The sequence below is a fragment of the Nocardia brasiliensis NBRC 14402 genome (assembly GCF_000308475.2).
Taxonomy (GTDB): Bacteria; Actinomycetota; Actinomycetes; order Mycobacteriales; family Mycobacteriaceae; genus Nocardia; species Nocardia brasiliensis.
The window spans coordinates 1-57,671 of the sequence record NZ_BAFT02000080.1; the positions used below are offsets into that span (position 1 = coordinate 1).

The following is a 57,671-nucleotide window of genomic DNA, read 5'->3' on the forward strand; positions in this document are numbered from 1 at the left end:
GCTCGCCCGCGGGGTCGGAGGCGCTGGCCCACCGATTCATCGGCTCGCCACGCGACGAGCCCGACCGACACCGAAGGATTGCGCAATGACCTCTCCGACAGTCACTTACGAGAAGCTCCTCGCGACCGTCACCGACCCCGACGGCCGGGTGATCTCGGATCCCGCGACGGGTGCGGAGGTCGGCCGGGTCCGCTTCGAACCCGTCACCGCACTCGACGCGGCCATCGGCCGGGCCCGCGCCGCGCAGCCCGAGTGGGCGGCGCGCACCGACGAGGAGCGCGTTGCGCTCCTCTTACGCGCGGCCGACGCGATCGACGCCGCGAGCGAGCCACTCGCAGAACTGCTTTCGCGGGAACAGGGCAAACCGCTCAACGGGCCCAACGCCCGCTTCGAGGTGGGCGCCTGCGCCGCATGGCTGCGTTCCGCGGCGACCACGCCGCTGCCCGGCGAAACCGTGGTCGACGACGATACCGCGCACGCGGAACTGCGTTACCGGCCGCTCGGGGTGGTGGGTGCCATCGGCCCGTGGAACTGGCCGATGATGATCACCGTCTGGCAGGTCGCGCCCGCCCTGCGCATGGGCAACACCGCCGTGGTCAAGCCCTCCGAGTACACGCCGTTGAGTGTGCTCGCGCTCGTCGAGGTGCTCAACAGCGCGCTGCCGCAAGACATTCTGCGGGCGGTGGCGGGGGCGGGCGAGCTGGGCGCCCGGCTCGCGAGCCACCCCGAGATCGACAAGGTGATGTTCACCGGCTCCACCCGCACGGGGCAGGCCGTCATCAAGGGTTCGGCCGATACCGTGAAGCGGCTGACCCTCGAATTGGGCGGCAACGACGCGGGTATCGTGCTGCCGGACGTGGATCCGCGCGCGATCGCCCAGGATCTGTTCTGGGGAGCGTTCATCAACACCGGCCAGACCTGCGCGGCCATGAAGCGGCTCTACGTGCACACCGATGTCTACGAGCAGGTGTGCGCGGCGCTCGTCGAGGTCGCGGCGTCCATGCCGATGGGCCGGGGACTCGACGAAGCCAATGTGCTGGGGCCGCTGCAGAATCGCAGGCAGTTCGATATCGTCGCAGGGCTCGTCGACGCGGCACGCCGGTCCGGTGCGACGCTGCTCACCGGTGGCGATCCCGATCCCGCCGCACCCGGAAACTTCTATCCGCTCACCCTGGTCGCCGATATCGACAACGACAACCCCCTGGTGTCCGAAGAGCAGTTCGGTCCTGCCCTCCCGATAATCCGCTACGACGACGTCGAACAAGCCATCGCCATGGCCAACGCCCTCGACGTCGGGTTGGGCGCGTCCGTCTGGACCAGCGACAACACCACCGCCCGCGCCATCGCCACCCGTCTCGAAGCAGGCACCGTCTGGATCAACTCGCACGGCGGACTCGACCCCCGAGTCCCCTTCGGCGGCACCAAGAAATCCGGCTACGGCCTCGAATTCGGCACGGAGGGCCTCAAAGCCGTCGCCGCACCCCAGATCATCAACGGCTGAACTGTGTCCGACCGGTTCCGCCGCTCGGCGGGATACGAACGGCCCGGAGGGCTGGGGTCGGTGGTGCGCCCGCCAGAGCATGGCGCCGATCTCGGCGTCCCAGCATTTGCTGGGCAACCCGGAGATCCACCTCGACGGTGATCGGGCGACCGGGCGGATCATGTGCTACAACGCGCTGCTCCTGCCGGTCGAGGAAGGCGATCCGGCGGTGACCTTGCTCGGCATGTGGTACATCGACGAATACGTTCGCACGCCCGGCGGCTGGCGCATCGCCAAGCGCGGGCAACAGCGCAGCTGGGCCCATGGCCTCCCCGAGGCCTTACGTTAGGGTACGGCTTATGGAGGTGTCGCCGGGCGGTCGTGAAGGTGCGGTGACACGGCGGTGCACAAGGCGGGTGCGCCGATGAACGAGGCAGCGAAAAAGCCCCGGCAACCGCGGATGGATTTGGCGGTGCGGCGCACGCAGGTACTCGACGCCGCGCTGGATCTGGTTGTCCGGCAGGGGTATTCGGCAGTCACCATGGAGGCCGTTGCGCGCGCCGCCGAGCTGGCCAAACCGCGCGTCTATGCCGCCTATCCCGGCCGCGGGCCGCTGTTGTCCGCCTTGTTCGAACGCGAGCGGCAGCGCGCGATCGACGCGCTCGGCGCGGCGATGCCCGAATTCACCGAGGAATCCGACTTCGCCGCGACCCTCGAGGCGGCAGCCCGCAACATGCTGCACGCGGTGGCCGCGTACCCCGACGGGGTCCGGCTGCTGCTCACGCCCGCCGACGACGCGCCGCCGGAGGTGCGCGCCCATGCGGCACAGGCGCGTCAGGTCGCACTGGACAATCTGCGCGGCCTCATCGCGTGGGACCGGGCGCGCGCGGGTGGCGTGCTCGGACTGGACGACGACCTGCTCGCCGAGTCCCTGCTCGCCGTCGGGGAGCACTTCGTCCGCCAGGCCGTGACGAATCCCGAAGAGTACGGGCCGGATCGGTTGAGCCGTTTCGTGGCGCACGCGGTCGAGATCCTCGCCGCGGGCCGCCGCGCCGTCGGCTGAACCGGCGCAACCACCCGGCAGCTCTGCACAATCCCCCTCTTGTTACGGACCCGTACTTATGTCACCGTAAGTACGGGTCCGTACTTAGCGTGGGAGTGACTATGGGGCACGAGAATCGCCAACCACCGGTCGTCGTCGTAGGAGCGGGGCCGGTCGGCTTGACCGCCGCGCTGGCGCTGCGCCGCCTCGGCTTGGAAGTGCTCGTATTGGAGGGCGAAGCGCAGGGTCGTCCCCGGCCCGGCAGCCGGGCGATCTTCCTGATGCCGTGGACGCTGGGCCGATTCAGCGAGATACTGCCCGGCCTGGGCGAACGGATCGGCGACGCCGGGATTCAGGTGCGCGGCGGTGACTGCTACTACGCCGGGCGGCGCATCTTCGACTTCCATTCCCCCGTCCTGCCCGCCATGACCCGGGGTACGAGCCTGCCGCAGACCGAGACCGAGGCGATCCTGTACGCCGAATGCGTGGCGCACGGCGTCGAATTCCGCTGGGACGCAAAGGTCCGCGACGTGCAGACCGACGCCTCCGGTGTCACCCTGACCCTGGCGAACGGCACGAAAGTGCGCACGCCCTATGCGATAGCCGCCGACGGAGCACGCTCCGCGGTTCGTAAGAGCCTCGGGCTACGCATGTGCGGCCACACCGACGATGTGCCGTTCATCATCGTCGACGTCACCGAACTGCCCGACGGATCCACGGCGTCGAAACCTGCGTTGTTCCATTACCGCACACCGGAACTGGGCGGCCGCAATGTCATGCACATGCCCTTCCGCGGTGGCATGCGTGTCGACCTGCAGTGCAGGCGCGGCGACGATGTCGCACATCTGGCCAGTCCGGCGGGCGTGCGCGAGTGGCTGCCGAAAATCCTCGACCCCTGGTACGCCGGCCACATCCGCTGGATTTCCACCTACCGTTTCCAGCAGGTGGTCGCCGAAACCTACACCGACCCGCGGCGCCGCATCCTGCTCGCGGGCGAGGCAGCGCATCTGTTCGCACCGTTCGGCGGCGGCCGCGGCTTGAACTCCGGCGTGGTCGATGCGACCGACGCGGCGACCGCCATCGCGAAAGCCCTTGCGGCGGAGGACAGCACGGCCGCAGCGGCACACATCGACGCCTGCGCGGACGACCGCCGCGCAGCGGGACGCTACAACCGCGACGCCGCGGCCGCCGCCCTCCGGTTGATGCGGGCCCGCGATCCGATCACCTTCGTCACCCGCGAGCTCGCCGGCCGGACAGCACCCCACTTCCCGCTGGCCGGCGCGTGGCTGGCGATGGTCCCGCCGATGGGGCGGCTGGGCATGCGCCCCGGCGCGACCTCGATCTATTGAACGCGCGCCGTTGCGCCCGCCGGTTCGATCCGGCCTACTACCGACTGTTCCCGGCCGCCAGGTCGAGGAGCATCTTCGCGGCGACCGTGGCACCGTCACCGCGGACGTCTCGGGCGACGGATTCGGCTCGGCTGCGGGTATCGGAGGTCAGGGCCGTGGCAAGAGCGGCGGACAGGGAGTCGACGGTAGGAGTCGAACCCTGGTGCGCCGCACCGATTCCCAGCTCGGCGATCCGGGCGGCCCAGAACGGCTGGTCGGCGATGTGCGGCACGATCACCTGGGGCGCGCCCGCGCGGGCGGCCGTCGTGGTGGTACCCGCGCCGCCGTGGTGGACAACAGCCGCCACCCGAGGGAACAGGGCTTGCTGGTTGACGTCGCCGACGACGAAGCAGTCGGCGTCGTCGTCGATCGGCGCGAGCTGCGCCCAGCCACGAGCCAGCAGGACTCGACGGCCCTGCGCGCGGACCGCCTCGATAGCGACCCGGGCGATATCCGTCGCGGTGTAGGACGCCATACTGCCGAAGCCCACATATACCGGTGGCGCACCGGCATTCAGGAAAGCTTCCAGTTCGTCCGGGAGCGGGCGGTGGTCCGGCAGGATCCACGCGCCGGTCTGCACCACGTCGAGGTCGATTTTTCCGGCGGCCGGGCACAGCGTCTCGTCGGCCGCGAGCCACGGCCGGTCGGTGAACACGTAGTCGCGGACGTTGTCGACCGGCGGCAGGCCGATAGCCGCCCGGTGCTTGTTGAGCGCGTCCCCGTACAGGGCGTTCACCCGCTCGGCGTCCTGCCGCCACAGCACCCGGTTGTCGGTCTCCCCGTCCGGCGACGGCGTGCCCGGCCGCCGCCCCGGCGGGAAGTGCTGCGACGGCAAGCCCAGGGTATGGAAGCACGCGAGAACATAAGGCATGCCCAGCTTTTCGGCCACGTCGCGGGCGCCTGCGGGCATCAGCCCGGTCGCCAGCAAGGCGTCGCAGCCTTCGCCGGCCGTCATCAGCGTTTCGAACCGGGCCGCGACCAACGCGGGAGCGAGCTGGAACGCGTCCTGCGCGGTCGGCGGTTTCGGGTTGGCGACGATCGAGTGCACCGTCGGACCGAGCGGCACCAGCGGCACGCCCGCCCGCTCCAGCAATCGGGCGAACTCGTCGTCCGGCGGCGCGCACACCCGCGCCTGCGCACCCAGTTCCCGCAACGCGACCGCCAGCCCCGCCAGCGGTTCGACATCCCCGCGCGATCCCCACGTCGTCAACAGCACACGCACTTCGCGATACCCCATTTCTGCAGGTTATGACTTCCGGCCGGTTATTCTGCGACACCACCCGGGCCTTGCCGCAAGCCCCCCGGTGCGATATATGTTGAAGAGGGAGGGGTTGAGTGTCTGCGCCGTCGGCGCACGAGCTAGCGGACCAGCGGTAGGAAGATCGTGTCGACGATCTCCTCAATCACCTCCGGCGCGACCGGTCGCAGCGTCATCATCGCCTCGGCGCGGAGCAGGTCGAAAGGTAATGCGGCGATGCGCGGCGTGAGCTTGGCGGGATCGAGCTCGCCCCGCTCGATCGCCCGCTGCATGATCTCATCGCGCCCCGAGCGGCGACCAGCGACGATCATCTCGCGCAGTTCGGCGAAACTGGATTCGGTCTCCGCGAAGTACTCCGCGAGCAGCAGGCTCAGCTGCGCCAGAAACGGTCCTTTTTCGCTCGCCGCAGTGAGCGTGGCGATCAGATCACCGCGCAGTGACCCGGTATCCGCCGGAGCTGCCAGCTGAATCACATTGCGGCGCACCACCGCCGCCTCGACCAGCTGCTGTTTGTCAGCCCAGCGCCGGTACAGCACCGGCTTACTCGTGCCCGCGCGCCGAGCAACGGCATCGATGGTCAGGTTCGCGTAGCCTCGCTCGCTCAACTCGTCCCACGCCGCCTCGAGGATGGCCGCCTCGAGCGCCTCGCCGCGCCGTCGTAACACCGCACTCCTTAGATCCTTTGACGTTTCTTATCGCGTAGCCTACTCTCGAAATTAAGAAACCTGCTCGTATCTTACTTGCGTGCGCGTCGCTCTGATGCGCGCCCGTATCAAGGAGTCCCTGATGCACCGGAGCGTGTCCGGAAGTACCGGCACCGGACTGCACTCGAGCTGGAACGCGCAGCTCATCGGCTTGGTGGCGGTACTGGCCCTGGTGAATTTCGTGGTCGATTCGGCCATCACCGCTCCGCTGCTCGTCCTGCCGGAGATGCTCGACCATTTCGATACCCACCAGGCGGCGTGGCTCAACGCCACCGCGATGCTGGCCGGCGTGATGTGGGCGCCGCTGCTCGGCAAGAGCGCCGATATCTACGGCAAACGCACCGTCCTCGTGCTGACGCTGCTCGTCAGCGGGGTGGGCGCGCTCGTATGCGCCGTAGCCCCCACCATCTGGATCTTCGTGCCGGGACGCATGCTACAGGGGGCGTCGCTGGCGGCGGTGTTCCTCTCCGTCGCGATCGTTCGCAGTGTCTGCGCGCCCCGGATCGGGATGATCATCGTGGGCATCGTGACCTCCGGGTCGGCGGTGCTCAACATCGCGTCCCGGTTCCTCATCGAGCAACTGGCCGTGCGTCACGGCTTCCAAATCCTTTTCCTCGTCTCGGCTTTCGTCGCGGTGGCGATGGCGACCTTCGTGCGCGGAATCGTGCCCGAATCCCTGGTCAAGACACCCGGCAGGATCGACATCGGCGGCGCGCTGCTGCTCGGCGGCGGTCTCGCCGGGGTGCTCAGCTACATCAGCCTCGGCTCGGATCTCGGCTGGCTCGCCGTCGGCCCGCTGGCGTTGCTCTGCGGCGGCGGCGCGGCGCTGGTCCGCTGGTTCCTGGTCGCGAATCGAAAGCCCGATCCCCTCATCGACATCCGGGATCTCAACGGCCCCTTGGTACTCACGCTGCTCGTCGTCTTCCTCGGCGCCGGTTCGTACCAGAGCATGCTTCAGCTCATCCCGCTCATCGGTGACGTCTCGGCGGATCAGCACCTCGGGTACGGACTGGCCGACCAGGGATCGGTGGCGCTGCTGCTCGCGGCGCCGGGACTCGGCGTGATGCTCGGCGGTCCGGGAGCCGGATGGCTTGCCGCGCGCATCGGGCCGGCGTCGACCTTGGCCGGAGCCATCGTGCTCGGCACGGCGGTGACCTTCGGAATGTTCCTCGGCGCTTCGCAATTGGCCGCCGCGCTGTGCTTCGCCTTCTTGCTGGGCGTCACGGTGGGCGCGCTCGGAACGGCCGGGTTCAACATGGCGGGCAGCTTGGCCGCGACCGAGCGGCAGGGCATCGTTTCCAGCCTCGTCATGGTGATGGTTTCGATCGGGTCGGTGGTGCTGAACTTCGTGGGCGCGGCCGTGCTCGACTCGACCACCGTGGTCGTCGACGGCGTGACGGTGAATTCGGCGACCGGTGTATTCGGCTGTATCGCCCTCGCTTCCGCCGCGTTCGTGATCGCCGCCGTGCTGTCTGTCGTCCTGGCCCGCAATACCCCCCGCTGCCCCGTGTGACCGTCTCGATTCAGGAGTTGAGCAATGAACTGTAAGACCGCATCGACAACGTCGGTCCTGGTGTCCGGGGCGAGCATCGCCGGTCTCGTCGTCGCGTTCTGGCTGCACCGCTACGGGTTCGCGGTGACCGTGGTGGAGAAGTCGGCCGCAGTGCGCAGCGGCGGATACCCGATCGACGTGCGAGGCACCGCGGTGGAGGTCGCGCGCCGGATGGGAATCCTGCCGCAGCTGCAGCGGGCGCATATCGAGTCGCGCCGGTTGACCTTTCGCAACGCCGACGGGACGACCGCGGCGGTGGTGCACCCGCAGGCGGTGGTCGGCGGGGTCGGGGGGCGTGACCTCGAGGTCTCACGCGGAGACCTGTCGAAAGCCATGTACGCGAAGGTCCGTGACGACGTGGAGTTCGTGTTCGACGACTCCGTCGCCACGCTCACCGAACAGGGGCACGGCGTCGACGTCACCTTCTGCAGCGGCGTCCAGCGCAGTTTCGACCTGGTCCTGGGTGCCGACGGATTACATTCGCGGATAAGGGAACTCGTGTTCGGGCCCGCGGAACAGTACCACCGCTACCTGGGCTACTGCTTCGCCATCTTCACCATGCCCAACACATTCGGCCTCTCACACGAAGCGGTCATCTGGAACACGCCGGGACGCGGTGCTGCGCTCTACGCGGTCGAAGACAGCAACGAACTACACGCCTTCCTCAATTTCGCGCACCCGATACCGCCGAGCGCGGTCCTGCGCGACCCCGCGGCGCAGAGTGAGCTCGTCGCAGCCACTTTCGCGAACGACGGATGGGAGGTCCCGGCCATGGTCGCGGCATTGCGCGACGCGCCCGATGCCTTCTTCGACACGGTGAGCCAGGTGCGTATGCCGTGGTGGACTCGCGGGCGATACGCCTTGCTCGGCGATGCCGCGCACGCCCCGTCGTTCCTGACCGGGCAAGGTTCCAGCCTCGCTCTCGTCGGCGCCTATATGCTCGCCCACTCCCTGGCCGCCCACCACGACCACACCGCGGCTTTCGCCGCTTACGAGCGCGGCCTACGCGGTTTCGTGGAACAGAACCAGGCCCTGGTCGGCGCGGGCGACGCCGCCCTCTTCCCCACCACCGCCGAAGCTCTGGCGAAACGCAATACCAGACTCCGCGGCCTCAGCACCTTGCCCCCGCAAACCGCCCGCTCCGCGCATACTGCCCTGACCCTGCCCGAACCCCTTCCCCGCCAACCGATCACCACACCTCGATGAGCGACGCACGGTCTTCGGCGCCGTTCACCGGACGACGACGCTCGTGGTCGTGACCGTAACCGGAGGTGGAGGTTTGGAGCCGGGCTCGTCGAGGATGTTGTAAGGGTTCATGGTCATGATGAAAACCAGGATCGCGAACAGCACCAAGGCGATCGGGATGATGACGCGATTGCGCTTCTGCTGCCGGATTTGGGCCGGAGACAGTGGCCGCTGCACCGACGGGGGCGGGGGCGGCACTCGAACCGGCGGTGGCGAATTCGGGACCGGCACCGGATAGCGCGACTCGGTCAGCAGTGCCGGAAGTATCCGGTCGAGCGTGCCCAGTTGGATCCGCAGCACCTCGGATTGGAGCAGCTCCAGCATCTCGCTGCGCGACAGGCGATCTCGGAGCGCCTGTGCGGCGGCCGCACCGTCGTCGGCGACCAGGCCGAGCGCGACGACACCGACCGGAATCGGCCACAGGTGATATCGGTAGGCCAACCGCCAAGCGACGCCGAGAGCGGTGGCACAGGTATCCGTGAGTTCGACGTTCGACCACGTCGCGGTGCCGCCGCGGGCCGGGTCCAGGACGAGTTTGCGCGTGATCGCCGCAATGTCACCGACGTCCAACCAGATCCGCGACCAACCGGTGGACATGTCCGCGCGCATCAGCGCGACGAGCAGCTCACGCGTATCCACCGGGTGCGGCCGTGCCTGCGTCCACGCCTCCCGCAGCGCGGCGATCACGGTGTCGTGCAACGCCACACCGACGAGCACCTCGGTCACCGCGCGTTCCCCACCTCTGTCGCCCCTGCACTCCGAACCTCACATCGTAGGAGTTGACCCGCCCAGGGGCGCGCCCACGGTTTCAGGGGCACTGCAACCACGAGCGCGGGGTCCGCCGTGCTCGTTACGAACCGAAAAGGCCGTGGCTCAGGACATTTCCGCGTGTTCATCGATGTCGAAGCCCAGGCGGACGTCGTGGTCGACCTGGCTGCCGGTGATGGTGACCTGACCGGTCACCAGCGGGTAGCCCCGGGCCTCGACGGTGTAGTCGCCCTCCGGCAGGTCGGCCACCGCGTAGCGGCCGTCCTCGTCGGTGTGGGCGGTGCCGACAATCGTGCCGGACCAGTCGAGCACGGTGATCCGGGCGTCGTACACCGCGCGGCCGTTCGCGCGCACCGTGCCCCACAGCATCGCCATCGGCGCGAGTTCGACGTCGAAACGCAAACGGCCGCTCTCGGGTACGGTCAGCGTCGTCGCGGTGGGCCGCATCCGAGCGGCGACCGCCACCAGCGTGTAGGTTCCGGCCAGCACGCCCTTGCAGGCGTAGCCGCCGTCCGCCGCGCTGACCGCCACCCCGACCACCTCGCCGCGCAGGTCGGTCACGGTGATCGTGGCCTGCGCCACCGGCTCGCGAGCGGCGGTGCGCACCACACCGGACAGTTCGCCGGACCCCTGCAGCGTGACGTCGACGTGGTGCGCACCGCCCTCGGCGACAGTGACATTCACGGCGGCGGGTTGATGCCGATTCGCGGAGACGATCAGGACGTACCCGCCCGGCGCGGGCGGCTCGATCGCGTAGTTGCCGTCGCCATCCGCCGACGCCCGCGAAACCTGTTGTCCACGTTGGTCGATCAGAGTCAGGGCCGCGTCCGGCACCGGATACCCGTCGTCGCGGCACACCCGCCCGAAGATCGTGCGCCCGCTCGACGCGACGAACTGTCCACTTTCCACGTCCGGCAGTTGCTGCACCGCAACGGTATTCACCGCGACGAGGGCAGGCGCCGGTTCGGCCCCGACCGGCTCGAGCTCGGCCGCACCGGACCGCTTGCGCGGCAACGCGCGCAGCTTCGCCCCCTCGACATCGATGTCGGGCAGGATGCGGTCGAGCCACTTCGGCATCCACCACGACGCCTTTCCCATGATCGCCAGCAGGGCCGGCACCAGCACCATGCGCACCACGAAGGCGTCGATGGCGACGCCGGCCGCGAGCGCGAATCCCATGGATTTCGCGGTCACGTCGGTTTCCAGCAGGAAGGAACCGAAGACAGAGATCATGATGATCGCCGCCGAGGTGACCACGCGCGCGCCGTGGTGGTACCCGGCGATCATGGCGTCGCGCGGCGACTTGCCGTGCACGAATTCCTCGCGCATGCGGGTCACCAGGAACACCTGGTAGTCCATGGCGAGGCCGAATACCAAGCCGATCAACATGATCGGCAGGAAGCTGACGATCGGCTGCGGATCGGCGATCAGGCCGAAGGTGCCCTCCTGGAAGATCAGGACGGTGGCGCCGAAGGTGGCCGCCATCGAGAGCAGGAAGCCGAGCGCCGCGGTGAGCGGGACCAGGATGGACCGGAACACCAGGATCAGCAGCACGAACGCCGCCCCCGCGACGATCGCCAGGTAGGGCACGATCTTGCCGAGCAGGACGTGGTCCATGTCGGCGTAGATGGCGGTGGTGCCGGTGATGCCGTATCGGATGCCGTAGCGCTCGCTCAGTTCGCCTTCGGCGGCGCGCGCATCACGCACCAGATCCTTGGTGTCCTGATCGTTCGGACCCGATTTCGGCACCCCGCTCAGCATCGCACCCAGCCCGTTCGCGCTGAATTGCGGTGTGGTGACGTAATCCATCTCGGGGAACTCCGCGAGCCGGTCGCGCAGCGCGGTGACCGCGGCCTTGCGCTCGCCTTCCGGCACCTGCTCCAGGTCGGCGGCCACAGTGAGAACGCCGTTGCTCCCCTCGCCGAAGCCGTTGGTCCGGATATCGTAGGCCTGCCGAGCCGTGGACTCGGTGGGCAGGCTGTCCTCGCCGGGCAAGCCCAACTGCAACTGGAGCGCGGGCATCGCGAGCGCCGCCAACGCGGCCACCGCGACGATCAGCGCGAGCCACGGCCGCTTGCCGATCAGTCGGCCGACCCGCATGCCGTTGGTGACGGAGGTGTCGTCCTCAGGGTCGTGTCGCGCGACCAGCGGCAGCTTCGGCTTGAACAGGAAACGCCCGAAAGCGCCGAGCAGCGCGGGCATCAGCGTGATCGCGGTGAGGACGGCGAAGAACGCGGCCACGGCACCGCCGAGACCCATGAACGTCAGGAAGTTCACCCCGACGATGCTCAGCGCGCCCAGCGCAACGATGACGGTGAGCCCGGCGAACACCACCGCCGATCCGGCCGTACCCACCGAAATGCCCGCCGCTTCTTCCGGATTCGCCGCGACGCGTAATTCGTGCTTGTACCGGGAGACGATGAACAGCGCATAGTCGATCGACAGCGCGATACCGATCATCGATGCCAGGAACGTCGTGAAACTCGGCACCTCGACGACCGCGGTGCTCAGCGAGATCACCAGCATCGCGGCGCCAAGGCCGACTATGGCGGTGACGATCGGCACGAAAGCCGCCATGATGGCGCCGAACGCGATCACCATGACGACCAGCGCCACCCCCATGCCGATCAGCTCGGCCTGCCCACTGGGCTGTTCCTGTTCGCGGGCGATGGACCCGCCGAGTTCGACCACCAATCCGCGCGCCCGGGCCGGGTCGGCCACGGTGTAGGCAAGCTGCCGCTGCTCGTCGGTGATGTCCATCGAGGAGGCGATGTCGAACGGCACCGTGAGCACTGCGACAGTCGCCGGAGCGTCCTTGCTCAGCACATTGAGCGGAGCGCCCGCGCATGCCGCGGGGTCGGCGGTGGTCAGACAGCCCATCGCCTGGGTGGCCGCGACCGGGTTCTGCAAAGCCGCCCCGGCCTTTTCGGCGACGAGCCGGTGCCGGTCGTCCCCGACCACCAGCGCCCGCAGATCGGTGATCAGCGCGTCGATGGCGGCACTGTTGTCCTTGTCGGTCAGCTTCGTCCCGGCGGGCGCCGCGAGCACGTAGGTACCGCTGACCGCGTCGATGCCGAACTGCGCGGACATGCCCGGAAACTGCTTGTCCAGAATCTCGGTCGCGCGTTCCGACGGCAGCGCCGGCATGCTGAACTCGTCGCTCATCGACTTGCTCAGCAGGTGCGAACCGGCGCCGAGCGCACCGAGGAGTACCAGCCATAGCGGCAGCACGATCCACTTGCGGCGGAAGGCGAACTTTCCCCATTTATAGAGGTATACGGACACGAACGGGCTCTCCTCGAGGTAACCGGGTTGTGCTGAGATCAGGGCCCGTACAGCACCTTCGCGGCCCGCTTGCATGCGAACAGCTCCCCGCGCCGTCCTTCTACCTACCGCACGGTAGGCGTGGCATGGACGTAAGCGGAGGAGCAACCTCTAGTACGGCCGATGTTTTATCAGATCTCATCGCCGATGTCAGCATTTCGGTCTATTCAGTCGAAAAGTCCCGGCGTGTCATAGTTTCCTGGCGCGGCGGCCACCGCCTCGCGTCACGGCCGGTCCGCGGACGCTCGATTCGTCGCGGGGAGGAGGGCTTTCAGCGCGATCGACAGGTGCGCGCGCGCCTGCTCGGTGCTGAGTTCGCCGGAGAGCCAGCGCGCGGACAGGCCGTCGGTCAGCGCGGTGACGATGAGCCCCATGGCTTTCGGATCCACGGACTGCGGCACATCCCCCGCCGCCTGCGCCAGCCTGATCGCGTCGGCGATCTCCGCGTCCCATTGCCGCGAGGTCGTGGCCAGCGGTGCCCGCAGCGGCGTTTCGAAGACCGCCGACGCCCGTAATTCGTGCCAGACCAACGCGTTCTCGAACACCTCGGGCTCGTCCTGGATGTCGGCGAGCGCGTGCGCGTGCAGCCGGTCCAGCGGGGAATCCGATACCTCACTGGCGGTGCCGGATTCGCGGGCCCGGTCGTTGATATAGGTCAGCGCGGCGGCGAGCAGGCCGTCCCGATCCTTGAAGTAGTAGTAGAGCAGGCCGGGCGAGACGCCCGCGACCTCGGCGACATCGTGTACGCGCAGCCCCCGCACACCCCGCTCGGCGATCGCCTTGGCACTCGCCCGCAGGATCGCTTCGCGTCGGCTCGCCATCGCAGTTGCTCCAGTCGGTCGGCTCCGGTTCCCGAACCACCATAGTCCAACTGAACTTTCAGTCGAGCACCCTCGGCTGCTGCTGGGTGATGCAGTGGATGCCGCCACCGCGGGCGAAGAACTCCCGGGCATCGACCGTGCGCACCTGCCGGCCCGGATACATCTCGGCGAGGATGCCCTGCGCCACGTCGTCGTTGGGATCGCCGAAGCCGCAGGCGATTACGCCGTCATTGACGACGAGGTGGTTGATATAGCTGTAGTCCACCCAGCCTTCGCGGTCGCGGAGCACCTGCGGGGCAGGGAGTTCGACGACCTCCCAGGCTCGGCCGTCGGCATCGGTGGTGTCCGGCAGCAGTGCCAGCAGCTCGCGGGTCACCGCCCAGTCCGGGTGCGCGGTGTCGTGCTGGGCATGCACCAGCAAGGTTCCGGGTGCGGGAATCGCGGCGACGATATCGACGTGCCCGCGGGTGCCGTGCTGTTCGTTGTCCCGGGTCAGGCCGCGCGGCAGCCAGATGACGTGCCGCGCACCGATGGTGCGCGCCAATTCGGCTTCGACTGCGGCCTTGTCGAGCCCCGGATTGCGCATCGGATCGAGTTGCACCGTCTCGGTGACCAATACGGTGCCCAGCCCGTCGACCTGGATACCGCCGCCCTCGTTGACCAGCCTCGAGCCGACCGTTTCGGCGCCCGCCGCACGGGCGACCGTCGCACCGATCTCGCTGTCGCGCGCCCAGTTCGCCCACTCCTGTCTGCCCCAGCCATTGAAGGTCCAGTCGACGGCGCCGAGCCTGCCGCTGTCGGCGTCGAGGACGAAGGACGGGCCGATATCGCGCATCCAGGCGTCGTCGAGCGGCGCTTCGAGCACATCGACCATGTCCGACAGATACTTTCGAGCCGCCTGCCGATCACGCGGGTCGACGACCATCGTGACGGGCTCGAACTCGAGAATCTCGTGCGCCACCCGCGCCCAGGCCTCGCGCGCCTCGTGCGCGGACTCTGCCGTGGCGAACACGCTCGCGCCCAGGGGCGGAAAGGCCATCCAGATCCGTTCCTGCGGTGCCGTTTCCGACGGCATCACCCAGCTCATGACGCCCGGCTCCCGACCTGGTCCGCGCCGAAGGCGTGGTCCCGATCGACCGGCGCGGTGAGCCGGTCGTAGATATCGGGCCGGCGCGTGGTGAGGAACGGGAACAGGGCGAGCCAGTCCTTGCGCTGATCCAGGTCCAGGTCGGCGACCAGCACGGCGGCGCGGTCGCGCGGCGCTTGTGCGAGCACCCGGCCATATGGGTCGGCGATGAACGAAGAGCCGTAGAAGGTGACACCGCCCTCGTCGCCGTACCGATTCGGCACGATCATGAAAGTGGCCGCGGTGATGGCGTTTCCGATGATGACCTGCTGCCACAGCGGCTGGGTGTCGAAGCCCGGGAACGAGGGCTCGGACCCGATCGCGGTGGGGTACACCAGGATTTCCGCGCCACCGAGCGAATACATCCGGGCCAGCTCGGGAAACCATTGGTCCCAACAGGTCGGCAGGCCGATGGCGGCACCGTCCAGCGCGGCGGGCCGATAGATCGGATAGGCGTCCTCGGCGGGGCCGGGCCGGAAGTAGGTGTCTTCGTAGTAGCCGTCGCTGATCGGGATGTGCAACTTACGGGTCCGGCCGATCAGCTCCCCGCCGGGCGAGACCAGAATCGCCGTGTTGTACCCGAGTCCATCTGTGCCCGTGTCTTTTTCGTACAGCGAGGCGTGCACCGCAACGCCGTGCGCGCGGGCCGCGCCGGCGGCGAAGGTGAACGTCGGCCCGGTCCGCAGGTCCTCGGCCGCCGCGCCGGGATTCGCCGCCGCTCGCACGTCGGCGGGATAGCGGGACAGCGTCAGTTCCGGAAGGAACACCGCACGCGCGCCCTCGGCGGCGGCCAGGCCGATACCGTCGTACAGCGTGGCGCGCAACGCCTCCGCATCCGGAACCCATTGGTGCTGAACAAGTCCGACACGCAGCGGTGTCCGGTCACTCGGCGCGACGCGCGCGTGCGACAGCGGCGGTGTCGGTGCGGTGGTAACCACGAAGGTCTGCTCGGTCATTACTACCTGCCTTCTCGAGATGCATAACTGAATATTCAGTCAAGATTGCTGGGACGGAAATTCACGCCTCGTTGAACTCGGACACTGCCCGTGGCAGCGGCACCGACGCGGCCGAGGTGGCCCGAACTCGCGAGGCGACAAGGTAGACCGCCGCGGCGACCAGTCCGGAACCGATCATGCTGATATCGATCCCGTCCGCTATCGAAGCGATCGGACCCGTGTACACCGTGGTGTGGATCGCCAGCACACCGACGATCGCGCCCGCGGCCCACGCCACCACCGCACCGAGCTGCCAGCCGCCGGTGTACCAGTATCGACCGCCGGTGCGGCCCTGCGCGAAGGTTTGCAGATCCACGACGTCGTAGCCGGGCACGCGCCGGCGCAGCGCGCCGATCACCATGATCACCACCCAGGGCGTGACCACGGCGTTCAGAATGACCGCGACCGCACTCACCGAATCCACTGCGTCTAAGACGAAGACGCCGACGTAGAGCAGCACGACGACCAGGGCCGCGGTCATCATCGTGGTCTGCACGCGCAGCAATCGCGGGAACACCCCTTCCAGGTCCAGGCCGCTCCCGTAGATGCACAGCACGCCCTGGCCCAGCCCGCCGAGAATCGAGATCACCACGATCGCGAAGGTGAACCACAGCGGCGCCGCGGCGACCAGGTCGGTGGTGTAGGAGCCGGTGTTGCTCGCGAGGGTCGATGCGGTGAACGCACCGAACGTCGCCGGAAGGATGCCGCCGAAGTACAGGCCGAGACCGAGCGCTCCCGCGATCCGGCGGTCGCTGTGCCGCCGATGCGATACCCGGCGGGTGTAGTCGCCGATGGTGGTCGCATACGAGATCGGCCCGGACGCCGAGATCACCACGGCCACCACCCAGGTCTGCACGAATCCGCCGAGGGCGTACTCCCCCGGCGCCGCGTCCGCGTCGAACCGGCCCGCGAAGGCGAAGACCCCCGCGAGCATCAGCAGCCCGACTACCGGGACGATAATCTTCTGTGCCGCAACGATAGTGGCGTGCCCGAACAGGGCGATCGCGACCATCGCGGCGCCGATCACGCCGTAGGCGAGGCCGCGCACCCAACCGGCGTCGGGCGTCCCGAGCAACCGGGCGCCGGCCGCGACAAGGGCGTCACCGCTGGTCCACACGGTGATCGCGCCGAAGACGACCGCGGTCGCCAAGGCCAGCCCGGAACCGATGAAGCGCCCGCGGATACCGAACTCCGCACCGCTCGCGACCGTCATGTTGGTTCCCGTGCGCGGGCCGATCAGCGCGGTCGGTAGCACGACCAGGGCACCGATCAGACCGCCGACCAGAAGCGCGGGCAGCGCCTGCCAGAACGACAGTCCGAGTTGAATCGCCACCCAGCCGTAGATCACCGCGGTCCAGGTGAATCCGCTGCCCAGGAATACCGCGGCCACATTCCACGGCGACGAATCCCGGGCCGCCTCCGGCAGATATTCCACGCCGGCTTGTTCGATCCGGCCGACCCGATCACTGGTCGGGTCCACATGCTCTTTCATGAGGTGACGGTATTCTCAACTGAATATTCAGTCAATAGCGGGGCGCTGGCTTTCATCGTTCGTTACTCCCTTGTCACACAACGACTTCAAGCGAATTCGGCGCGGTGCACCACCGCTCCGCCGACGACCGTCGAAGCGATCGGCGCACCGGCCAATTCGTCGGGCGGAACAACCAGCGGATCGAGCGAGAACACCGTGAGATCGGCCGCGCAACCGATCGCCACTCGCCCGGCCGCGCCCTCCCGTCCCGCGGCGCGTGCGGCATGCGAGGTGTAGCCCTCCAAAGCCATTGCCGCAGTGAGCGATTGCTTCGGAGAAACCGGTTCGACTTCCGAACGTCCTGCCGGACGGCGCAATTGCGCGTCCGCGAGAATGGCGCGAGCGTCGTAGGGGCCGATCGGCCAGTCCGAGCCCAGGGCGACCGTCGCCCCGGCATCGCGCAGATCACGGGTGCGAAACCCACGGCTCGCGCGCTCGTCGCCCAATCGCGCCGACCAGTTGTCGGTGTGATCGGCCCGGGTGAAGTGACTACAGTGCGTCGGCTGCATGCTCGCGACCACACCGTATTCCCGGAATTTCGCGACCAGTTCGGTCGGGATGGTTTCGATGTGCTCGATGCGATGCCGCACGCCGGAGGGCGGCAACGCGGCGGTTGCGAGCGTTTCCAGCGCGTACCGGACGCCGGCGTCGCCGATCGCGTGAGTAACGGTCGGTACCCCACGAGCGGCCAAGTAGTGCACGGCTTCTCGATACTGTGCCGGGTCGGGCCAGAACGGCACCGTCGATTCGCCGTGACTGTCGGGTTCGTCGAGCCATGCCGTGCCGCCGTCGATCGTGCCGTCGATGACGAACTTCACCCCGTCGACCTGCCACCGGCGGCCGCCACGGCGCTGCAGATCGACGATGTGCTCGAGCCCGGCGCGTCCGGTGCCCGGGTGGCAACGCGGCGCGAACCGCAACTGGACGGGCAGCTCGAGTTCCGCGGCCAGTCCGGTGATCAATTCCTCGCTGTCACCGTCGAAGTCCATCACATTCGCGGCGGTGAGTCCGGTCGCGGCCATCCCCCGCAGCACCTCGGCGACGCGGCCACGGCGCACCTGCATCGGGGCCACCGGGGCGACGTCGAGCACCAGGTCCATCGCCGCCGGTTCGAGCAGGTGCCCGGTCGGCCGGCCGTCGCTGTCGCAGACGATGCGCGCACCCTGATCGAACTCGCGGTGACCGGTCACACCCGCCGCCCGCAGCGCGGCCGGGTTCACCAGCGCCGAATGCGCGTCGTTCAGGTCGAGGTACACCGGAATCGTCTCGGCGACGGCCCGCAGCAGCGGCTCGAACGTAATCGGCTGGTCCGCAAAAACATTCGGGTCCAGACCCCAGCCGCGGATCCAGCCGTCGACCGGTGCCACGCCCTCGGCGCGCAGTGCCGAGATCAGCTCGTCGACGTTCGACACCGACGACAGGTCGACACCGTTGGTCATATCCGCACCGACCAGCGGATGGGCGTGGCCGTCCACCAGACCGGGTGTGATGGTCGTGTCGCCGAGGTCGATGACCTCGGTCCGCGCCCCGCGCCAGTCCCGGACATCGGCCGGACCGCCGACGCCGATGATGCGGTCGCCCTTCATCGCGACCGCCTGCGCGTGCGGTCGCGCCGGATCGAGCGTGTGCACCCGTGCGGCGAGCAGGATCAGATCGGCGTAGTCGCCGGTGTTCGTCATACGGGTCTCCCCTTCGTCCAGCCGATGCTGCTGGTCAGATCAATGACCATGCGCCGGTAAGGGTTTCGCGCAGGATCTGTTCCATCTCGTCGAACTGGGCCTGCTCGCAGATCAGCGGCGGAGCCAGCTGGATGACCGGCTCGGCACGATCGTCGGCCCGGCAGTGCAGGCCTGCGTCGAACAGCGATTTCGACACGTAGCCCTTGAGGATGCGGGTCGCTTCTTCATCGGTGAAGCGCTCCTTGGTATTTCGATCCTTGACCAGCTCCACCGCGTAGAAGTATCCCGCGCCGCGCACCTCACCGACGATGGGCAGATCGGTGAGCTTGTCGAGGGTCGACTTGAACCGGGATTCGTTGGCCAGCACGTGCTCGTAGATGCCGTCGCGCTCGATGAGGTCCAGGTTGGCGAGGGCGACCGCGCAGGCGACGGGGTGCCCGCCGTAGGTGGAGCCGTGCATGAACGTGGCGCCGTGCCGGAACGGTTCGGCCACCCGATCGCTGACCAGCACCGCACCGAGTGCGGCGTACCCGGAGGTGAGCCCCTTGGCGGTGGTGAGGATATCGGGCTGATAGCCGAAACGCTTTGCGCCGAAATCGTATCCGAGGCGGCCGAACGCGCAGATCACCTCATCGGAGACGAGCAGCACGTCGTGCCGGTCACAGATCTCCCGGACGCGCTGGAAGTAGCCGGGCGGCGGGACGAAGCAGCCGCCGGTGTTCTGTACCGGTTCGAGGAATACCGCGGCGACGGTCTCGGGGCCTTCGAACAGGATCGCCTCTTCGATGCGGTCGGCGGCCCAGCGACCGTACGCGTCGTAATCGTCGGTGTGCTCGGTGGCGCGGAAGAAGTTGGTGTTCGGCACCCGCACGGTGCTGGGCACCAGCGGCTCGAAATCCGCTTTCGCGCCGGGGATTCCGGTGATCGACAGGGCACCCATCGAGGTGCCGTGATAAGCCATCGACCGACTGATCACCTTGTGCTTGGTCGGCTTGCCGACGAGCTTGAAGTACTGCCGCGCGAGTTTCCATGCGGTTTCCACGGATTCGCCGCCGCTGACGGTGAAGAAGACCCGGTTCAGGTCGCCGGGGGCGGCCACTGCCAGGCGCTCGGCGAGCTCGAGCGCCGTCGGATGCGCGTATCCCCACAGCGGGAAGTAGGCCAGTTCCCGGGTCTGGCGAGCCGCGGCCTCGGCGAGTTCGGCCCTGCCGTGGCCGACCTGCACCGCGAACAGGCCGGCGAGCCCGTCGAGGTAGCGCTTGCCGGCCGCGTCCCAGATGTAGGCCCCCTCACCGCGCACGATCACCGGTGTCTCGGCATCGGTGTCCTCGGATTGCTGGGTGAAGTGCATCCAGAGATGGTCACGAACGACGCGGGCCGAGTCGCCGGCGCCCACGGCGGATAGATCGGTGATAGCGGTCATGTTCTCGGTTATCCCACATCGCACCCAGGGCTGCAACTAGATCCGTTGCGAAATATCCGCACATCGATCGATACGGCGGAAAATATCGATCTGAACTACGGATTTCGTTGCCTGATTCAGCGAGTCCCCCACTGATAAGTCTGTTTACGCAGCTTGAGGTAGATCATGATCTCGGCGTGCCGGACACCGGGCAACGTCCGCAGCCGGTTCGACACCAGATCGAGCAGTGCCGCGTCGTCGGCACAGACCGCCTCGCACAGCACGTCGTAGCGGCCCGCGCATTCGACCACGTAGCTGATCTCGTCCATCGCGGTGAGCGCGTCGGAGACCGGTTGCAGCGGCCCGTCCACCGTGATCGCGACCATCGCCTGCCGAAACAGTCCCACTTGCAACGGATCCGAGACCGCGACGATCTGGATGACCCCGGCGTCGGACAGCTTCTGTACCCGCTGCCGCACCGCGGCCTCGGACAGTCCGACGGCCTTACCGATCGTCGCGTAGGCGCGCCGCCCGTCCTCCTGCAACTGGGCGATGATCTTCTTCGAGGTGTCATCCAGTACCGGCGCCGTCCGGCTCGATTCTTGGTCGCTCACGCCCGGCATCCTGCCCGAACACCCGGACACCGACAAGCATCGAAGGTGATGTCGACGGTCCGATCCAGCACCTGGCTGCCCGCTCGGCAACGAAATCCGTCGAATTCTCCACTGGAGTGCGGCGGACACCGTCACGAGCGACGCACCAGGATGGCGAGCAACAGCTCCGCGCGCACCCTGGCGTTGTCGAGGTCGCAGGCGAGCAGGCCCTCGACGAAGGCGATGCGCTTGCGCAGCGTGTGCCGGTGCACGCCGAGCGCCGCCGCGGCCGACTCCCACTGTCCGTTCGCTTCCAGAAATGCGTGCAAGGCGTTCAGCAGGTCGGTGCCGTTGCTCCGGTCGTGCTCGACGAGCGGGGTGAGCACGGTATCGGCCATCGCGTCGAGCACCTGCCTCGTCGCGTCGAACGCCAGCAGCGAGCGACCGGTCATCGCATCGAATTCCACGGGGGCGCTGCCGCGTTCGGCCACCGAAGCGGCCCGCGTCGCGTTGGCGGCCGCCACGCCGAGATCACGCAGCCGATGTCCGCCACTGAGCCCGATCCGGGTGAGTTTACGTGCCGAGGAGCCGATTTCGAGCGCGAGGCGGCGCGCGAACGAGACCCCCTCGGAGCCGGGCAGCAGCACTGATACCCGCTGGTCCGTCGTATGCACGAATACGGGGTGCCCGGCGGCGTGTAGTGCCGCCGCCACCACCTCACGAACGTCCGATGTCGTTGCGGCCGAATCGCATTCGGCGACGAGCAGGCGGATCCGGCCGTGCGCGTCGGCGGCGGGCAGCAGCTGCGCCCAGGCGGGGGCCAGATCGGCTTCCGCGCTCAGCGCCAATCCGAACGCCTGGCTGTTGAGCTGCTGCTGCGCCGCCTGCAACCGAACCGGTTTCGCGAAGTCCAAGGCGAGCAAGGAGTTCGCATGCCCGAGCAGGATCTGATCCACACCGCTCAGCGGCGCCGGGCTGACCACCACCAGTTCACCGAACGAACGGCGGTCGACACCGATCCGCTGGTGCGTGATCGACGCTCCGGAGGTATCGGTCCGGACGCTGCTGGCCGCGGTGGCCGGGTCGGCGGCGAGGGCGGCCCGGACCGCGCGCAGCAGCGCGTCCGACGGCGCCTCCGGATGACATTCGGTCACCGTGCCCGCCGCGTCGACGATCAGCACCGTCGCCGCCAGCGAGCCGGCCAGCTCCCGGACGATCGCCCGCGCGCCCGATTTGAGCAGCGCCTTGGTCATTCGCGGTTGTGCGCGCGAGGCCCGCAACAGCGCGTCGTACTGGAGTTCGGCGACGCGCGCGGACACCTTCTTGACCACGGCCGCGAACGGCGTCGGCAACGGCACCTCGAGCAGCGGGATACCGATGGCATCGGCGGCGGCGATCAGATCTGCGGGCACGTCGGCGAAGGTGAGGCCGGTGCCGAAACCGACCGCCGCCACCCCGCAGTCGTCGAACGCGCGCAGGTAGGCCGCGCGCTCCCGGCTGCTGCGCGGCAACCGCATACCGGTGGTGAGCACCAGTTCGCCGCGAGAGAGCCAGGGGAAGGGATCTTCCAGTTCGGTGGTGAGCACGAGATCGACCTCGCGACCGACGCCATCGGCGCCACCCCGGAGCCGGAGTGCGAGATCCGCTTGGGACAACACCCAGCTAATCGGTACAGCCATCGAGTGCAGTGTACAGAGCGGCGAAGAGTGGACGACTGATTCACCATTTTGTCGAGAGGCGCGCGCGTGTGTCTCAGGGCACACTGATCCCAGGGCGAACCGAAGGACACGCCCCGAGAGATGGACGGTGAACAATGTCATTGCCGGTACTCGAGAACTTTATCGACGGCGAATTCGTGCCTTCCAGCGCCGCCGCAACACTCGATCTGGTCAATCCAGTGGACGAGACCGTGGTGGGCCGGGCACCGATCGCCAACCGCGCCGACATCGATGCCGCCATGGCCGCGGCCGCTAGGGCATTCGAATCCTGGGGCCGGACAACACCGAGCGTGCGCCAGTCCGCGCTGTTGAAGCTGGCCGACGCCATCGAGGCGCACTCCGACGAACTGGTCGAGGCGCAATGCCGCAACACCGGCCAGCCGAAAGCGGTGATCGCCGCCGAGGAGGTCGCGGTCAGCGCCGATCAGATCCGGTTCTTCGCGGGCGCGGCCCGAATGCTGGAGGGCCGCCCCGCCGGTGAGTACATGGCGGGTTTCACCTCCTACGTCCGGCGTGAGCCGATCGGCGTGGTCGGGCAGGTGACGCCCTGGAATTACCCGTTCATGATGGCGATCTGGAAGATCGGTCCGGCGCTGGCCGCGGGCAACACGATCGTGCTCAAGCCCAGCGACACCACGCCGGAGAGCACGCTGGTGCTGGCGCGCCTGACGAAAGGCATTCTGCCGGACGGGGTTTTCAACGTCGTGCTCGGCGATGCGAGCACCGGCACCGAACTGGTGAGCCATCCGACCCCCGGACTGGTGTCGATCACCGGCTCGGTGCGCGCGGGTATCGCGGTGGCCGGGTCGGCCGCACAGCAACTCAAGCGCGCGCACCTCGAACTCGGCGGCAAGGCGCCCGCCGTGGTCTTCGGTGACGTCGATATCGACCGGGCCGCAAGCGGTATCGCCGAGGCCGCGTTCTTCAACGCGGGCCAGGACTGCACCGCGGCGACGCGCGTGCTCGTGCACGAGTCGATCCACGATCAGCTCGTCGACGCGCTGGTCCGGAAGGCGGAAACGCTGAAACCCGGCCTGCCTGACGACCCGGACACGTTCTACGGTCCGCTCAACAACGCCCGCCACTTCGCCGCGGTACTCGGCAAACTCGCCGCGCTGCCCGCGCACGTCAAGGTGGTCACCGGCGGACATCGACTGGGCGAGAGGGGCTTTTTCGTCGAGCCGACCATCATCACGCAGGTGCGCCAGCACGACGACATCGTCCAGGACGAGACCTTCGGCCCGGTGCTGACCGTGCAACCGTTCCGCGACGAAGCGCAGGCCATCGAATACGCCAACGGCGTCCGCTACGGCTTGGCCGCCAGCGTCTGGACCAAAGATCATGCCACGGTCGAACGCTTCACCCGCGCACTGGATTTCGGCGCGGTATGGGTGAACTGTCACATCCCCCTGGTGGCCGAGATGCCGCACGGCGGCTTCAAGTACTCCGGCTACGGCAAGGACCTTTCCGCCTACAGCGTCGAGGAATACACGCGCGTCAAGCACGTGATGAGCGCGCACGACTAGGCGGCGGGTAGATGAGCACAACCAACGCCCCGGGTCCGGAGTTGGTCGACAAAGGACTCGCCTCGGGGCAGGTCGGCGCGTTCGCCGGTGCGGTCCTGGGGGTTTCGACCGTCGCGCCCGGCTACACGCTGACCGCGAGCCTCGGCCTGATCGTGGCCGCCGTGGGTTTGAAACTGCCCGCCATCCTGATCGCGGGCTTCGTCCCGATGTTCCTCACCGCCTACGCCTATCGCGAGCTGAACTCGCGCATGCCCGACTGCGGGGCCTCGTTCACCTGGTCCACCAAGGCCTTCGGGCCGTACGTGGGCTGGATGTGTGGCTGGGGCATGGTGATGGCGACGATCATCGTGCTGTCCAATCTGGCCTCGATCGGCGTCGAATTCCTCTACCTGTTCCTCGCGCGGATATCCGGCAACGCATCCCTCGCCGAACTGGCAGGCAACAAGGCCGTCGCTATCGCGACCACGCTGCTGTTCATCGCGATCGCCACGGTGATCGCCGGGCGCGGCGTCACCACCAGCGAACGGGTGCAATATGTGCTCGTCGGATTCCAGATGGTCGTGCTGCTCGCTTTCGCAGTCATCGCGCTGGTCCGCGTCGGTACGGGCAATGCGCCCGGCGGCTTGTCCTTCGCACTCGACTGGTTCAATCCCTTCGCCGGAATCACGTTGAGCGCGTTCGCGATCGGCGTCACCGGATCCATCTTCGCGTTCTGGGGCTGGGACACCTGCCTGACCCTCGGCGAGGAATCCAAGAACCCGGACAAGGTGCCGGGCCGCGCGGGTCTGCTGTGCGTGCTGTCGATTCTGCTGACGTACCTGCTGGTCGCGGTGGCGGTGATGATGTATGCCGGGGTCGGCGAGAACGGTCTCGGCCTGGGCAACGCGGCGAACGCGAACAATGTCTTCGGCGCGCTGGCCGATCCGGTGCTCGGCTGGGCCGGCCCGCTGCTCCTGCTCGCGGTGCTCGCCTCCTCGGTGGCCAGCCTGCAGACGACGTTCCTGCCCGCCGCCCGCACGATGCTGGCGATGGGCGCCTACGGAGCATTCCCGAAGAAGTTCGCCGACGTGAGCCAGCGGTCCCGGGTACCCGCGTTCAGCACCGTCGTCGCGGGCGTCGTCACCGGTATCTTCTACACCTTGGTGACACTGCTTTCCGAGCACACGCTGATGGATACCGTTGCCGCGCTGGGCATCATGATCTGCTGGTACTACGGCATCACGGCGTTCGCCTGCGTGTGGCATTTCCGCGCCGAACTCTTCAGCAGCGCACGCAATGTCGTGTTCAAGCTCGCGTTCCCGTTGCTCGGCGGGCTGATGCTGCTCGCGGTCTTCGCGGTCTCCGTGCGCGAGAGCATGAACCCCGACAACGGCAGCGGTGCGTCCATCGGCGGCATCGGGCTGGTGTTCTTCATGGGCTTCGGCATGCTGTGCCTGGGCGCGGTCCTGATGCTGGCGGCGCGCTGGTGGAATCCCGGCTTCTTCCGGGACGGCGTGGCCAAACGCGCGGAGCCGGTGCCCGCCGAACCCGTTGTCCCCGCGTTGGTTCCGGCCGAACTGCGCTAGCACCACCCGGTACCGCATGCGGCCGAACTCTTTTCGGCATGCCCAGACAATTCGACCCGCTAGGGAGTCTTCGATGCTCGATATCGCCCACCGTTTGGCGCAGCAGCGCAATCTCGTCACCGCCTTACCGGGCCCGAGATCGGCGGCGCTCGCCGCCCGCCGCTCGGCCGTGGTGGCCGCCGGAGTCGGGTCGTCGGTGCCGGTCTACGCGGCCGACGCCGATGGCGGGATCATCGTCGACGTCGACGGAAACTCGTTGATAGACCTCGGCTCCGGGATCGCCGTCACCAGTGTCGGTGCCGCCCACCCGGCCGTCACCGCCGCGATCGCCGACCAAGCCGCACGGTTCACCCACACCTGTTTCATGGTCACGCCGTACGAGGGTTACGTACAGGTCGCCGAGGAACTCGCCGCGCTGACACCCGGGCGGCACGAGAAGCGCTCGGTGCTGTTCAACTCCGGCGCGGAGGCGGTCGAGAACGCGATCAAGGTAGCGCGCCTGGCCACCGGGCGCAGCGCGGTCGTCGCGTTCGATCACGCCTACCACGGCCGGACCAACCTGACGATGGCGCTGACCGCGAAGAACCAGCCCTACAAGGCCAATTTCGGTCCGTTCGCGCCGGAGATCTACCGGATGCCGATGTCGTATCCCTACCGCGACGGCGGCCTGTCGGGCGCGGCGGCCGCGCGGCGCGCGATCTCGCGCATCGAGGTACAGCTCGGCGCCGACGCGGTGGCCGCACTCATCATCGAACCGATCCAGGGCGAGGGCGGTTTCATCGTGCCCGCCCCCGGTTTCCTTGCGGCCCTGTCGGATTGGGCGGCGCGCAACGGCATCGTGTTCATCGCGGACGAGGTGCAGACCGGCTTCGCCCGCACCGGCGCCTGGTTCGCCAGCGAACACGAAGGCGTCGTGCCCGACATCGTCACCATGGCCAAAGGTATCGCGGGCGGTATGCCGCTCGCGGCCGTCACCGGGCGGGCCGAGCTGCTCGACGCCGTGCATCCCGGTGGGCTCGGCGGCACCTACGGCGGGAATCCGGTGGCCTGCGCGGCGGCCCTCGCCACCATGGCGACCATGCGTGAGCTGGACCTGCCTGCCCGGGCACGGGCCATCGAAGCCACGGTGCTGCCGCGCTTGCGCGCGCTGGCGGCGCGGGTCGACGTGATCGGCGAGGTGCGCGGACGCGGCGCCATGCTCGCGCTCGAGATCGTCCGTCCGGGCACCACGGAACCGGATCCGGTGCTGACCAAAGAAATTGTTGCCCAAGCGCTTTCACGCGGTGTGCTACTGCTCGCCTGCGGCACCTACGGCAACGTCATCCGACTGCTGCCGCCGCTGATCATCGAGGACGACCTGCTCGCCGACGGCATCGAAGTGCTCGCCGAAGTGTTGCGCGGCCGAGCCCTTTCGACCACCAGGAGAAACGACGATGCGTGACCGAACCGCCCTGCTCGAGGAGGTGCCGACCGGACTATGGCTCGCCGGACGGCAGGTGGCGGCCACTGACGCCGCCACGTTCCCGGTCCATGATCCGGCTACCGGTGCGGTGCTCGCCGAGGTGGCCGACGCCACGGTCGCCGACGGCGCGGCCGCGCTCGACGCCGCCACGGCGGCGCAGCGCGACTGGGCGGCGCGGCCGTCCCGCGAACGCGCCGAAATCCTGCATCGGGCCTGGGAACTGGTGCTGGAGCGGCGCGACGACTTCGCCTTGCTGATGACCTCGGAGATGGGAAAACCGTTGGCGGAGAGCCACGGTGAGGTCACCTACGGTGCCGAGTTCCTGCGCTGGTTCGCCGAGGAAGCCGTGCGCGTGCACGGCCGCTATACCCATTCGCCCTCGGGCAACGGCCGGATCCTGGTGACCAAACAGCCCGTCGGCCCCACGCTGGCGATCACGCCGTGGAACTTTCCGCTCGCGATGGGCACCCGCAAGATCGCGCCCGCACTCGCCGCCGGCTGCACCATGGTGGTCAAGCCCGCCCCCGAAACGCCGCTCACCATGCTGCTGCTCGGCCGGATGTTCGCCGAAGCCGGCCTGCCGCCCGGCGTGCTGTCGATCCTGCCGACCTCGCGCGCGGCCGAACTGACCGGCCCCCTGCTCACCGACTCGCGCCTGCGCAAGGTCACCTTCACCGGTTCCACCGCCGTAGGCAAGCTCCTGCTCGCCCGATCCGCCGACCGGATGCTGCGCACCTCGATGGAGCTCGGCGGCAACGCCCCCTTCGTGGTGTTCGCCGACGCCGACCTCGACGAGGCGGTGGACGGCGCGATGGCCGCCAAGATGCGCAATATCGGTGAGGCCTGTACCGCGGCCAACCGCTTCCATGTCGACAACGCGGTGCGCGCGGAGTTCACCGCGAGACTCACCGCCCGCATGCTCGCGCTGAAGATCGGTCCCGGTCACCTCGACGGCGTCCAGGTGGGGCCGCTGATCAACGAGCGGCAGCGAAACACGGTCGCCGACTTGGTACTCGACGCCGTGGCGAAGGGGGCCGTCGTCACCACCGGCGGTCACAGCCTGCCCGGCGAGGGCTACTTCTACGCCCCAACGGTGCTCGCCGACGTCCCCGCCGACGCGCGCATCCTGCGCGAGGAGGTCTTCGGTCCGGTCGCCGCGATCACCGGTTTCGACGGCGAGACCGAAGGGGTCGAAGCCGCGAACAACACCGAATTCGGCTTGGCCGCTTACATTTACACCAAAGATCTGGATCGAGCCCTCCGGGTCGCCGAGGCGGTCGAATCCGGCATGGTCGGCGTCAACCGCGGCATCGTCTCCGACGTCGCGGCCCCCTTCGGCGGCATGAAGCAATCCGGCCTGGGCCGCGAGGCGGGCACCGAAGGTATCGAGGAGTACCTCGAAACCAAATACCTCGCGTTGCGTTGAATCGTCGGCCGATACCGGAGCCCGGTGCCGACGGACCGAATTGGGCGACCGACTGTCGATAAAATAGCGGTCGATGCCGGAAGATCGCCACACCGCAGGGCCGCCCGCACCGTTGCCGCAACCGGCACGGCACGGTGCGGGCTGGCTCGCGCACGGCTTCCACATGGACGCGCATTCGCACACCGACGGCCAACTCGTGTACGCGGCGTCAGGGGTCTTGGCCACCACGACAGAGCGCGGTACGTGGGTCGCGCCCGCCAACCGAGTGACCTGGACGCCACCGGGATTCGTGCACTCGCATCGCTTCTACGGCCGGACCGACGCGCGGCTGGTCGTCGTGCCCGCCACGCTGTGTGCATCGCTGGTGCCGCGGCCCGCGGTATTCGCCGTGAATCCCCTACTGCGCGAGGCCATTCTGGCGCTGACGATGCGGCCGGAAGTCCGTCCCGGTGCGCATGAACGGCTACGCGCCGTGGTGATCGACGAACTCGTCGAGGCGCCCGGGCAGTCCCTGCACCTGCCCGAACCCCGGGACGACCGGCTGCGCGGGGTCACCGATCTGCTGCGTGCCGATCCCGCGCAGACCACGACGCTGGTCGAGCTGGGCCGTACGGTCGGAGCGAGCGGACGCACCCTGACCCGCCTGTTCCACGACGAGCTCGGCATGAGTTTTCATCGTTGGCGAACCATTCTGCGCATCCATCACGCGCTGGTCGAGCTGGGTGCCGGTCGATCCGTCACCGACACCGCGATCGCGTGCGGCTGGTCCAATCCCACGAGTTTCATCGAGGCCTTCACCGCCGTCGTCGGCCAGACACCGGGCCGCTACCAGGCCGATCTGCGCGACGGAACGTAGCGCGCGACAAGTTTGGCGAGTTTGCCGTATTCGCTGTCCATTCACCGGTTGGCGGCACTGGCTCTCGGGACCAGAGTGGTGGTCGGTCCACAAATGGCCACCCTTACTGAGCTATTTCCCATGAGGAGTTCGAAACATGAGCACAACAGCTGAGCATCCGGCCGTAGTCGTCATCGGTGCCGGCGTCGCCGGGCTCACGCTCGGTAATTTCTTGCTGCGCAACGGTATCGGCTGCGTCATCCTGGAGCAGGAGAGCCGGGAGCATGTCGAACAACGGCAACGGGCCGGGGCGCTCGACGGCCGCGGCGTGCGCATGCTCCGCGAATGGGGCCTCGGCGAAGTGGTCGACGGCTTCTCGGCCAGGACGGCCGACACCGCCTATATGCCGCTGCTGATCGAGGGCGAAACACGGCTGTGGAACGCCACCGGCGACGACACCGAGGGCATCTTCTGCACACAGCAAGCCCTCGTCCAGAATCTGATCAGGGTCTTCCTGCGCGACGGCGGCGACCTCCGCTTCGAAGCGCGAGACATCACTCTGGACGACCTTCACGATCGGCCGACGGTCCGCTATCAGGATGCCGCCGGGAACTCGCGGGTAATCAGCTCTCCGCTGGTCGCAGGCTGCGACGGCGATCGCGGCGTCAGCCGGTCGTCCATACCGGCGGGCGTGCTCACCCGCTACGCCCACGAGCACGGATATGCCTGGCTGGCCGTGCTCGCCGACGTCCCCGCGGACCCGCCCGCGGTGATGGCGGTGCACTCGCGCGGTTTCGCCGGGCAGATCACTCGCGGTCCGCAGGCGAGCCGCTTCTACCTGCAATGCCCGCTCACCGACACGCTCGACGAGTGGCCGGAGGAACGCATCTGGAGCGAACTGGGCGCCCGCTTCGGCTACCCGGTCGGTCCAGGCCGGATCACCGATAGCCAACTGGTACCGCTGCGCAGCGTCGTGTACAGCCCCATGCGTCACGGCAACCTCTACCTCCTCGGCGACGCGGCACACCTCGTCTCACCGATGAGCGCGAAAGGAATGAGCATGGCGCTGCACGACGCCGAAGTGTTCGCGCGCGCCGCGATTCACCAAGTCACCCAGGGTGATTCGAGCCTGCTCGACGCCTACACCGACACCTGTCTGCGCCACATCTGGGACGTCCAGACCGCGGCGGTGCAACTCACCGAAATCATGCACAACGGCGGTGACGCCACCTACGAGGGGGAATTTCGCAAGCAACTCGCGCTCGCCGAATTGCGGCGCATGTCCGAAGCTCCTGCGGCCGCACCACTTTCCGTGTAGTGCGACGGACGCCGTGCCATCGCCCCGAGTTCTGGCGGTGGCACGGTCAGCCGCACATCAGGAACTTCACCCTGCCCGCGTAGTCGACCGGCAGATAGCGTTCGGGACCGGTTGTCCAGGGCTGGGCCGATTGGGGGTCGTATCGGTCGGGCATCGTGACGCCGGCCGGTGCCGCTGCTACGAAACCGGCGGCCGCCGTTGTTCGCGTGGCGCGCCAGAGGTGATCGCGAAACGCGACAACACCCGCGATGTCGGTGTCGCGGGCGCTACCGCGCAGTGCGGCGACCTTCCCGGCGACGCCTTCGGTGGACAGATAGATCGGCGAACCGTCCGGATTCATGTCACCGTCGATGCTGATCACATCGTGCATCGCATACCGGGACCGCAGCACCGCCGCGATCTCCGACTGCGCGAACACCGGGATCTCGCGCGTACCGCGCGCGACGACGACCGCGTCGGCCAGTGCCTCGTTGACCGGCCCCGGTTCGTGATCGGCGCTGGACGGGTCGGCCGGGCTCCGATATCCGAAGCTGTACGCGACGATCATCGTGAGAGATTCCGCCGGTCGGGTGGGCACGGTCCACAAATCCGGCGTCGCGCAACCTACCGGTGCGACCGGCTCGGCCGCCGCCGAACCGCAGTACGCCACCGCGCCGGCCAGCGTGACCGCGGCGGCCACCACCGCCACGGTGCGCAGCCGGTGGATCTTCCGGACCATGCATTCCCTCGCTTTCGTCGAACCCTCGTCCTCGCCGCCACGGACGGGCGACCCTTCGATAATGCGCTGTGCCCGGCCGGTGCGAGCCGGGGAGTGACGGTCGACACCTGTTGTCCGTTGGCTGCCATATCGGACACCAGCGGCCAGTAGGGTGTCGGCGATGCGCCAGGAAAGAGGAGGTGCCGGCCATCATGCTGATCGGATCGCGGCGACTCCGCCGGCTGGTCGTTGCCGCCCTGGTCGCGCTGGTCACCCTGGCGATCGCATACGGGCCACGGGAACCTGTCGCACCGGCCCTGGTCAGCTCGGGCATCGTTGCCGCCGCCCCGGACAAGCCGTTGCGCATCGCGTACGACACTGCCCCGGACTGTTTCGGCGAGCTCTATCTACCGCGCACCGGACGAGGACCGTTTCCGGTCGTGGTGTTGATCCACGGCGGCGGCTGGTCGCAAAACCGCACCCTCACCCAATTCGATGCCCAGTCAAGGGCTTTGGCGGAGAACGGGGTGGCGGTGTGGAACATCGAATACCGGCGGGTCAACGGTGCGGGCGGCTGGCCGGTCACCCTCACCGACGTCGCCGACGCGGTCCTCGCCCTCGCCACCATCGTGCAGCAGCAGTCGGGCAATGCGCTGGATCTACAGCGGATTCAAGTCGCGGGCCACTCGGCGGGCGGTCATTTGGCCGCGTGGGTGGCGGGTCGGTTCCAGCGGTCACCGGAGCCCAAGGCGCTGCGCATCCGCAGTGCCACCCTCATGTCCGCGGTGCTCGATCCCGAATACGCCGTCACCAAAGGGCGCGACGGATTCGTCCGGAAACTTCTCGGCGGCTCGCCCAGCGAGGTCCCCGAACGCTACCGCTACGCCTCCCCTATCGCCCATCTCCCGACCGGCATGCGCATCACGGCCTTGCACGGCGACGCCGACACCGTAGTGGCGCCGGAACAGAGCCGCCGCTACGTGAACGCGGCCAGACGCGCGGGCAACAGCGCCGACCTGCGGCTGCTGCCGGGAACCGGGCACGGCGAATTCGCCGACGCCACCTCCTCGGCTTGGGCCATCGCACAACAGGTCATCCTCGACCACGCCGAGACAGTGCGCTGAACCGCGGCGTCGCATCGTGCCGCACGCGCGGTTCCTGCACTCACCGCGCGCCGAGGAGATGTTCCAGCGCAACCTGATTCAGCCGGACGAAATCGTACCCGCGCTCCCCCCGCGCGATCGGCGTCGCATGTCGACGGCTCGGTATCGGCCAGCAGGTCGGCGTAGGTTTCGCCCGCCGCCAGTGTCGGCGTGCGCAATTCACCGACACCCGCGGTCGCCAAGGCTTCGTGCACTTCGGGATCCGCACGGAAGGCGCGGGCACGCTCGCGCAGCAGCAGATAGGTCCGCATGTTCGCGGCGGCCGAATCCCACACGCCCGCCATGTCTTCGGTTCGCGACGGCTTGTAGTCGAAATGCCGTGGGCCGGTGTAGGCGGGCATGCCGTCCGGGCCACCGTGCTCCAGCAGGTCGACCAGGGCAAAGGCGTTCATCAGGTCACCGAACATCTCCGGATGCGCGAGCGTCCCGATGAACACCAGCGCACGCCCGACGGTCGGCAACAGGATATCGCCGCGCGGCTCATTCGGTTTCGGCTCGATCGCGAACCGCAGATCGTGGCCGCGCTCGCGCACGAATCCGGTCAGCACATCCAGGCTTTCGCGGTAACGGTCCAGTGCGGCGCGCACATCCTTGGCACTGTCGTACTCCGCGCCTTCACGACCGCCCCACAGCACATAGGTGCGCGCCCCCAATTCGGCAGCCAGCTCCACATTTCGAAGCACCTTGCGCAGCGCGAACCGGCGCACCGGGCGATCGTTGCTGGTGAACAAGTTCGCGGTCACCATCGACACCACGAGCCCGGTCTCCCGCAACGCCTTTCGCAAGTTCTCGACCCGGTGCGCACGTTCGGCAGCCGAAGCCTCGAACGGGATCAGATCGTCATCGTGAAGACTGAGACCGTACGCACCGAGTTCCGCGCGCCGCTGCACCGCCTCCACCGCGTCCAGCTCGGGCCGGGTCGCATCCCGAACGGATCTCGCCCCCGCCGCCTCTACCCGGAAGCAACCGCCTCTTGCAACTTCCGCAGATGATCGACAGGTCTTCGAGCGATCAGGACGCCGAAGAGCCCCGGCCAGCGGCTTCCGGATTCGCCACGCGGACGAAGGCGCCTGTGCCGGTATCGATTCGATGTGGGCCACGGAGGGTTTGGGGGCTATTGCTCAGTGCAACCTTCAGGCCCTTCGGGTGGTGACCGGCTTCGGCGGCACTGGCCCGGGCGGCTTCGATCGCTTCGGCTTCGGGGATGTCTCGTCCGCCGGCGAAGACGACCGCGGTGTGCTGGGTCTCAGCAAAGTTTCCGCGAGACCATGATCCGGTCCTGTCAGCGGACCCGTTCACCCCGAAAAGTAAATGATCATTCTGCTGTCGCAGAGCTCCTAACTGCATGTTCGCAGCAATTTGTGCGATATGACCGTGCGGCGTGGTTAACTCGACCGGCAGTGAGAAGGGGAGATCGGGATGGAGCCGACGGGTGCGCAGCGAGCAGCGCTGCGGATGATTTGCGATACGTTTGTTCCCGGCGACGGTTCGACGCTGCCACCGGCGAGCGAGCTGGGGGCGGTGGACACCGTATTTCAGCTGTTGCGGCGCAGTCCGCGGGAGGCGGATCGTAAGCAGCTGGCGATGTTGCTTGGGTGGTGGGATTCTCGGCTGACCGGGTTGCTGCTCGGTGCGGGGCCGCGACGGTTTTCCACGCTGTCGCAACAGGAACGGGAAGAGGCCCTGCTGCGGCTCGGTGATTCCCGGCTGGGGCCGGTTCGTGCGATCTTCCAAGCGCTCAAACAGGCTGCGCTGCTCGCCTACAACGTGACGCCCGGCCCGACGGGCACCAATCCGCTGTGGCGGGAGATCGGCTACCCCGCACCGCGCGGACCGCTCGGCACCGCCCCGCAACCCGCGCTCACGCCCCTGCGATACACCGAAAACACCACGCTTACCTGCGATGTCGTCATCGTCGGCTCGGGCGCGGGCGGCGGCACCGCGGCAGCCGTGCTCGCTGCATCAGGTCTCGACGTGATCGTGCTGGAGCGCGGAAACTATTACGACGACCGGGATTTCGGCGCGGGCGAACTCGCCGCCCTGGAACAGCTCTACGCGCCCGGCGCCAGTTCCGTGGAGGGGCAGATCACCCTGGTCGCAGGCACCTGCCTGGGTGGCGGCACGGTGGTCAACTGGAGCACCTCACTGCCCACTCCCGATGCCGTCCGCGCGGAATGGGCCGCGCTCGGCGCAAAGCAGTTCGCCGAGAACGAGTTCGACCAAGCGCTGAAGGTAGTGGGCGAACGACTGGCCGTCACCGACACCCGTTCTCCGCTCTCGGCCCGCGACGGCGTGCTGGAACGCGGCGCACAGGCGCTCGGCTGGGAAGTGGGCACCTTGCCGCGCAACGTGACCGACGCCTGCGACGCCGGAAAAGAATGCGGTTCCTGCGGTTACGGCTGCCGCATCGGCGCCAAACAGTCCGTCACCAAGACCTGGCTCGCCGACGCGGCCGCGGCCGGTGCCCGTCTGGTCGTCGACGCGAACGTGCGCCGCATCCACGTGACAAATGGTCGCGCCGAGGGTGTTTCGGCGCTCACCGAGTCCGGGACCCAGATCGAGGTGCGGGCCCGCGCCGTCGTCGTCGCCGCGGGCGCGGTACAGACGCCCGCGCTGCTGCGCCGATCCGGGTTGGGCAACGAGAACATCGGACGCCACCTGCGCCTGCATCCGGCCGCCGCGGTGTTCGGCGTGTTCGAGGAGGAACTGCGGGGCTGGGAAGGCGCGTTGCAAGGCCGAATCTGCGGTGAGCACGCGAATCTCGACGGCAAGGGCTATGGCGTCATCTACGAAACCGGGCCGGTGCATCCCGGCCTCGCCCTCGGCTTCATGGGTTGGCGCGGGTCGGACGCGCACCGTCGCACCCTGCTCGATTTCGCCCGCACCACCCCGATCGGCGTCATCACCCGCGACCGCGACTCGGGCACCGTCACCGTCGACAAGTCCGGCGAACCGATCGTCAACTATCGCCTCTCGGCCTACGACGCCGCACACCTGCACACCGGCATCGAAGGCGCCGCGCGCATTCTCGAAGCAGCAGGCGCCCACCGCATCTTCTCTGGCCATCAGGCCGGCGTCGACTACGAGCCCGGTAGCCGTGGCTCGCACGCCGAATTCGCCGCAGCCTGCCGTGCCGCGGGCTACGAGCCCGGGCGCTGCGCCATGGGCGCCCTGCACATCATGGGCTCCGCCCGCATGGGCGGCTCCCCACAGCTCGCCGCCACCGATCCCGACGGCGCCACCTGGGACGTCCCCAACATCGTCGTAGCCGACGGCTCCTGCTTCCCCACCGCGTCCGGCGTCAACCCGATGATCTCCATCGAGGCCATCGCCTACATGAACGCGAAAAGGTTGGCCGCCAAGTTGACCTGAGCTGCCACGCCGGCGGTCGACACCTCTCGTACCGATCCGCCAGCTTCTGCTCGACCACGCTCGGCGGATAGTCGCGCCGAGTGCACCCGCGAATGGTGATGTGCAGCGGCCCAGGCCTGTTCGGCCGACGCGTTCTCGACCCTCAACGGCCGCGATGCCCCCAGTTCCACCGGCACGGGTAGACGCCCAAGATTTGCCATTGACGCCGTCGACAGATCTTGCGGCGCAGGTGAAATAGTTCGTACCGGTGAAAGTAGGGGCACTTCAGCAACTTTGTAGCGGCCCTGGCTCGTCACAGGATGTGCGTACACTCTGTTGAACTCGTTCAGCGGGCAATGCATAATCACTGGGGAGGGTTCGGGGGATGTCCGACGTCGACGGCCGGGGAATTCTGCGCGGTGAGATCGCCGCATTCTATGCCGGTTTCGGTCAGGCCGAAGCCCTGCAGGCCGCGTTTCGGCAGGCAGCGCTGTTCGTACCGGTGACCGATGACGAGCGCGTCTGCACCTCGCAGGTGGGTGGTGTCGATTGGTTGTGTGCGTTCACCAGCATCGAGGAATACGCCCGGTATATGACGGCGCGAGGCTATCTGGCCGAAGACGGTATCGAGGCCGACCGGGAGTACCGGTACCACACCCTCGCGGGTTGGCGACTGCTCGACTACGCCGAATCGTGCAAGCAACCCACCGGCATCGCAGTAGACATCGTCGGGTCGACCCCGATGGCATTTCCACCCGAAGTAACCGAGTAACACACGAATCGAGGGGGCAGCGTGACCCAGCAGGTAAAGGTCGATCCTGTGGTGCTGCAGCAGGCCGCGAAAGGCATTCAATCCACCATCGGTGAACTGTCGAACATGGGCATCGGCGAAACCGGCAACATGGGCCGCGGTTTCGCGCTGCTCACCCTGTCGACGATGGAGGCGGGCAAGCACACCGTGCAGAAGACATTCGAGGAGTTCACCGAGCGCTGGTCGTGGGGCGTCCGGGCACTGGTGCAGGCGGGCAACTCGATCGCCAAGACGCTCGGTTTGGCGGCCGGGCGCTACCACGAGATGGACGAGAAGGCCGAAGGCATGCTCAAGAAGATGTGGACCCACCTGGCGGGCAATCCACATCTCACCGATGAGCAGATCACCGCCCGTTCCTGGGGAGACACGTTCTCCGACAACGCCTTCAACCACATTCGCAATGCGGACTACAGCATGCAGTCGTTCGATAAGGCGAACCAGAAGATCATGACGAATTTCAAAGTGATCGAAGCGGTCGCCCCGCAGGCGATCGCGAATGTGTCCCCGGTGAGCGGCAGCCTGCTCTCCGGTCAGACACCCGGGTGGGACACCGGCGCCTCGAAGAAGGCCGCTGAAATCATGAAACAGTCCGAGGGGCAATAGGCTTGGGATTCTGGGACGTTGTCAACGATATCGGCGAAGCGATCGAGGACGGTGTCGAAGCGGTCGTCGAGGGCGTCGGACAGGTCGCCGACGACGCGCTGGACCTGCTCTCCGATGGCGCGAAAGCGATCGGCCTCGACGGCATCGCCGAGGGCTTGGACGACCTCGGCGACAACATCGCCTCCGGCACCGGCGGTGACGTCGAGGAGGAAGAGCTCGGCGCGACCGAGGATCCGAAAGAGCTGATCCGCGGCGAGCCGACCGAGATCAGCTCTACCGCACAGACCTTGCAGAAGATGGCCACCGCCATCGATTCGACCGGGCAGGCGCTCAAACAGATCGATGCCGCCGAATGGGTCGGCGAAGGCGCGGACGCGTTCAACGCGGTCTACGACAAGCAGCCGAAACTGTGGTTCGACTGCGCCGACGCCTTCACCTCGGCAGCCAAGGCGATGGAAGCCTGGCACAACGAGGTGAAGACCGGGCAGGGCAAGGCCGCCGACGCCATCGACAAATGGAAGGCCGCCGACGCGGAGGAACGCAGGCAGAAGAACTGGTGGAACTCGCTCACCGGCGAACAGCAGGCGCAGACCACGCTCGTCGACACCTGGACCTCGATGCGCAACGAAGCGCGAGAGATCCTGCGCGGAGCGCGAACTCAGCGTGACAACGGCGCCTCCATCGCAGTGGGCGCGTTCAGCGCCGCCACCGACAAGGCACCGAAGGAACCGCCTTTCACCGACCGCTGGATCGCCAATATCTCGGATTTGGGTGGCGTTCTCGAACACGGGGCGTTGAACTTCACCTCCGGGCTGCTCACCAGCTTCACCGGACTCGTACAGTTCGTGCGCCAGGTCAACCCGACCGATATCTACAACATGACCCACCCCGCCGAATACGCGGCGGGCCTCTCCGACCTCGCGACGGGGCTGGTTGTCGCAGTGGCGGATCCGGGCGCGACGGTCTCGGCGATACTGTCCGACGCCAGGAAGAATCCGTTCGAATTCATGGGTGCGCTGACCGGTGACGCGCTGCTCACCGCCGCCACCGGCGGTGGCGGTAGTGCCAAGGTCGCGGTCAGTGCGCTGCGGAAGATGAAGGACGCGGGCCGACTCGCCCGTGTCGCTGATGATGTCGGCGATGTCGGACGGCACCTGCCCAATTCGCCGCACACCCTGAGCGGCACGCCGTCGCACATGTCGATGGAGACCTCGCAGCACCCCGCGCCCACCCGCGTGGACAACGCGCATACGCCCACCAACACGAACCCGGTGCAGGCGAACAGCCGTCCTGAGGCTCCCGCTCCGAAGCACGAAAATGTCGGCGGTACACATCATTCAGCGTCCGACCCACCGCATCGACCGGAGCCCGCGGCATCGGGCCCGACACATCGCGCGCCCGATCCAGCACCCACTCGACACACCGATCCGGATCCGGCACCCAGCTCGCATGCCGACCCCTCCCCTACTTCGCATACCGACCCCTCGCCCACACCGAACCAGCACGCGGATCCCAGCCCCGACCGGTCGACGGTCACCCACCGCGATCCCGATCCCGCACCGTCGCCGCACACGAACGCGGACCCGACTCCGACCGCGCGCCCGGACGGGGATCCACCGCCGCATCGCACCGACCCCCGGCCAGAAGCGTTGCGCCCCACGACCCACGCTGACACCCCGCCGACCGTGCACGTCGATCCCGAACGCGCACCCCACTCCCGCACCGACGTCGACTCTCCCTCACCGCACGCCGATTCCGATGCGCCGCAAGCGCACCCCGAGACACGATCCCCGCACACCGACGCCGCGCCGAACACCCACGCGAGCCCCGACACCACACGAACGCCGCACAACGACACCGCACCGGGCGTGAACTCCGACGCCACACCCGACACGCGCGCGAGCCTTGACTCCACGCGGTCACCTCAGACGAGCTCCGAAGCGTCCCCCGACACGCGCGCGAACCCCGACTACCAGCGGTCACCCCAAGCGAATTCCGAAGCGGCACCGCATGTTCGCACCGATCCGGGCCACACTTCGACCACAAACCCGGACGACGGACCGCCCGCACGCTCCGATACCGGGGCCACGCCGACACATCAGGCCGACCCGACGTCGGTCCGCCCGCACACGCCCGACCCGCAGCCGGGCCCCGCGCGCCAACCCGATCCCGCACCCGTCTGGCAGACCAGTCCGTGGTCACATCCCGACCCGCCGGCACCGTACACCCGCCCGGATCCCGCCCCTGGTGTCCGCGCGCAACCAGACCCCACGCGCGCATACTCCGATCTCACCCCCTCGTCACGCCCAGAACCCGGTACTCGCACCCAACCGGATCGAACGCCTGCCGCACGCGCGCAGCCGGACCCCGCCACGCGTCCGTACGCCGATCCGAAACCGGTCGCCCGCCCGCACCGTGACCCCACTCCCACCGGCCGGGCCGAGCCGCGCCCGTCCCCGACCACCCGTCCCGCTCCCGACCATGCCCCGCAGCGCGCACACGCTGAACCGACGGCCCGCCCCCACTCGGAAACACCGTCCCGGCACGCCGATTCCCACGACACGAACAGGCCTACGCCGCATCAGGATCCACATCGCTCCCCGGACAGCACCGACCGCCACGATCGCCCACGTGGTCCCGAAGACGCACCACGCGATCGGCGTCCCGACCTGGATCACCCGCGCGACCGCCACCCCGACCGCGAACCAACCCGTGACCGCGAGCACGACCTCGACGACAAACCGCGCGATCGCCACCCGAACGACCGCCCCCGCACCCACGACGACACACCGCGCGATCGCGACCACAACCACGACCGCCGGCACAGGCCGGACAATTCGCCGCACGACCGCGACCGCACCGACAATCGCGACCGCCCGCACGATTCCGAGACCACACCGCGGGACCGGCACCCCGACCGCGACCATGAACGCACCCGGGACCGCGAACACGGCAACGACCGCCCCCGCGACCACGACGAGACACCGCGCGATCGCCATACCGACCGCATGGACACCCACGACCGTCCTCACGACCCTGACGCCGATCACCCCGCCCGGGAGCGCGCCGAGGCCGATCGGAATGCGCATGAGCACGCACGAGCGGCAGGCCCCGAGGCGGATCGGACACCCGCGCAGAAGACCTGTTCCACGGACCCGGTCGATATCAGCACCGGCGAATTCCTGCTTCCCGACACAGATCTCGACCTGCCCGGTGTGCTGCCGCTGACCTTGCAGCGGGCCCATCATTCAAATTTCGGGTTCGGCCGCTGGTTCGGCCCGTCGTGGTCCAGTACATTGGACGCGCGGATCGTGGTCGAGGACGCGGGCGTCACGTTCATCGGCGAGAACGCGATGATGCTCGCCTACCCGCATGCCGAGGTCGGCGTTCCGGTGCACCCGCTCACCGAAGGACAGCAGTGGTCGTTGACCCGCACCGAAGCGGGCGGGTACCGCGTCTGGGATCAACGAGCGGAGGTCCTCTGGCATTTCGCGCCGGAACTGGGTCTCGACGGCATCGAGGCCAGATTCGGCAACTACGCGATCTCGGCGATCACCGACCGGCACCGCAACCGTATCCGCTTCCACTACGACGCCGACGGCGTGCCGGTCGAGGTCACACACTCGGGCGGGTATCGGGTCCGGATCGATTCGGACGGTGCGCGGATCACCGGCCTGTCGCTGCTCTCCGACGATCCCGAGCTCGGCGAATCAGCCGCCCCGGTGCTGGAGTTCGCCTATGCCGGAACAGATTTGGCTGCGGTCACCGATGCCGACGGAGCCACCACCCGGTACAGCTACGACGCCGAGCACCGGATGACCTCGTGGACCGACTCCAACGGCAACCAGATGGTGAACACCTACGACGAGTCCGGCCGCGTCGTCTTCCAGCGCGGCACCGCCGGAATATTGAACTGTGACTACGACTATCTGGAACTCCCCGACGGCACCGGCCGGCTCACCATGGTCACGGATTCTCTCGGTGCCACCACGTCGCACGGCTTCGACCGCGAACTGCAACTGCGTGATCTCGTCGACCCGATCGGCGGCCGCACGCACATCGACTACAACGCCGACCGCAGGCCGCTGACCGTCACCGGCCCGGACGGCGCGACAACCCGCTACCACTACAACGGCGCGGGTGACTGCGCAAAAGTCGTTCGACCGGACGGGCATTCGACCGAGGTCGAATATCTCTGGCGCAACCGCCCGCTCACCATCACCTCCCCCGACGGCTCGGTGACGCACCGGGAATGGTCCGAGCACGGCAATCTCTCGGCGGTGGTCGACGCCATGGGGAGCCGCACCGAATTCACCTATCACCCCAACGGCGCACTGGCGTCCGTCGTCGAAGCCAACGGTGCCCGCACCACCTTTCAGGTAGATCAGGCGGGGCTGCTGACCCAGGTCACCGAGCCGCACGGCGCGGTGACGCATATCCGGCGCGACGCCGCAGGCCGTACCACCCACATCATCGATCCCCTCGGCGAGGTCACCCGCTTCGACTGGTCTGCCGCCGGAAAGCTGCTGCGCAGAACGGATCCCGACGGACGCAGCGAATCGTGGACCTACGACGGCGAGGGCAACATCCGCAGTCGCACCGATCGCGCCGGTGCGGTCACCCGGCTCGTGTACGGCGATTTCGACCTCCTGCGCTCCCGAACCGATCCGGACGGCTCGACCACTCGCTACACCTGGGACACCGAACGCCGCCTCGTCGCCGTACACAACCCGATCGGCCAGAGCTGGGCCTACGAATACGACAGTGCCGGAAGGCTGGTCGCCGAGACCGCGTACAGCGGCGCGACCACCCGATACGCGTACGACCGCGCGGGGCGGGTCAGCGCGATCACCCCGGCAACCGGCGCGACTCGTCACCAGCACCACGACGTCCTCGGCCGCCTGACCGAGATTTCCGCGGGCGACGAGTGGATCCGCTACACCCACGACCCGGCAGGCCGCGTCCTGGCTGCGGTGAACGGCGTCGGCGCGGATCTCACCCATCGTCTCGAATTCGGTTACACCGCAATCGGTGCCGTTGTGTCCGAGAAACTCGACGCCAACCCGCCGATGCTCTTCGAACACGACAGGCGCGGCCACCGCACGCGCCGGACCACCCCTTCGGGCGCCGTCGCCACCTGGCACCACGATGTCACCGGCCGCCTGGACCATCTCAACGCCGACGACCACGACATCACCTTCGACTACGACCCGCTCGGGCGGCTGACCACCTGGCGGGTAGGCGAAGTGGCCGTCACGCGTGGCCTCACCGCCCTCGGCCGAGTGACGCACCAAGAGGTGACCGCCTTTCCGCCACGCTCCCTGTCACTGGAAGCCGGGCCGTCCGCTCGACCGGACCCGACGCGCCTTCGTCGCGACGAATTCGCCTATCGCCCAGACGGATACCTCCTTTCCCACACCATCGACCGTCCGCAGACCAACCCCTTGCGACGCGATTACCAACTCGACCCCGCCGGTCGGGTCACCACCGTTACGATCGATGGCGCGCCCACCGAGCGCTACACCTACGACGCACTCGACAACGTCACCAGCGCCACCGTGGCAGCACCGATAGCCGGGGGCGAACCTGGCTTTCCGCCCGACAACGGTCGTCGCGAGTACCGCGGCGCTCTCCTCGTCCGGGATGGCCGCACCCGGTACCACTACGATGCCGCCGGACGGCTGATTCGCAAAACCACGGTCCGGCTGTCCCGGAAACCGGACGTATGGCACTACCGCTACAACGCTTTCGACCAATTGACCGACGCCTGGACGCCGGATCGCCAGTGGTGGCACTACACCTACGACGCCCTCGGCCGCCGCACCACCAAACAACACCTCGCTACCGACGGCACTGTCCTGGAGCGCGTCGACTATCTCTGGGACGGCACACATCTCATCGAGCAGTCCAGCGGTACCGCGACCGTTCGCTGGCAGTACCAACCCGGCTCACACACCCCGCTCACCCAGTCGACCGACCAGGGCACGGTCGATCGCGAGTTCTACGCGATCGTCGCCGATCTCGTAGGTGCCCCCGCCGAATTGGTGGACCCCGCCACCGCCGACACCGTGGCCGACGCACACACCGATCTATGGGGCCGGACGACTTGGCGCGGGCGAACCGGCTCACCGTTACGGTTCCCCGGCCAGATCCACGACCCCGAAACCGGCCTGCACTACAACATGTTCCGGTACTACAACCCGGACACCGGCCAGTACCTGACACCCGATCCGCTCGGGCTGGACCCCGCACCGAACCCGTACGCCTACACCAGCAATCCGCTCCGGTTCATCGACCCACTCGGTTTGACGCCGACCGCGTGTGAACGCTTCGCCAACTTTTACCGGCAGGTCACGCCGAAGGAACTGCAACGGGCACCGGCCCCCTACCCCGGTGGCCGAATCGGGCACGCGCTGCAGAAACACGGTGTCACCCCTGAGGTTCAAGCATCGATCCTCAACAACCCGCAACGGATCTTCAGCGGGGATTACCACGGCAAACACCATGTCACCAAGGAGCCCTACATCCGCCCCGTCGACGTCTACTACAGCAAAGGCTCGATTGTCGTCACCGAGGCAGGCAACAAGAACTCCGTCATCACGGCCTATGGTTTGATCGACAAGAACGAAAAGAAGCCGAAAGCGCTCAAACCGGAAAAATGGGCCGAGAGCGAGCATTACGTCGAAATCACCCGTAACAACGGCGCTCATGAAGTGGTGTATCCCACGCGGGAGAGCTGGGAAGGGAACAGCTGGCAGTGACGGTCGAAAACGACCCTCAGGACAACCCGCCATCCGGCCGGTGGCAGGCGACGATCGATACCTTCGTCGCAGGCTTCGGCGCGCATCTCGGCGAAGAGGTGACCGTGGTCAAGTCGAACCAGTTCGACGAAGGCTTCTCCTGTCTCCTAAGGGGTCCGGCTCCGTCCGGGCCGCTCCAGGTGGCCTGGGAGGGGGTGCTCGGTATGGCGTACGAGGACGGAAAGCCCGACATCAGCGTGTCCCTGTTCCTGTACAGCCGGGGCCGCCGCGTGCGACTCGACGACCAGTCCGGCAGCTATCTCGAAATCGTCTACGAGGGCCCGCTCGACGGCTCGGGCTCCTGGCGCGATCTGGGCTGGTTCGAGGACGGCTTCGGCGAGTTCGAGTCCTACGACCAATACGGCGACTGAACCCAGCGTTCGTGCGCGCTATTTCCTCAGTGCGTCCAGTGCCCGCTGGGCCTGGTTTCGGGCGACGGCGCCGACCTCATCGAGGTGCACCGGCGGTTCGCCGTGCTGGCGCAGGATGGGGATGCGCACGCGCACCGACACGTTGCTGTCCTGCACGCCAACGACGTAGTCCATGCCGGTGGTGCTGCTCGAATCCGCGACTGCCGTATGCCAATAACCTTGCGTGCCGATGCCGGGCACGTCGCCCGAATTCAGACCTGATCCAGTGGTGCCGGTGTCCTTGCGTTTCCACTCGTCGTAGGCGGGAGCCGCGCCGGCCGTGGTGAACTCGACGCGCAGGTCGATGGCCGCTTGATTCCAATGCACGCCATCGCCGGCGAGGCTCTTGTAGCTGACCTGACAGGTGAGACGGCCGGGACCGTAGGCGCTCGGCTGGGTTTCGTGATGGGCGGGCGGCTGGTCCGGCGTGGACGACCACTGATGCAGCACACTGGAATCGACGAGGTCGCACGCATTGGCGGCCTTGCTCATCGCGTAGTTGCCCGGCGCGGGTTCCGGCGGTGGCGTGGTCGTCGCGGCGGTGGACGGCCGCACCGGTGCGCTGGAAACGGTCGCAACGGCTACGGATTCGCCGTCCTTGCCGCCGACTGCGATCCCGATCCCGACACCGGCACCCAGCACCACCGCGACCACCCCGACAACTCCGGCGATGATCAACCCGGTCCTATCACGAGCAGCCGGCGCAGACGGATAAGGCACAGGCGGCGGGTTCGCCCCCCACGCAACAGGCTCGGAATCACCGGGCTTTTCAGGGCGCGATCGAGGATCGGTCATTTCTCGCAGCCCTTCGATTCCACGACACGCTCCCCGTCGACCCCGCAACTCTGCGCCGATCGTACTTCGCCGACGGACGAGTGATCACCGGGAGCATCCTGACGGATCCGCTCGCAGACCTTGTCGCTAGTTCTGGCGCAGGCCGTCCAGCACCTTGCGGGCTTGGGAGCGTGCGACCGAATCGAGTTCGTCCCGTCCGATCACGGGAGCCGCCTTCTCGCGGGAGAGGGCGATGTCGATTTTCACCGCGACTCCCCCATCCCACACGCACACAACATATTTCGCGTCGACGATGCCGCCGAAGTTGTCGGCTTCGAACTGCCAGTACCCCTGGGTCCCGATCCCGGTGAACTCCCCGGAGGTCACCTCGGAGCCCGCATCGGCCAGGTCTGCGGTGCTGCGCTTCCAGTGCTCGTAGGTCCGGGCGCCCGATCCCGCTTCGACGTCGGCCCGGACCCGGAGGGCGGCAGTGTTCATCGGAAACTTGTCGCCGGACGCGTTGCCGTAGAAGAGATTGCAGTTGAGCGTGCCGACGTCGCCCGAGATCCGGGTTTCCGTGTGATCGGGCTCGAGCTGTGGTGCCGCTGCCCATTTCGTCAACACGGCGCGATCGACGAGATCGCAAGCGTTCGTCGTCGCCGCCACAGAGTACGTAGCGGGTACTGGAAGCGGAGTGCCCGATGCTCCGCCGCCGTCCCGGTTACTCGCGACGAAGCCGATCACCACGCCGATTACCAGCAGCAACCCGACCCCGACTGCTCCGGCGACGACCAGCAACGGTTTGCCGTCCGCCCGTGACCGACCACCGGCTCCATGCGGAAAACCAGTCATACTTCCACCCCTCCGTCACGGACGGGCCGCCCCGCCCGAGTCATCGACTCACGACCTGAGCCTAATCGCGAGGGCTGGTCGCGGGAGAAGAGCCGCATCAGAAACTAGAACGTGTTCTAATTCCGTTCATGAACCGGCTGGTGCACGAGCACGTCGATCCTGCCTTCCGCGCTGTGCGCGAGATCTTCGAGGCGAGTTTCGACGATGGACAGAACACGGGAGCCGCAGTCGCGGTGTTCGTAGCCGGTCGTGCCGTCGTCGACCTCTGCTGGCGCCGGGATTGCTGAACGACGCGACTCGCGAACAGGTCCGCGGCACCGACACGGTGCTGTTACTGGAGAGCGCTTTCGGCTTGGGCTACATGCTGCCCTGCGAAAACTTCATCCTGCCCGAACCGGCCCGCGCGAGCGCCTTCGGACATCCCGGCGCGGGCGGCGCCACCCGCGCCACCCACACCCGACTGTGGTGACCGTACTTTCCGGGGATCGTGGGACGGCCCGGGACGGGATAAGCTCCCTTGGGCAAGCGTCTTCGAATTCCTCTCCTACACAACAGGAGTCATGCGATGTTCGACCATGCCCGAAGCGCTGGAAGGCGTATCGATAAGTACTGGATCGCCGGACTGACCCTCGCCGCCACAGCGGGATTCGGTGTCGCGATGGCGCCGACCGCCGTTGCCGTGGCGCCGCCGCCGAGTCTCACGGTGGACAGCGTTGCGCACTTGAACACCGACCGCAGCGTTGACGTCACGGGCACCTACACGTGCAGTGGTGGCCCGAGCAGCATCATCAGGGGCGATTCGGGGCTGTACCAGGACGACGCGGGTGTCTCGTCACCGTCGGTCACGGTGCCCGGCAACTGCGACGGCGCCGCACATCCCTACACCATCCATTTCCCGCCCGGCAGCTACTTCGAATTCCAGCCCGGCCCCGCCACTTTCACCAGTGTCTGGCTGTTCTACGACGCCAACGGCGATCCCACCGAGGCCGAACTCGTCAACGCCCCGATCACATTGCAGAACTGAGGGTCCGCTCACTCCACCAGATCCAGGAATTCCCAGTGCGCTCCGGGTTGCGCACCGCTGAGCCACTTTCCGCAGTTCTGCAACACCACCGGCCCCGAAGTGATGTGCTGGGTGCCGGTTTCGAGATCCCGGAGGAACCGATCGATCGGTCCGCGCCGGATCGCGGTCGTCGCGGCCCAGCGGTGCACGGTCTGGCCGACATCGTGTGCCGTCCACGTCGCATGGTTGAGCGCCAATCGGACCAACGTCTCCTGTTCGGTGCTGAGCGGATCCCCGTCGGTCAGCGTTTCTTCGTGGTCCTGCCAGACCCGCATCACCCACGCGCGGGCCGACCGCAGTTTCGCTTCGGCACCGGCGTATTCGGCGTGGAACTGCGCGGTGTCGACGGCGGCGTGGAAGGAGCCGGACTTCTGCACGGCGTACCGCCGCAGTTCGTCCAACAGTCGCCGGCCGGTGCCCAGCGCCCAGCCGGTGTGCACGATCGCGGACATGTTCACCACACCGATGCGGTAGATCGCACCGCCATTGGCGGGCATCATGGTGGTCGCGGGGTAGGTATGCGTCTGCGGGACAAAGACTTCCGTGCAGTGATAGTCGATGCTGCTCGTCGCGCGCAGCCCCAGCACATCCCAGTTGTCCACCAGCGTCACCTGCGATTTGGGCATCGCGAGGATTCGCGGCTCACCCGTACCCGCCACGCTGATCGCGCTGTGGATGTGCGTGGCCAATGCCATGCCCGAGGCGAACTGCCACTCCCCGCTCACCAGGTAGCCGCCGTCCACCGGGACGGCTCGTCCCGGCCGGGTCCCGTGGCCGGACAGTAGTGCGTGCCTGCCCGCCGCGACATCGGGAAACAACTCGGCCGTCGCGTCCGCACCGAGGTAGGCCGCGGTGGTGCCCGTCACCATCTGCAACACCATCATCGTCCATCCGGCCGAGGCGTCATGATAGCTGAGCCGCTCGATCGTCTGGATCAACTGCAGCGGCGAGAATTCGTAGCCACCGAGGTTCTCCGGCAGTCCGGCCCGGACGATCCCCGCGGCCAGCAAGTCTTGCGCCACATCGTCGGTGAGGCGGCCGCGCGCCGCGGCCGCCGCCGCGTTCGCTTCTATCGATTCGGCGAGCGCATCGATCCGTTCCAGCATCGCAGGGAATTCTTTGCTGATGTGCAGCCGAGCCGAAGCAGTCATACGACGATTATTCCTACATCTAGATAATGTTGGGGCACAACCTATTTCGCAACCGCCGAGCAACCCCGGCACCGGCCACCACTCTCGAACCCCACTCTCGCCGTGTCAAGACCTCGGTCGACTCAGCGGACCGCACGCAGGTCACGAACCCCTCGTTGCGGTTCTGTGCACCGCCTGTCACCGGCGGCTGATCCGCTGGGTGGACCGGGGCGATGCGTCCCGCTGCCCGATCGCGAAATCGGGGGCACAAGGTATTTCGAACAGGCGGCGCGATGCCGCCCGCTCAGGCGCGGGCCGGGTTGCTGCCCGCGCGGCCGACGATGACCATCGACTCCCCCACCACACACGACGCGACGTGCGCACCCGCGGGCACCAGCGTGCTACGCATCCAGGTCACCGATGTGCCCACCCGTCCACACGGCAGGGGGCGATCACCACCGACGGCACCTGGAACGCCGACGTGGTGAACCTTTTCGCCGACCGGGTACCCGAGGTCGTGGAACGCCACGTCCCGGGGCTTGAGCGCCACCATCATCGCCCGCGAAATTGTCACTCCCGCAACTTTTTCCGCGTTCCACCCGAACAGCGGGCCCGGCGTCTCCGGAAACTCCGGCCACATCGTCGCCCAGTATCTCCTGTGATCCCGAACCCTCGGCAGCGGTCGTACCGCGATCGACACCGCTCCCTTTATCTCTGATGAACTTCCAGGGCAGTGCGAACCGCACTCTCGAGCGCTCCTTCGATCCATGCCGGCTTGAGCGTCGTGTGGTCGCCGGCCAAATGGATTCGCCCTTCGATTGTCCGGGTCGCGGCGTGGTGTTCGTGTAGCTGGCCGGGGGTGGGAATGACCGCTTCACCCAGGGCGTAGCGGGCACGTTGCCAGGACTGCGAGACACCGACACCGGTGAATTCGGTGTCGACCCGGGGACCGAACATGCGACGCATCCCAGCAAGCGCGAAATGCACCCGCTCGCTTTCGGTGAGCGAATCCCAGCGCATGGCATCGTCGGACCAGGTGTAGCTGGCCAGGACGACGCCGCCGTCGGACTCTGGCACGTGGGAGGGGAAATAGGTGAATCGATTAGGACAGTCCGATACGCACCCACCACCGCGGAATCCGCGCACGCCTTGCTCCCAGAACCTGGTCTTGAACTCGAGCAGCACCTTGGTGGCGGCATCATGGTGCAGCTCGGTGATGGCACGACGGGTCGGATAGGACAGCGGCGGGTCGAAGGTGCAGAAACGAGTGGCGGTCAAGGGAATAGCGAGAATGGCGTAGTCGCCCTCGAACGTTTCGATCGGATCCATCGGTGCGCCATCGGTGTGCTCGCTGCCGGATTCGGCGGTGGTCCACACCTTCACACCGCGATCGGTCTGCTCCAGGTGGGTCATGCGTCTGCCCTGACGCACGGCAGGCGCGAGTTTGCGGGTGAGCGCATCGGTCAACGTCGCGGTGCCGCCTTCGAGTTCCCAGTAGCTCGCGTCCGGGCGGATGAGGGCATGGTCCACCATCGCGGAGATGACACCGTAGTGCAGTCGGGAGGTCAGGTTCTCCAGGGTGCCCACCGTGGCGAGATGCGCAAGGCTCCAGCCGTGCTCCATCAGATAACGGTGCGTGGAGTAGTCCTCGTAGGTATTGAAAACCTTTGCCCAGCCATCGATTCGACGCTCGATGGGCCAGTCGTCAGGCACCCCCACCTTGTGCAACGCCGAATCGAGCGCAACCCTGGCCGGCGCGGTGAGGTCCACACCGAAATCACGATGCAACGCCGCGGGATCGCCGGCGTACTCGGCACGCGTGACGATCCTTCCGTTGGTGTTGATCAGCGTACGGCCCGCCGCGGGCGGTGGCCGGAACTCGGCAGCGGGACCGTTGCTCCATTGCTCGCCGGTGAAGGAGCGATATACGACGGGCGTGACCGCCGCGGAACGTGCCTCCGGCGCGACGTCCGCGTTGTGGAATTGCCGCCGCCGCAGCCCCAATTTGTCGGCGAGCGCGAGCACCATGGGATGGGCGCTCGGTAGCCGCATGGCCCCGGCCTCCGCATACAGGTTCGGATCGCTGAACATGCCGCGAAAGGTCTTGACGCGCCCGCCGGTTCGGCTGCCGTTGGCTTCGATGACCGTCACGCGGTGCCCGGCGTCGGCCAGCAGATTCGCCGCGGTCAGTCCGGCCGGACCCGCGCCGATCACCAGAACTCGTTTGGGTGCAGCAGTTCCGGGCAGACCGGTGTCGATCAGCGTGCGCAGGTAGGTCAGCCGCAGATCGTTGCCCGCGGCGTCGACCCCCAGCATCTCCCTGGCCAACTCCACGCTGCGATCCATCGACCGCGCGAAGTCGGTTCGAGCGGAAGGCGGACCGCAGGCGAGGGTCGTCGCGCCTGCGGCCAACGCTCCCGCCGCGGCCGCGGTGGTCAACAACGCACGCCGTCCGATCACAGTTTCCGCCACGCCCCGACCGATCCCTTCTGTGGACCACGACCCGGCTGATTTCTTGCGATGTTGCCAGACGTTAGCAGGGGTGGTTCGGACGGCAGCGATGTCGACCGGTAGGCGCGCCGACGGAATTTGCCACGGTGCGGATGGGGCCGCACAGCACGCCTGGTTCCGCCCTTCGCCCGATCGTCGCTCGGGTACCTGGCCGGGCGCCGACGGCTCCGGAAGTCCCGGCCACATCGTCGCCCGTCGCAGACTGACGTCGCGATTCAGACACCACGTACAGAGTGAATTTGCACGGCGACGTCGGCTGGGACGTCGGATTTCCAGCCCGGGGTGACATTGAAAATGATACCGCCGCGATAGTTGTACTCGGTGTATCCCTGCCACGATTGCGATGTGCGATTCCAGAGGGAATAGACCTGGCCGTCCATGTTCTGCAACCGGAGGTCGGTCGAGCCGAGCTGGAAGTAGGCAATTCGGCCACCGCCGTTGGGTGCGCTGAAGATACAGAACCGGGCGCTCGGGCAGCGGTCGTATCCAGCCGCTTCGGCCTGCGCGGGCGCGGCGAACGCGCCCATTCCGACCATTCCGGCAACCGCTGAAACCGCCGCGACGCCCTGTTTGAAATTCATGCGAAATCGCATGGTCGTATCCCTCCCGTTAAGCGGCGGCTCGAGCGAGTCTGCCGTCGAATGGATGGTAGGACAATCGAAGTCATCGCATTCCCCAGTTGCAACCCCAGTTGCGCCGCGGTGGTGCGTTCTCGAAGACGATGACCCGCGGATTATCGAGTTGTTACGGTTGCGAACTACCCGCTGAGTAGGCTCGGGGTATGGTGTTCGATTCCACGCGTTTCGATCTGCAACCCTATGCCGGTTTCGACTTCGACGGCTACGTTCGGCGAACGTATTGCAGCTTCGAGGATGCCGGCTGGCAGTCGCTGCTCGTACAGCGGTTCGAGCATGCGCCCGTGGTGCGCGAGATGCCGTTGCCTGCCGCGGCGGATCTGCATCTGGTGTTACCGCTGACGGGGAAAGCGGTGATGCAGACGCGAAACGGCGGGCGCAGCGTGCCGTCCACCTGGCTGCCCGGCACGATCGACGCCAAATTGCCGGGCCAGGCCACTTCGGTGAGCTACCGCGGCGACGGTCCGATGCGCAGCGTGCAGGTGCACATCCCGCGCACCACCGTCGACACGGCCGCGGCGCAATTGGGCGAACAGGGAGTGGATTTCGAAGCGGTGTCCGCGGCGCTCACGCAGGGCGATCCGCTGATCGAGGAAGTGGTGCGCGCACTCGCGGTCCCCAGCGGCGCGGACGATCTCTACGCCGAGTCCGCGGCCGCCTTTCTGAGCATGCACCTGCTGGTCCGGCATGCCGGTGCGGCGGCGCCGACGGCACCGACCCGCGAGGATCGGCGCGTGCGGGCGGCGGTGACGATGATGCGCGAACGGTTCGCCGAGCCGATCACTTTGGCGGATATCGCGGGCGAGGTGCATCTCAGCGTCTATCACCTGGTCCGGGTCTTCCGGACCGAGACCGGGACGACACCGCACCAGTTCCTGCTCCGGCTGCGGGTCGACGAGGTGAAGCGGCTGCTGCGCGACACCGAGCTCTCGATCGAACAGATCGCGCCGCGTTGCGGTTTCGGCAGCGCCGGTGCGCTGTCCACCGCTTTCCTGCGGTACACCGGAGTCCGGCCTTCGGTGTATCGCAAGAACTGATCGGCACGCCGCAATTCCGTGTCTGGCCCTCGCGCCGCGCGGTCACGTGTACTGAGACCCGGAACACGACCGCTCCGATTCTTCGAAATCGGCTGTGCGAGAGGGGCAACGACACTTGCGCGAAAGCTGGGTCACCGATGTCGTGGCCGGTTACGAGAACGACCACGCGCCCGCCCATGAATACCTCGGCGAGAACGGCGAATGGACCGTCGTCAGCCGGCACGACCTACTACGCGAGGTGCGCTCTGCCGCCACGGGATGGCGCGCGGCCGGTGTCCGACCCGGTGACCGGGTCGCGATGGAGGCCACCGACCCGCGCCTCTTCGTCCCGGCTTTCCTCGGCGCCCTGTGGGCCGGTGTGATGCCGGTTCCGGTGCCGCCACCGCCGCCGCAGGGACGTCGCGCCGCCTGGCACGATCACGTGGCAGCGATGGCCGCGGCAGCGCAGGCCCGCGCGATCGCGCTGCGCGCCGGCAACGCCGCACCCGCGGGCAACGAGCGGACGATAGTCCTGGACACCGTCGTGGCCGCACCGCCGGACGCATCGGACCCCTGCCATCCCGAGCCGGACGCGACCGCGTATGTGCAGTTCAGTAGCGGCAGCACCGGAACTCCGCGCGCGATCCCCGCGCGCGTGGCGGCGGTGCGTGCCAACGGGATGGCCATCATGCGCCACGGCCTGCGCGGCGATCCGTCGGTGGACCGCGGGCTGTCGTGGCTGCCACTGCACCACGACATGGGTCTGGTCGGATTCGTCTTGGCGCCCTTGCTGATCGGCGTTCCCGTCTCCTTCGTGCCGACCCGCGCCTTCGTCCGCCGACCCGGGCTGTGGTTGCGCGCCATGTCCGAACGGCGCGCGACGATCAGTTTCGCCCCCAATTTCGCCTACGCGCTCAGCGCCCGCCGGACCTCGCCCGAGGAGATCGCCGCGCTGCGGCTCGATCACGTGCGCGTGCTCGGGTGCGGCGCGGAGCCTATCAACCACGCTGTGTTGCAACACTTTCTGAGCACCTTCGCACCCGCGGGACTCCAACCCGAAGCGCTGACACCGTGTTACGGACTCGCCGAGGCTACCCTCGCAGTCGCGCTCGCCCCGCCGGATCACCCCTACCGCGTGGACCGGATCCGCGCCGGCGAATTGTCCGGCGGACGCGCCGTCCCCTTCGACCCGGAAATCGCCGCCCCGGTATCGGCTGAGCCCGAAAACTGCCCCACGCCTGTGATTTCCGAGGAGTCAGCGACGATCGTCAGCTGCGGACCGCCGTTGGCCGGGCATCAGATCGTCGTGCGCGACGACGTCGGCGAAGCCGTCGCCGAGCGGAGCATCGGCGAGATCTGGGTGCGCGGTCCCTCGATCGCCTACGCCTATCTGGGTGCGGTCTCCGCGACGCACCACACGTTTCGGTCGGACGGCTGGTTGCGTACCGGCGACCTCGGCTACTTGGCGGACGGGGAACTGTTCGTGACCGGCCGGGTCAAGGATCTGCTGATCCTCAACGGCCGCAACATCGATCCGCAACGGGTGGAGTGGGTCGCCGAGACCGTGGCCGGTGTGCGGGCGGGCGGAGTCGTCGCCTGCACCCGGCCCGGATCGGGCTCCGAGGAACTGGTCGTGGTCGCGGAATGCCGGACCGCGGAGACGACGGAAATTCCCGCGGCACTGCGGGAAGCCGTCGCCGCCGCCCTCGGCATCCCGGTGCACGACGTGGTCACCGTGGCCCCCGGCACCGTGCCCAGGACGACCTCGGGAAAACCACGGCGGCAGGAGACCCGCCGCCGTTATCTGGAAGGGGCGCTGCATGTCCAGCAAAGCTGACATCGCCGTCAGTTACGACCTCGACCCGGAGTTCTACCGGCTCTGGCTCGACAGCCGGATGAACTACACCTGCGGCGTCTTCGACGACACCGACGATCTGGACACCGCCCAGCTCGCCAAACTCGCGGTCCTGCACGACTTCGCGCACATCGCGCCCGACCGCACGGTGCTGGATATCGGCTGCGGCTGGGGCAACAACCTGGCCTATCTCACGCAGGAACGCGACGTCGCCCGAGCACACGGCATCACCCTGTCGCAAGCTCAGTACGACGACATCGTGCGCCGCGACCTGCCGGGAGTCACCGTCTCCTGCGTCGACTATCGCGACTTCACCCCGGCGCACACCTTCGACGCGGTGCAGTCGATCTGCATGATCGAACATGTCTGCACCCCCGCGGACGCCCGCGCCGGACGAGCCGTCGCCCGGTACCGCGACTACTTCCACAAGGCGTGGACATGGACCAACCCTGGCGCGTACTTCGCACTCCAGACGGGTCTGCGTGACCGCCTGCCGCGCCGAGCCGAGGACGCACGCGAGCTGCGCTGGCTCGGCGAGACCATCTTTCCCGGCGGCATGACGCCCCGGGCCGAGGACATCATCATGGCCGTCGGCCCCTACTGGGAGGTCATGCAACTGCGCACTCGGCGCGAGGACTACGAACGAACCACCACGCACTGGCGCACCCGGTTGCGCGCGCACGAGGAAGAAATTCGCGATCGCTGGGGCGGCGACCTCTTCGACACCTACGACCGCTATTTGACGTGCTGTATCAACTCGTTCGCACGCAGGCACATGACCCTGTCCCAGTGGTGCCTGCGTCGCGTGGACGATCCCGAGTAAAAGCTCTCTGCCCCAAACGAAACCGCACCGAAGGAATGCCTATGACCCAGGACGAACTGCTGGCCCTGCTCGGCAGCGGTCTGCGCGATGTCACCTCCACAGCGCATCCGCCGTTACGCCCGGATTCCGACCTCTTCTCCTCCGGCATCGATTCGGTGCAGCTGCTGGAGCTCGTCACGTGGACCGAGAAGCAGCTCGACATCCGCCTGCCCGACGAAAAGCTCTATGCCGTCACCGATGTCGAGGGGCTGTGCCGGCTCATCATGACCGAACTAGCGCACCGGGTCGATCGATGAACAGGAATCTGCGCGAATCCTTTCACCGCACATACATGACCTTCTTCGAGAACGCCGAGCGCACGCGCCGCTGGAATCCGTTCAACGACATCGACTGGGACGGGCTCGACACCACGCGGAGCGACACGCAGCTGGCGACCAACGCCGAAACATTCTGCGGTGTCGAACTTTTCCTCCCCGACTACCTCAACACGCACCTGGAACTGTTCGGCCGCAACTACGCACAGGCCTGGTTCGCCGCGAACTGGGGGTACGAGGAATCCAAACACGCGCTCGTGCTCCGCGAATACCTGCATCGCAGTGGTCAGCGCACCCAAGAGCAGCTCCACGACTACGCGGACACGGTCCTGGCCAAGCGTTGGGAACGGCCGTACGAGAGTCCCCGGCAGATGCTGATCTACGGAATGGTCCAGGAGCTCACGACTTTCGTGGTCTATCGCTCTCAGCGCGCCCTGGCCGGCCAGACCGGGCACTCGGTCCTGGCCGATATCTATCGGATCATCGGCCGCGACGAGATGGCGCACACAAAGTTCTATCAGCACATGGTCGCGCTGCTGCTCGACGAGGACCGCGCAGGCACCCTCGCCGATCTGGCCCATGTGCTGCGGACCTTTCGCATGCCCGCCGAACAGCTGCTGCCCGATCCCGAGGCGCGCTCGGTTCTGATGCGCTCCACCGGGATCAACGCGCAGGTCTACCTGCGCGACATCGTCGCGCCCACCCTTTCGGCGCTGCACCTGACCCGCCACGATCTACCCGCACCCACCTTCCACCCGAAGGAGCGATAGTGCCCGGATCACCGGTGATCGATCTGCTCAGCGACCCACTCTTCGATCCGCACGTCCGCTACCAGCTGGACGTCGACGACCTGATGCGGCTGACCGTCGAGCGCGCGAAACTACTGCACGCCAAGGGAATCGTGGGCAGTGAGGCGTGGTGCGGCGGCAACCGGCAGGACCGCTTCCCCGATCTGGTCCGCACCGCGGGCTGGTTGAGCGCCTTCGACATCTCCTTGGTCGCGACGACCGGCAACCAGCAGCTGGCAGGCAACGCGCTGCTCGCACACGGCAGCCCGGCGCAGGTGGCGGCCTACCGCGACGAAATCGACCGGATGGCACAGGTGTACGCGTTCGCGGCGACCGAGATCGGCCGCGGCACCAACCTCATCACCACCGGGACGCAGGCCCACTACCGCCACGAGGACCGCTCGCTGACCCTGGTGACCCCGTCCGACGACGCGGCGAAATACTGGATCGGCAACAGCCTCTTCTCCGCCACGTACGCGATGGTGCTCGCCCGGCTCGTGGTCGACGGCAGCGACGAAGGGCACCACTGGTTTCGGGTGCCGCTGCGTCCGGGCGAAGGGGCGATGCCGTTCGCCGGCATTCGGATTCGCCGGGCCGATCCGAAGGGCGGGCTCCCCGGGAACCAGACCGGGATGCTCCATTTCGACCAGTACCGCATTCCGCTGGACGCGCTTATGTCCGGTTGGGCGCAGATCGACGACTCCGGCAAGTATGTGAGCGAAATCCCCAGTCGCGAACGCTATCTGCGCTGCCTCGGGACGTTCTCCCAGGAACGCATCTTCCCGGTCACGGGAGCGGCCGCCGTCATGCGGCGCTGCTCGGCGATCACCCTGCGCTACAGCACATACCGCGAGACCTCGGGCAAGAGCCTGCTGAGCTTCGAGCACTACCGCGAACGCCTGATGCCCGTGGTCGCCGAGGCGCTCGCGTTGCAGCACTTGACCGAACACCTCATCGAGCAGTGGACCAGCCGCTATCCGACCGAGCCGATCACCCTGCACGGACGGCCGCTGCACGGGCTGACCTCCGCGGCCAAAGCCCACGCCTCGTGGGCCGCCAACACGGCGCTCGTAGAACTGCGCGAACTGTGCGGCGGGCACGGATTCCACAGCCACAACGAGATCGTCACCGCCCGGGTGGACGGCGAGATCAACACCACCTTCGGCGGCGACAACAACGTCCTCTGCTACGAAAGCGTCCGCATCGTGGCGAAAAACACGGAGGCCGACAGTGCCCTGCCCACCGCGCCCACCCTCACACAGGCCGGTCTGCGCTCCTGCGCCGAGGGAATCGCCCTGCTGGAAGCGTTGGCGCAGT

General features: G+C 67.5%; 46 protein-coding genes and 2 pseudogenes (1 of these 48 running past the window's edge). 27 read left to right on the forward strand and 21 right to left on the reverse strand.

Features of this window, described 5'->3' with window-relative positions; translation table 11 throughout:
* Nucleotides 1-85 precede the first annotated feature (85 nt).
* The 4 genes from TY25_RS29030 to TY25_RS29045 all read left to right on the forward strand — a co-directional run bounded on the left by TY25_RS29030 (nt 86) and on the right by TY25_RS29045 (nt 3,871).
* The gene (locus tag TY25_RS29030; RefSeq protein ID WP_042261314.1) at nt 86-1,501 is read left to right on the forward strand and encodes an aldehyde dehydrogenase family protein; all 1,416 of its coding nucleotides are present in this window, start codon (nt 86-88) and stop codon (nt 1,499-1,501) included.
* A 1-nt stretch (nt 1,502) separates the two neighbouring features.
* Nucleotides 1,503-1,829, forward strand: coding sequence for a nuclear transport factor 2 family protein (locus TY25_RS29035; RefSeq protein ID WP_226887484.1), 327 nt, complete (start codon nt 1,503-1,505; stop codon nt 1,827-1,829).
* A 75-nt stretch (nt 1,830-1,904) separates the two neighbouring features.
* A complete protein-coding gene (locus TY25_RS40850; protein WP_146153965.1) occupies nt 1,905-2,543 on the forward strand; it encodes a TetR/AcrR family transcriptional regulator in 639 nt (212 codons plus the stop codon).
* 101 nt (nt 2,544-2,644) lie between these two features.
* Complete coding sequence (locus TY25_RS29045) at nt 2,645-3,871, forward strand: FAD-dependent oxidoreductase (RefSeq protein WP_042261317.1); 1,227 nt, start codon at nt 2,645-2,647, stop codon at nt 3,869-3,871.
* 37 nt (nt 3,872-3,908) lie between these two features.
* Here the strand turns inward: TY25_RS29045 and TY25_RS29050 are convergent, their stop codons facing one another.
* Nucleotides 3,909-5,147, reverse strand: a complete 1,239-nt coding sequence (locus tag TY25_RS29050) for a glycosyltransferase (protein ID WP_226887316.1) — start codon at nt 5,145-5,147, stop codon at nt 3,909-3,911.
* A gap of 122 nt (nt 5,148-5,269) precedes the next feature.
* A complete protein-coding gene (locus tag TY25_RS29055) occupies nt 5,270-5,833 on the reverse strand; it encodes a TetR/AcrR family transcriptional regulator (protein ID WP_042261318.1) in 564 nt (187 codons plus the stop codon).
* A gap of 121 nt (nt 5,834-5,954) precedes the next feature.
* Here TY25_RS29055 and TY25_RS29060 point away from each other — a divergent pair, with 121 nt between their 5' ends.
* Together TY25_RS29060 and TY25_RS29065 are read left to right on the forward strand one after the other, a co-directional pair.
* Nucleotides 5,955-7,385 carry an MFS transporter gene (locus TY25_RS29060; protein WP_042261378.1) on the forward strand — a complete coding sequence of 477 codons (1,431 nt, stop codon included), beginning with the start codon at nt 5,955-5,957 and terminating at the stop codon, nt 7,383-7,385.
* Between the two features lie 24 nt (nt 7,386-7,409).
* Entirely contained in the window at nt 7,410-8,630 is a 1,221-nt protein-coding gene (locus TY25_RS29065) for an FAD-dependent monooxygenase (RefSeq protein WP_042261319.1), read from the forward strand.
* A gap of 24 nt (nt 8,631-8,654) precedes the next feature.
* Here the strand turns inward: TY25_RS29065 and TY25_RS29070 are convergent, their stop codons facing one another.
* The 11 genes and pseudogenes from TY25_RS29070 to TY25_RS29115 all read right to left on the reverse strand — a co-directional run bounded on the left by TY25_RS29070 (nt 8,655) and on the right by TY25_RS29115 (nt 22,587).
* The gene (locus tag TY25_RS29070) at nt 8,655-9,395 is read right to left on the reverse strand and encodes a hypothetical protein (RefSeq protein ID WP_042261320.1); all 741 of its coding nucleotides are present in this window, start codon (nt 9,393-9,395) and stop codon (nt 8,655-8,657) included.
* A gap of 147 nt (nt 9,396-9,542) precedes the next feature.
* Nucleotides 9,543-10,379, reverse strand: coding sequence for an MSCRAMM family protein (locus TY25_RS44795; RefSeq protein WP_236639156.1), 837 nt, complete (start codon nt 10,377-10,379; stop codon nt 9,543-9,545).
* A gap of 27 nt (nt 10,380-10,406) precedes the next feature.
* Nucleotides 10,407-12,722 (reverse strand): annotated as a pseudogene (locus TY25_RS29075) (MMPL family transporter); the annotation flags it as partial.
* Nucleotides 12,723-12,985: 263 nt separating this feature from the next.
* On the reverse strand, nt 12,986-13,582 hold the full coding sequence (locus TY25_RS29080; protein ID WP_042261321.1) for a TetR/AcrR family transcriptional regulator: 597 nt from the start codon (nt 13,580-13,582) through the stop codon (nt 12,986-12,988).
* Nucleotides 13,583-13,640: 58 nt separating this feature from the next.
* Nucleotides 13,641-14,669 (reverse strand): agmatine deiminase family protein, encoded by a 1,029-nt coding sequence (locus TY25_RS29085; protein WP_042261322.1) that lies wholly within the window; start codon nt 14,667-14,669, stop codon nt 13,641-13,643.
* Nucleotides 14,666-15,664 (reverse strand): nitrilase-related carbon-nitrogen hydrolase, encoded by a 999-nt coding sequence (locus tag TY25_RS29090; protein ID WP_042261323.1) that lies wholly within the window; start codon nt 15,662-15,664, stop codon nt 14,666-14,668. Before TY25_RS29090 ends, TY25_RS29085 begins: the two co-directional genes overlap by 4 nt.
* A gap of 61 nt (nt 15,665-15,725) precedes the next feature.
* A complete protein-coding gene (locus TY25_RS29095; protein ID WP_042261324.1) occupies nt 15,726-17,195 on the reverse strand; it encodes a purine-cytosine permease family protein in 1,470 nt (489 codons plus the stop codon).
* 86 nt (nt 17,196-17,281) lie between these two features.
* Nucleotides 17,282-18,913 (reverse strand): amidohydrolase, encoded by a 1,632-nt coding sequence (locus TY25_RS29100; RefSeq protein ID WP_042261325.1) that lies wholly within the window; start codon nt 18,911-18,913, stop codon nt 17,282-17,284.
* 34 nt (nt 18,914-18,947) lie between these two features.
* Nucleotides 18,948-20,336 carry an aspartate aminotransferase family protein gene (locus TY25_RS29105; RefSeq protein WP_042261326.1) on the reverse strand — a complete coding sequence of 463 codons (1,389 nt, stop codon included), beginning with the start codon at nt 20,334-20,336 and terminating at the stop codon, nt 18,948-18,950.
* A 116-nt stretch (nt 20,337-20,452) separates the two neighbouring features.
* A complete protein-coding gene (locus tag TY25_RS29110; protein WP_370466242.1) occupies nt 20,453-20,959 on the reverse strand; it encodes an Lrp/AsnC family transcriptional regulator in 507 nt (168 codons plus the stop codon).
* Nucleotides 20,960-21,060: 101 nt separating this feature from the next.
* The gene (locus TY25_RS29115; protein WP_042261327.1) at nt 21,061-22,587 is read right to left on the reverse strand and encodes a PucR family transcriptional regulator; all 1,527 of its coding nucleotides are present in this window, start codon (nt 22,585-22,587) and stop codon (nt 21,061-21,063) included.
* A 134-nt stretch (nt 22,588-22,721) separates the two neighbouring features.
* Here TY25_RS29115 and TY25_RS29120 point away from each other — a divergent pair, with 134 nt between their 5' ends.
* From TY25_RS29120 to TY25_RS29145, 6 genes are all read left to right on the forward strand, one after another.
* A complete protein-coding gene (locus TY25_RS29120; protein ID WP_042261328.1) occupies nt 22,722-24,152 on the forward strand; it encodes a gamma-aminobutyraldehyde dehydrogenase in 1,431 nt (476 codons plus the stop codon).
* Between the two features lie 11 nt (nt 24,153-24,163).
* On the forward strand, nt 24,164-25,717 hold the full coding sequence (locus TY25_RS29125; protein ID WP_042261329.1) for an APC family permease: 1,554 nt from the start codon (nt 24,164-24,166) through the stop codon (nt 25,715-25,717).
* Nucleotides 25,718-25,790: 73 nt separating this feature from the next.
* On the forward strand, nt 25,791-27,158 hold the full coding sequence (gabT, locus tag TY25_RS29130; protein ID WP_042261330.1) for a 4-aminobutyrate--2-oxoglutarate transaminase: 1,368 nt from the start codon (nt 25,791-25,793) through the stop codon (nt 27,156-27,158).
* Nucleotides 27,151-28,605 (forward strand): NAD-dependent succinate-semialdehyde dehydrogenase, encoded by a 1,455-nt coding sequence (locus TY25_RS29135; protein ID WP_042261331.1) that lies wholly within the window; start codon nt 27,151-27,153, stop codon nt 28,603-28,605. Before gabT ends, TY25_RS29135 begins: the two co-directional genes overlap by 8 nt.
* 73 nt (nt 28,606-28,678) lie before the next feature.
* Nucleotides 28,679-29,461, forward strand: a complete 783-nt coding sequence (locus tag TY25_RS29140) for an AraC family transcriptional regulator (RefSeq protein ID WP_042261332.1) — start codon at nt 28,679-28,681, stop codon at nt 29,459-29,461.
* Between the two features lie 136 nt (nt 29,462-29,597).
* Nucleotides 29,598-30,758, forward strand: coding sequence for a 4-hydroxybenzoate 3-monooxygenase (locus TY25_RS29145; RefSeq protein WP_042261333.1), 1,161 nt, complete (start codon nt 29,598-29,600; stop codon nt 30,756-30,758).
* A 46-nt stretch (nt 30,759-30,804) separates the two neighbouring features.
* Here the strand turns inward: TY25_RS29145 and TY25_RS29150 are convergent, their stop codons facing one another.
* Nucleotides 30,805-31,476 (reverse strand): hypothetical protein, encoded by a 672-nt coding sequence (locus TY25_RS29150; RefSeq protein WP_052383262.1) that lies wholly within the window; start codon nt 31,474-31,476, stop codon nt 30,805-30,807.
* A 191-nt stretch (nt 31,477-31,667) separates the two neighbouring features.
* Here TY25_RS29150 and TY25_RS29155 point away from each other — a divergent pair, with 191 nt between their 5' ends.
* Nucleotides 31,668-32,579 (forward strand): alpha/beta hydrolase family protein, encoded by a 912-nt coding sequence (locus tag TY25_RS29155; RefSeq protein ID WP_042261386.1) that lies wholly within the window; start codon nt 31,668-31,670, stop codon nt 32,577-32,579.
* Between the two features lie 515 nt (nt 32,580-33,094).
* On the opposite strand, the pseudogene TY25_RS44255 reads toward TY25_RS29155, so the two are convergent.
* Nucleotides 33,095-33,718 (reverse strand): annotated as a pseudogene (locus TY25_RS44255) (TIM barrel protein); the annotation flags it as partial.
* A 319-nt stretch (nt 33,719-34,037) separates the two neighbouring features.
* Here TY25_RS44255 and TY25_RS29170 point away from each other — a divergent pair.
* The 5 genes from TY25_RS29170 to TY25_RS29190 all read left to right on the forward strand — a co-directional run bounded on the left by TY25_RS29170 (nt 34,038) and on the right by TY25_RS29190 (nt 44,554).
* On the forward strand, nt 34,038-35,990 hold the full coding sequence (locus TY25_RS29170; RefSeq protein WP_042261336.1) for a GMC family oxidoreductase: 1,953 nt from the start codon (nt 34,038-34,040) through the stop codon (nt 35,988-35,990).
* A gap of 364 nt (nt 35,991-36,354) precedes the next feature.
* Nucleotides 36,355-36,741, forward strand: a complete 387-nt coding sequence (locus tag TY25_RS29175) for an SseB family protein (protein WP_042261337.1) — start codon at nt 36,355-36,357, stop codon at nt 36,739-36,741.
* A 21-nt stretch (nt 36,742-36,762) separates the two neighbouring features.
* A complete protein-coding gene (locus tag TY25_RS29180; RefSeq protein ID WP_042261338.1) occupies nt 36,763-37,383 on the forward strand; it encodes a type VII secretion target in 621 nt (206 codons plus the stop codon).
* A gap of 2 nt (nt 37,384-37,385) precedes the next feature.
* On the forward strand, nt 37,386-44,144 hold the full coding sequence (locus TY25_RS40855; RefSeq protein WP_052383263.1) for a putative T7SS-secreted protein: 6,759 nt from the start codon (nt 37,386-37,388) through the stop codon (nt 44,142-44,144).
* Nucleotides 44,141-44,554 carry a hypothetical protein gene (locus TY25_RS29190; RefSeq protein WP_042261339.1) on the forward strand — a complete coding sequence of 138 codons (414 nt, stop codon included), beginning with the start codon at nt 44,141-44,143 and terminating at the stop codon, nt 44,552-44,554. Before TY25_RS40855 ends, TY25_RS29190 begins: the two co-directional genes overlap by 4 nt.
* Nucleotides 44,555-44,572: 18 nt before the next feature.
* Here the strand turns inward: TY25_RS29190 and TY25_RS29195 are convergent, their stop codons facing one another.
* The gene (locus TY25_RS29195) at nt 44,573-45,271 is read right to left on the reverse strand and encodes a hypothetical protein (protein ID WP_146153964.1); all 699 of its coding nucleotides are present in this window, start codon (nt 45,269-45,271) and stop codon (nt 44,573-44,575) included.
* Between the two features lie 243 nt (nt 45,272-45,514).
* Nucleotides 45,515-46,165, reverse strand: a complete 651-nt coding sequence (locus tag TY25_RS29200; RefSeq protein ID WP_146153963.1) for a hypothetical protein — start codon at nt 46,163-46,165, stop codon at nt 45,515-45,517.
* Nucleotides 46,166-46,347: 182 nt separating this feature from the next.
* On the opposite strand from TY25_RS29200, the gene TY25_RS42910 reads away from it, so the two are divergent.
* The 3 genes from TY25_RS42910 to TY25_RS29210 all read left to right on the forward strand — a co-directional run bounded on the left by TY25_RS42910 (nt 46,348) and on the right by TY25_RS29210 (nt 47,243).
* Complete coding sequence (locus TY25_RS42910) at nt 46,348-46,506, forward strand: hypothetical protein (protein WP_156055141.1); 159 nt, start codon at nt 46,348-46,350, stop codon at nt 46,504-46,506.
* Nucleotides 46,500-46,688 carry a hypothetical protein gene (locus TY25_RS29205; RefSeq protein WP_042261343.1) on the forward strand — a complete coding sequence of 63 codons (189 nt, stop codon included), beginning with the start codon at nt 46,500-46,502 and terminating at the stop codon, nt 46,686-46,688. The genes TY25_RS42910 and TY25_RS29205 overlap by 7 nt, the downstream gene beginning before the upstream one ends.
* Nucleotides 46,689-46,784: 96 nt before the next feature.
* Nucleotides 46,785-47,243: a DUF6299 family protein gene (locus tag TY25_RS29210; RefSeq protein ID WP_042261345.1), complete on the forward strand. Its 459-nt coding sequence runs from the start codon at nt 46,785-46,787 to the stop codon at nt 47,241-47,243.
* 8 nt (nt 47,244-47,251) lie between these two features.
* On the opposite strand, the gene TY25_RS29215 is transcribed toward TY25_RS29210, so the two are convergent.
* The 4 genes from TY25_RS29215 to TY25_RS29230 all read right to left on the reverse strand — a co-directional run bounded on the left by TY25_RS29215 (nt 47,252) and on the right by TY25_RS29230 (nt 51,516).
* Nucleotides 47,252-48,433 (reverse strand): acyl-CoA dehydrogenase family protein, encoded by a 1,182-nt coding sequence (locus TY25_RS29215; RefSeq protein WP_042261348.1) that lies wholly within the window; start codon nt 48,431-48,433, stop codon nt 47,252-47,254.
* A 283-nt stretch (nt 48,434-48,716) separates the two neighbouring features.
* Nucleotides 48,717-48,986 (reverse strand): hypothetical protein, encoded by a 270-nt coding sequence (locus TY25_RS29220; protein WP_146153962.1) that lies wholly within the window; start codon nt 48,984-48,986, stop codon nt 48,717-48,719.
* Nucleotides 48,987-49,120: 134 nt separating this feature from the next.
* The gene (locus TY25_RS29225) at nt 49,121-51,109 is read right to left on the reverse strand and encodes a flavin monoamine oxidase family protein (protein ID WP_226887315.1); all 1,989 of its coding nucleotides are present in this window, start codon (nt 51,107-51,109) and stop codon (nt 49,121-49,123) included.
* Between the two features lie 29 nt (nt 51,110-51,138).
* On the reverse strand, nt 51,139-51,516 hold the full coding sequence (locus TY25_RS29230) for a peptidase inhibitor family I36 protein (RefSeq protein WP_081869171.1): 378 nt from the start codon (nt 51,514-51,516) through the stop codon (nt 51,139-51,141).
* 188 nt (nt 51,517-51,704) lie between these two features.
* Between TY25_RS29230 and TY25_RS29235 the strand changes: the two genes are divergently transcribed.
* The 6 genes from TY25_RS29235 to TY25_RS29260 all read left to right on the forward strand — a co-directional run.
* Nucleotides 51,705-52,595: a helix-turn-helix domain-containing protein gene (locus TY25_RS29235; RefSeq protein WP_042261356.1), complete on the forward strand. Its 891-nt coding sequence runs from the start codon at nt 51,705-51,707 to the stop codon at nt 52,593-52,595.
* A gap of 115 nt (nt 52,596-52,710) precedes the next feature.
* Nucleotides 52,711-54,411, forward strand: coding sequence for an AMP-binding protein (locus tag TY25_RS29240; RefSeq protein ID WP_052383264.1), 1,701 nt, complete (start codon nt 52,711-52,713; stop codon nt 54,409-54,411).
* Entirely contained in the window at nt 54,395-55,252 is an 858-nt protein-coding gene (locus tag TY25_RS29245) for a class I SAM-dependent methyltransferase (protein ID WP_042261358.1), read from the forward strand. Before TY25_RS29240 ends, TY25_RS29245 begins: the two co-directional genes overlap by 17 nt.
* 41 nt (nt 55,253-55,293) lie before the next feature.
* On the forward strand, nt 55,294-55,548 hold the full coding sequence (locus TY25_RS29250) for an acyl carrier protein (protein ID WP_042261360.1): 255 nt from the start codon (nt 55,294-55,296) through the stop codon (nt 55,546-55,548).
* Nucleotides 55,545-56,336 carry an acyl-ACP desaturase gene (locus tag TY25_RS29255; protein WP_042261362.1) on the forward strand — a complete coding sequence of 264 codons (792 nt, stop codon included), beginning with the start codon at nt 55,545-55,547 and terminating at the stop codon, nt 56,334-56,336. Before TY25_RS29250 ends, TY25_RS29255 begins: the two co-directional genes overlap by 4 nt.
* Nucleotides 56,336-57,671: the 5' portion of an acyl-CoA dehydrogenase family protein gene (locus TY25_RS29260; protein ID WP_042261364.1), read on the forward strand. 407 nt of this gene lie beyond the right edge of the window; only the first 1,336 of its 1,743 coding nucleotides appear in the window; it begins with the start codon at nt 56,336-56,338; the stop codon falls past the right edge of the window. Before TY25_RS29255 ends, TY25_RS29260 begins: the two co-directional genes overlap by 1 nt.

Bases quoted from the DNA above. Each gene is read 5' to 3' on its own strand.
- TY25_RS29115 (WP_042261327.1), bottom strand. From the start codon at position 22,587: ATGGCTGTACCGATTAGCTGGGTGTTGTCCCAAGCGGATCTCGCACTC.
- TY25_RS29095 (WP_042261324.1), bottom strand. From the start codon at position 17,195: ATGAAAGAGCATGTGGACCCGACCAGTGATCGGGTCGGCCGGATCGAA.
- TY25_RS29140 (WP_042261332.1), top strand. From the start codon at position 28,679: ATGCCGGAAGATCGCCACACCGCAGGGCCGCCCGCACCGTTGCCGCAA.
- TY25_RS29230 (WP_081869171.1), bottom strand. From the start codon at position 51,516: ATGCGATTTCGCATGAATTTCAAACAGGGCGTCGCGGCGGTTTCAGCG.
- TY25_RS29080 (WP_042261321.1), bottom strand. From the start codon at position 13,582: ATGGCGAGCCGACGCGAAGCGATCCTGCGGGCGAGTGCCAAGGCGATC.
- TY25_RS29170 (WP_042261336.1), top strand. From the start codon at position 34,038: ATGGAGCCGACGGGTGCGCAGCGAGCAGCGCTGCGGATGATTTGCGAT.
- TY25_RS29105 (WP_042261326.1), bottom strand. From the start codon at position 20,336: ATGACCGCTATCACCGATCTATCCGCCGTGGGCGCCGGCGACTCGGCC.
- TY25_RS29100 (WP_042261325.1), bottom strand. From the start codon at position 18,913: ATGACGAACACCGGCGACTACGCCGATCTGATCCTGCTCGCCGCACGG.
- TY25_RS40850 (WP_146153965.1), top strand. From the start codon at position 1,905: ATGAACGAGGCAGCGAAAAAGCCCCGGCAACCGCGGATGGATTTGGCG.
- TY25_RS29225 (WP_226887315.1), bottom strand. From the start codon at position 51,109: ATGTGGCCGGGACTTCCGGAGCCGTCGGCGCCCGGCCAGGTACCCGAG.
- TY25_RS29060 (WP_042261378.1), top strand. From the start codon at position 5,955: ATGCACCGGAGCGTGTCCGGAAGTACCGGCACCGGACTGCACTCGAGC.
- TY25_RS29145 (WP_042261333.1), top strand. From the start codon at position 29,598: ATGAGCACAACAGCTGAGCATCCGGCCGTAGTCGTCATCGGTGCCGGC.
- TY25_RS29235 (WP_042261356.1), top strand. From the start codon at position 51,705: ATGGTGTTCGATTCCACGCGTTTCGATCTGCAACCCTATGCCGGTTTC.
- TY25_RS29045 (WP_042261317.1), top strand. From the start codon at position 2,645: ATGGGGCACGAGAATCGCCAACCACCGGTCGTCGTCGTAGGAGCGGGG.
- TY25_RS29255 (WP_042261362.1), top strand. From the start codon at position 55,545: ATGAACAGGAATCTGCGCGAATCCTTTCACCGCACATACATGACCTTC.
- TY25_RS42910 (WP_156055141.1), top strand. From the start codon at position 46,348: ATGAACCGGCTGGTGCACGAGCACGTCGATCCTGCCTTCCGCGCTGTG.
- TY25_RS29125 (WP_042261329.1), top strand. From the start codon at position 24,164: ATGAGCACAACCAACGCCCCGGGTCCGGAGTTGGTCGACAAAGGACTC.
- gabT (WP_042261330.1), top strand. From the start codon at position 25,791: ATGCTCGATATCGCCCACCGTTTGGCGCAGCAGCGCAATCTCGTCACC.
- TY25_RS29030 (WP_042261314.1), top strand. From the start codon at position 86: ATGACCTCTCCGACAGTCACTTACGAGAAGCTCCTCGCGACCGTCACC.
- TY25_RS29155 (WP_042261386.1), top strand. From the start codon at position 31,668: ATGCTGATCGGATCGCGGCGACTCCGCCGGCTGGTCGTTGCCGCCCTG.
- TY25_RS29250 (WP_042261360.1), top strand. From the start codon at position 55,294: ATGACCCAGGACGAACTGCTGGCCCTGCTCGGCAGCGGTCTGCGCGAT.
- TY25_RS29245 (WP_042261358.1), top strand. From the start codon at position 54,395: ATGTCCAGCAAAGCTGACATCGCCGTCAGTTACGACCTCGACCCGGAG.
- TY25_RS29150 (WP_052383262.1), bottom strand. From the start codon at position 31,476: ATGGTCCGGAAGATCCACCGGCTGCGCACCGTGGCGGTGGTGGCCGCC.
- TY25_RS29215 (WP_042261348.1), bottom strand. From the start codon at position 48,433: ATGACTGCTTCGGCTCGGCTGCACATCAGCAAAGAATTCCCTGCGATG.
- TY25_RS29090 (WP_042261323.1), bottom strand. From the start codon at position 15,664: ATGACCGAGCAGACCTTCGTGGTTACCACCGCACCGACACCGCCGCTG.
- TY25_RS29175 (WP_042261337.1), top strand. From the start codon at position 36,355: ATGTCCGACGTCGACGGCCGGGGAATTCTGCGCGGTGAGATCGCCGCA.
- TY25_RS29135 (WP_042261331.1), top strand. From the start codon at position 27,151: ATGCGTGACCGAACCGCCCTGCTCGAGGAGGTGCCGACCGGACTATGG.
- TY25_RS29050 (WP_226887316.1), bottom strand. From the start codon at position 5,147: ATGGGGTATCGCGAAGTGCGTGTGCTGTTGACGACGTGGGGATCGCGC.
- TY25_RS29085 (WP_042261322.1), bottom strand. From the start codon at position 14,669: ATGAGCTGGGTGATGCCGTCGGAAACGGCACCGCAGGAACGGATCTGG.
- TY25_RS29120 (WP_042261328.1), top strand. From the start codon at position 22,722: ATGTCATTGCCGGTACTCGAGAACTTTATCGACGGCGAATTCGTGCCT.
- TY25_RS29065 (WP_042261319.1), top strand. From the start codon at position 7,410: ATGAACTGTAAGACCGCATCGACAACGTCGGTCCTGGTGTCCGGGGCG.
- TY25_RS29210 (WP_042261345.1), top strand. From the start codon at position 46,785: ATGTTCGACCATGCCCGAAGCGCTGGAAGGCGTATCGATAAGTACTGG.